Origin of the sequence: Peribacillus folii (genome assembly GCF_030271255.1) — a bacterium.
Lineage (GTDB): Bacteria > Bacillota > Bacilli > Bacillales > DSM-1321 > Peribacillus.
The window spans coordinates 230,687-288,357 of sequence record NZ_JASJOM010000005.1 but is presented as its reverse complement, the minus strand read 5'-3'; the positions used below and the strand labels follow the sequence as shown (position 1 = coordinate 288,357).

Sequence of the window (57,671 nt, the reverse complement as noted above, 5' to 3'; positions counted from 1 at the left end):
GTCATATCAAGTTCTGACAGATACGGACGTTTTAAGATTGACTAGAATGAAACCCATTATTGAAGCAATTGAGCGCGTTTTTCTTGAACAAGCAAACGCAACCCTTGTTTCACCGCCAAGATTTCAATTGAAGACGGAGAATGGAAGCTTGGTTTTCACTGCCGGTGCGGCAACGACTGAAAACGTTATAGGCTTCCGAGTATATGATACTTACTCAAACGAACACTTGGGCCACGAACAATTGGTATCTGTATTTGATTCAATGACGGGCGTATTCAAAGGCGTTGTCATTGGCAATTTACTTGGTGCAATTCGTACGGGAGCAATCGGAGGAGCTGCCATTCAGGCAATGTCTCGCCCGGATGCCAAACAGCTAGCGATAATAGGAACAGGAATGCAAGCCCGAACTCAGCTGGAAGCAGCCATCGCTGTCCGGGATATTGAACAGGTTCTGGTTTACAGTCGCCATGATGAAAATCGAATAAAGTTTACGGAAGAAATGTCTGAAAAATTCGATTTGGATGTAATACCTGCGGATTCAGCCAAAAAATGTGTCGAGAAGGCGGACATCATCATTTGTGCTACAAATAGCCGTTCACCAGTGATTGATGCGGATTGGATAAAACCAGGAGTACATATCAATACTGTAGGGCCAAAATCAATGAATGGACATGAGCTGCCCATGGAAGCAGCTCGTAAAAGCTCCGTCCTTTCTACCGATTCCCTTGAACAGTTAAGTGCCTACTCAACCCCTCACTTTTTGGCGAATACTCCTTATGCACAGGATATTGTACAGCTTTCGGACATCATAGCTGGAAACAAACCAGGCAGAACGTCAATGAATGATGTTACAGTGTTCTGTTCCGTCGGACTTTCTGGCACGGAAGTAGTCGTTGCACATGAGATTATGAAGATGGCCCAAAATAAAACTTATGAGGGGATGGGATGTACGAATTGAATGATGTAATCGATTTGATTGACTCAAGTAAACCTGGAGTAACAGATTCAGATATAAAATCCGCAGAAGTACGATTGGGCGTTTGTTTTCCAAAACAATACAAAGAGCTTTTTAAACAAACCAATAATGCTCAGATTGCTGAATGGACCTTGTATCCGATAAAAGATAACAAAAATGTAAAGAAAACATGGGATGATATTGTAAGGCAAAATCAAGATGAGAGAGAGGAAGGCATGGCTGCGGATGTACTAACTATTGGTGAAGATGGTACAGGAAACAAGATATGCTTCCGCATTGTTGATAAAGCAATCGATGGCAAAGTGTATATTTGGTATCACGAAACCGCAGAAATGGAGGAATTGGCCGCTAACGTAAAGGAATTTATTGTCTCGCAAGCTTAGATGGATGAAGCTGAATGAATAGCGGGTGTACGGCTGCGCTTTTTTTAGAATGGAGGATAAAAAAGAAATTTGTTTGGAGGTTTTTTTGTGGAGATCCTCATTCCTTTCGTTCTTGTGATTGTTGGGTTATTCATTCTATATACAGTTATTGAAGCAGCAGTAAGAAAGGGAATCAACCGTTCAATCATTGGTCAAATTGTCGAAGAAAAGTATGATATGAAAAAAGATAAAAGGTCATTTCTGGATGATGATTTGGATAATGATGAGTAAATGATCGGAGAGATACCGAGATTAATTCTCTAATGCTCTAGAATGGGGGCAGATACTTATTCTAAGGAGGAAACCAATGGGGTCGGTTCATGAGTTTTATCTTATTGCTAGGACAACTGACACAAAAGATTTTTGGATGTATAAGGAAAGCGGCAATGGTGTCATGGACAGTGCTGTTATAGATGATGATTTAATTCTATACATAATGGACTCATTGGAATGGATCCCGAGTCAGAACCCAGCCAAGCGAGGGAATCCAAGCGGCAGAGGTATTAATTATCATGGAGTCACCCTTTTTGATAGGCAGGCATCCAAAACCCTAATGGGTATTTTTATGTCATGGAAAAACCTATTCAAGAACGCACCGGCGAGCTTCGTACTCCCTGGTGCGTATGTTTATGGCGACAAACAGGAAGGGAACTATGAGAAGCTCGTCTTCAGCCGGGATGAAGTGATTGCACAATTGGATAAGATGATATCAATGTCAGAAGCTTTGGCCAAAGGGGAATGCTATCTGTATCATTGCGGAATATGATACATCATTACGTTGTGCCATTGGGTCAAATAAATAAGAAATGATGAAAAATATAAACCACTGCACGTGGTTTTTTAATCGCGCATGGCTCCGGCTTCACGGGAGGTCATTGCCCCTTGTCCTTCGCGTACATCTTTTTGGATTTGTTGCTTCACTTTTTGTGCATCCGTTCCGGAAAATTCCGGTTTCATAATCTTGTTTGCTTGTTGATTTTGTTTCATAAAAATCCTCCTCATCGCTTAACCGTCTTATTATTCACAAGAAAGCACCTGTTGTATTCATGATATCCCTTTGAGGCATTGACAAATTTTAAGATTAAAACTAGAATTTGGGTAATGTAATGATAGGGCGGTGTGTATTGTGAGCAATATAGGCATTCCAGGCATAATTCTGACATTCCTTTTCGTACTAGTCGTTTTGTTTTTTATAAGAAAGCTAGTATTACCGAAAAAAGAACTCCAGAACAAAGTGGATAAGCTAGAAGAAGAGGTTCGTCGATTAAAAAATCAGAATGAATCATGATCAGGAGCTGATGGGCAGCTCCTTTTCTTTTGCAGCAAACGGGCAAATTACACTTATGGGAGGAATTATCGTCTTGAACAAGATTAAAATGATGTTGGCGATCGTCATCCTTGCTATATCAGCTTATCAGCTACTGACTGAAACATTTGTTATGCCGTCCTTTATGTTGATCGTGGGGGCATTTATGCTGGTAACAGGAATAGTCGAGCTTCAAAAAAATAGAAAAGGCGGTTTTTATGGCTGTGTTGTCGTCTCATTCTTCCTTTTCTTCGTTTCCATACAGGGGTTTTTATTGAACTGATCGAACTGCCTTTAAAGCAGCTTTTTTTCTTGCATCAAGTCTGAAGAAGGGAATATTTTCTTCGTCTAGAATATTCCTATAGAGAACTTTACTCTAGGAGGGTTCATATGGATAAAAGGGTTCAATTTGACTTTGAAATCGTGTTTACGAATGGCGGCGGGCTTCAAGGGCAGGAATTCCGCCTCGATATTGAAGGAGATGACATCACAGACCAAGAGTTGGCCCAGTATATTGTCGAGGATATGAGGTTGCTGATGGTTGGAGACGTTAAGATATTCAATAAAAAAATAATCACTGAAAGGCATAAACGAAAGCCTGCTGATGAAAACTCTGGAAAGTGACCGGCTTTTTCAGCTGACAGGCGGGTTAGCTGAATAGTGGAGCTGTCTTTAAGGCAGCTTTTTCTTATGCTGTCATTCGGGGCAGGCTGTGGAAGTTGCAATAAGGGGGTGGTCTTTTTTGAAAGAAAACATTCCAAATAAAATACATATTATCGGTTCAGTTGGCAGTGGAAAAACAACTCTAGCTAGAGAGCTATCCTCAAAGTTAAATATCCCGCTTTACGAATTGGATAATGTCATTTGGAAAAGGTGTGAATCTGGAGATATTAGAAGAACGGAAGAAGAAAGAGAAGAATATTTCAAGACCCTCATTCGTTCCGAAACATGGATTATAGAAGGGGTTCACAATGAAAAGTGGGTGTCAGATGGTTTTCGAAATGCAGAATTGATCATTTTCTTAGACACAGATTATTCAGTGAGGACCTATCGAATAATAAAAAGATTCATCTTACAAAAGCTAGGATTAGAAAGGTCAAATTATACACCCACATTAAAGATATTCTTTAAAATGTTTAAGTGGAATAGATACTTTGAAGAAGTGGGGAAACCAAATTTCTATAATCAATTTGGAATGTACGATGATAAGATATTGGTTGTGACAAATAAGGACGAAATAAAAAATTACTTTAATTAACAGAGTGGAGCTCTCTTTTAGGGAAGCTCTAGTAGAATCATGTTCTTCATTAAGAGGAAGGTCGATATCCTTTCTAAAACAGTAGAAATAAAAAAAAGACACCCTCCTGTACAGGAGGGTGTCACTGCATATTGCAGCTTACTTGATTTTGTAGCTTGGGCTGACGATTTCTCCGCCTTCGACGATCAAATCTTCTTGTTTTTGTGCTTTTCCTTCAAAGAAGTTGTCCAGAATCGCTTTTGTACCGATTTCGATACGGTGCTGAGCTTCCAGGGTCATGCCGGAGTAGTGGACAGTCATGGCTTGTTTTGGCATGTGTCTCCAAGGATGATCGGCAGGAGCTGGTTGTGGGTACCAAGTGTCACCAGCGTAGCCAGCCAAATGTCCGGATTTCAAGGAATCTACAAGCGCCTCCGTTTCGATGATTTTTCCGCGTGCCGTATTGACGATATAGGCGCCTTTTTTGGTACGACTCAAGACATCGCGGTTGAACAATGTATCCGTTTGCTCGGTCAAAGGAGCGTGGATCGTGATGGCATCACTTGTTTCAACCAATTCATCGAAAGGTACATATTCCACACCCAATTCAGCTTCCAAATCCTCACGACGGTAGGGATCGTTGTAGACCAATTTCACATCAAAGGGGCGCAGACGGGCTGCGACACGCTGTCCAATGCGTCCGAATCCAAAGATGCCGACTGTTTTCCCTTCTAAGTCATGGGCATAAGCACCAACCTTAGGCAGGTTCCACTCACCGTTTACGGCTTGTTCGTGGCCGCCAACAAAGTTACGGAGCAAGATCAGGATTTGCATGACAGCATGTTCAGCAACACTGACAACGTTACTTCCCGTTACTTCAGCAACCGTGATATTCCGTGCTGCACAAGCTTCCAGGTCAAAGTGGTCGGAACCTACGCCAGCCGTAAGAGCCATTTTTAGGTTTGGAGCACGATCAATTTTCTCTTTTGTCAGGTAAGCAGGGTAGAAAGGGCTGCAAATGAAGATGGACATATCCGCCAAATGCGGCTCCAAGGATTCATTTGCATCACTTAGTGTAATGAATTCATGACCTTTGCTTGCAAAATATTCATGAAGATTATAAGCTTTCTCAACGTTAAACAAATAGCCTGGAGATGGTTCTGGCAATTCTACTACTGGTGGTAATACTGCTACAATTTTCATCATGTGTTCCTCCTAGGAATAATGTTAGTTTGATTTTGTTGAAAAGTTACAAATAAAAAACCACCACATTTTGGTTAAGAGGATAGCCTGGGCCAATCCTTTTATCCAAAATGATGGTGGTTAGTTACTAAGCACATACGTACCGTATTCCATCCGCCTGTCATATTGAAAACATATCTTGTGTTCCATCTATGGGTTGTTCAAAAACAAATATAGATACGACTTCATCTTTCTCTAAATCTACATCTGTAATAAGTTTAATGAATTTTGCTCCTACCAGTTGTTCCATATCAGTGGGGGTTAACTCACTGTACAGTTCTTTTATCATGTGTGTACGAGCATGTAAAATCATATTCCGTCCTTCTTCAGACCGTGTGATAAAACTTTCTACCGGACTTAGGCATCCACTCATATGAGCGACAACCCAATTTCTGGTGAAGGTTACCTTGATCTTCTCAGGACCTTTTCCAATCTGTTTCTTTCGATAAGCTCGAATCAAATTGGCGAAATTCTGTTCAAGTTTTTGTAAAGATTCACTCATACAGCTCATCCTCGAGGCTTGTAAATTTATCTGTATTCGTAAGCATATGTCTTACATAAAGAATTATATATCATTCCTATCTAAATGTAAATAGATATAACTAGATATAATTAGATATAATAAGTTAGTAGTTTTTTATGATCTGCATATTTTCAGTGGGAGAAAAGAGTAGGGTGAATACCCATCTTCCCTGAGAAATCTATTCATATTAAATGGAGCGGGCTGCAACAATTGGGTGTAGAACAAGGGGAGTATATAGCATTCGGCAATGATGCGAATGCTATTGCAATGTTTCAGCATGCCATGTACTCAGTCATGATTGGTGAGAATATGCAACTTACCCCCTTTTCCTCTGAAAAACTGTCATTATGTGGAGATACAGAAGACCACATAGTGCAAAGGCTTATGGAATTGGGAGAACTGACCTCTATAAATAAGCCTGTAAACGTTTAAAAGCAATCTAAGCCCAAGAAGGTAGGTGAAAGTTTGTTTAGCTAAAGGCGATTTTTTCATATACGAATAAGTGTAAATATCAGAATAATGAAACTACATCTGATTCATATCAAGTGTAACGCTGCTATATTCATATGTAGATGTACTATAATATTAAAAGATTTTAATGAAAAATACATAGGGGGTTGAGGGATGTTTGTGTTGCTGTTTTCTAGTATTTTACTAGGTCTTTCGATTGCATTGCCGATTGGAACTATTTCAATTGAAATGATTAAACAAGGTTTGAAAAATGGTTTTATGCACGGCTGGAGTGTAGGTCTTGGAGGTATGACCATTGATTTAATCTTGATTATTTTATTGTTCGTTGGATTAGCACCAATTTTAACTATTCCATTTATTCAAGTGCCTTTGTGGATAATAGGTGCCATTGTCTTATTTCATATCGGATATGACAGCATCAAAAACGCCGATCACGAAATCACACTGGTAGGTGAAAAATCGGCAAAATCATTAAAATCTTCGTACAAAAATGGACTGCTTGTGGCCATATCTCCTGCGAACTTAGTTTTTTGGGTAAGTATTTTTGGAACAATCCTGTCAAACTCATTTGATTCGTCAAATATTTTTAATTTCTTCATTGTAAGTGTAGGTATTATCATAGGTATTCTCATACATGATATAGGGTTAATGGCGATTGTTACAGGTGCTAGAAAATTCTTGAAACCAACATACATTAAACGGGCGTCCATCGTTGCTGGACTGGTTTTAATCGGATTCGGTTGTTATTTTTTATATAAATTTATTAATAGTATCCCAATGATAATGTAAATGATATCATTTCGTGTCATGGAAGATAACGAGTAGGGATAGGAATTTGATAACATATGTAAAACGAAAAATTATTTTAGATGCTGATGTTAATATATTTAACGCTGATCCTTTAAAAGCATTAGTGTTTTTGTAGAACAAGGGAAGAAATAGCCTTCAGTCAAGGTTATATTCTTCCCTTTTTCAGTATTGAAGAATTCATGAAAAGAATGAAATGAGCACTATCAGCAGGATGGAGACAAGTAAGAATATATAACCGATTGGGTTTCCGAAGTTTATGGACCAGCCTACCCCGAACCGTTTTTCGACGAAGATGGAAGGGTCATTTTTGTTCACGTAAAAGATCCCTGCCTTCCAGTACTGGTCGTCGTCGACAAAGGCGGTTTCCATCGCTTCCTCGTCTTCGACCGTTACCTTAATCCGAGAGCCGCCTTGACCGACCCTGAAGGCATAGATGGCGGTCACGATTAGCATGATTAAAAGGAAGCCGAGCGGCATTGCTGCCATAAAAGCGGCATTCCCCATTCCGCCTTGAATAATCACCAGTTGTATGAAGCCGAACAGAATGGTGATCAGGACAGTCGTCAAAAACAAAAACCAGCTTGAATATTTACGGAATGCCAGTTGCTGGATTTGCGAAGCTTTCTTTTTGGCAGAAGTCAGCTTGATGCCCGAGCGTTTGGTCATCACATTTATTCCGAACATCATTCCCTGGATGACCAATAGAATGAGCAAAAGGGAGATGGTGGAAAAAGGCGTTTTTCGACTGAACGCGTCCGGTTGGCCAGCTATATCCCAATGAGTGGGAATCATGGCGGGCAGCTGACTGTATTGGCTTGCTGTATAAACGAGCAGGCCCGCTGTAATGAGCGCGGGGAGGGCAAACATATAGGACGGAAGCATTTCATCTTTTGCATGGCTTGCGAGATCAGCTATCCGAACTTGTTTTAATCCTGCACCCCACTTATGGGTGCGTTTCAATTTCGTTGTTTTTACATGGAAATAAAGATACATGATCATGCTTAGAAAAAGGACGCCAAACTGGATGGCTAAACCGGCAAAAACGACTTGATCCTCGGAAAGTGTCCGGTTCTTTGCCCAGAGCAAATAGACAGTCAATGCAAGGGTACCGGTAATAAGTATCGTTGCTGAATAGAAGCGTTTATAAGAAGAAAGCGCTCGTTCCTTCATATGTTGTTCCGGAATTGTCACGCCAAATGCAATCGAACGCTTCAATAAGAATGGAATGGCGGCTTGCAGCAAGATGATGAAAGCCAGTGTAATAAGAAAAATCGATAATGACATAGGTCTTATTCCTCCTTCATATCAGAAAGTATGGATGAAGCAAGGTGCTGGATTTCCTTCGCAGTCATGCCCAGTACGATTGCCTCGGCAATAATCGGCTTCAGTTCCTCGACGATCCTCAGACGATGTTCATCGGAAATGCCATCTCGAATGGAGGGGTTAATTACGGCTCCGGACTTCGGTACGATGCGGATGATGCCTTTGCTTTCAAGCTCATGGTAAGACTTGTTGACCGTGTGCATATTAACTCCAAGGTCAGACGCCAACGATCTGACGGAAGGCAATACATCGCCCCCTTTTAGTTGGCCACGTGCAATCAGTTCAATCAGCTGATTGGAAAGCTGCGTATAAATGGGGATATCGGATGAGGTTTCGATTTGGATAAGCATAAGTACCTCCTGACTGTTCTAATCATAGTATAACACATTGTTGTTCTATATGGTGTATAACAAATTTCCGGCAGGTTACTGCGGGTTTGTTTTCATTTAGGTGGATGACATCAGTGTGTTAGCTACCGTTTCTTTATGCAATGTGAAGTCTTTTGTAGTGCAATGATGGGTTAATTATCCAAAAAATGTTGATTTGTGCTAGAATTTAAGAAACCAACTTGTAAAAGGAGCTTGTCGTGCGAAAGACATTTCTTATTGTTTCTTATTTGCTCTTCCTCGTTCCACTGCTATTCATAGTGAATTTTCTGTTTGATATAGTTCCACTCGAAAAGGTGCATGGGCTGCCTATATTTTTTCCTTTGGTGATTTGTCCCATCGGTCTTTTCTTCGCCTTAAAAGCACAAATATTCACAAGGATGTTATGACGTTTGGTTCTATTATTGTAAATGTATGCTTATTCCTATTTCCTTTTGCATATATGATGTTAGGAACAATGATAGTTGGTGTTTGAATGATTGATTAGATCCATTTCTAACGTTGATAGCCAGAATACATTTCAAAAGTCAAAGCGAGGAATCAGTTATGAGAAATATGCTGTATAAGGCAGAATATATTCCAATGTTGGTAGGGTGCTTGGAAGGGATATTGCTCATGATAGGGATATCCAGTAGGCTTTTTCCGATGAGAGAAGCAGCCTCTTTTTTTCTAATGTTGGTGTTTCTTTTTGTGTTAAGTTCCGATATCAAAACAGGTGCTTTCAAGAAGAAAGGAACCCAATTCCCGTTTAAATATTTTGTTTGGATTTGCCTATTTTCTTTAGTATGCATTAGCTAAATCCTATCTTGGATGGTTCTATTCCTTTATTTGAATGAATGGTTGCTTACGGAAACAAAAACATCCCTGAACCGCACTTTCCATGTGATCCGGGGGTGTTTTTTAGCGTGCAAAGGCTGATTTTCTTTTTTTATAGTATCGATTTTCAAGCTTCAGCCATCACAATGTGATAAGGCCATGGTTGTTTCAACAAAGGTCTTGAACTTCAAAACGGCAGGTGACATATATCCAGTCGATCTCCAGACCATGCTGATTACCCTTACACTTTGTGGATTCTTTATCCGGATCATTGAAATTTTTTCCTTATCCAAGCCAGGAATGAATGGTATGATGGCAACGCCGAACTTGGCCCCGACAAGTCCTGCCACCGTTCTCTCTTCCAATCCCTCAAACGCTTTCTTTGGGTGAAACCCGGCTTTGTGGCAAATCTCCTCAATGACATCACGAATAGCCGTTTCAGGCTTGAACAGCACAAATGAATCATGGGCTACCTCGCTTAAATCGACTTCTTTCCTCCCAGCAAGTCGATGGTCATGGGGGACTATTAAAAATAATTCATCCCTCACAATTGGCAGTGAGCTAACATTTTCAAGGGGTTCCTGCGGGGAGCAAAAGCCGATGTCAATTTCAGTGGATGCTAATCGATCCAAAATCTCACTTGTTGTGTGCTGATACAATTGAAATGCCATTTTTGGCGCTTCTTGACGAAAGTCACTAATCAATTCTGGTACGAAGCTGGATCCAAGCGTTTGAATGAACGCCAATGAAACCGTCCCATTCAGCGGATTGTTCAAGTCGTTGATTTCCTGTGTTGCTGCATGTATTTCTAACAAGGCTTGATTTGTATGTTGAAGAAATATTTTTCCGTATTTGTTCAATTCCACTCCATGACTTTTTCGTTCAAAAAGCGGAACGCCGATTTCTTGTTCAAGCCGAGAGATCGAACGACTCAAGGCTGGCTGGGAAAGATCTAATGTAACGGATGCCCTTGAAAAGTTTTTAACAGCAGCCAATGTCTGAAAATATTTTAATTGTTGAAAATCCATAAACAAGTATCCTCCTAAAACAACTGGTATTACAATCATGCATGGAATCCATAAAAAAGACAATTAGCTTGCATAGTCTGCCGGGAGTATAATGATAGTATAACGGTACACTATAAATTGTTAGGTACTTCATTTACTGAAAGTCATCAAAAGGAGCCATCGTATGAGAGAAGTACATGCAACATTGCCATCTCTTTTTAAACAGGCAATGAGTGTCAATAGAAAGCCATTTCCTTGGGTAAAAGCATTCTGTGCGGGGCTGGCTTCAGCCTTGCCGGTTTTTATCGGATTATGGTTTGGCCATTTCGAATATGGGTTGTTAGCTGGGATGGGGGGATTCACCTATCTTTACGTTTTCAATATCCCCTATGCTCAAAACGCTAAAAAGCTATTTTTCGTTGTCCTTGGCATGACTTTTGTTTCAGCTCTTGGAACGCTTGCTGCACCTTACCCGCTTGCAACGGCCATCTTGATGGGATTGATAGGGGCTGCCGCCATTTTTATTTTTGGAGCATTCCGAATTCCAGGTCCATCGGCCATTTTTTTCGTTTTAGTCTTCGCCATGACAACGGGTATGCCCGTTCATCCAGAACTTGCCCCATTGCGGGCCGGTCTCGTTTTTTTAGGCGGTGCATTATCCTGGCTCATTGCAATGAGCGGTTGGATATTTCATCCTCATGGGCCAGAAGCAGGTGTAGTGAAAAGAGCGTATGCAGAACTTGCAACATTTGTTGATTCTGTTGGTACGGAGAAATTCAACGAGTCTAAGAATTGCGTCATGTCCGTTTTAAAAGAGGCGGAAGAAACACTTGCAGCAGGGTATATTCCTTGGCGGGAAACGGAATTATTTAAACGACTGTATGTATATAATGACCATGCAAACAGGATATTCTTATATATACTCGAAAATTTTTCAGAGGACCATCCGAAATTACCAGCAGAACTGGGGCAAACGATTCGGGAACTGGCGTTTAAGCTCGATGATAAGGGTAAGCAGGTTTATAAAAAAATTCTTCAGCCAGAAGAAATGAATGATAAGGTTGCAGCGTTATTCGTAAAAATATATGATGCTGACGCAATCATGCTTGAAGCAACATTAAAAAATAAAGTGATACAAGTCTCCAAGCCATCACTGAAGATGGTTATTGGCGGGGCATTTGACAAAAATTCGATTGTATTCGTTTCTGCATTGCGATTCTGTGCCGTAACGATCATTGCCGCGATCATTGCCTATCAGTTTCATTTAGCCCGTTCCTATTGGGTGCCATTATCATGTGTAGCAGTGATGTCCGGATCGACCATTGTGACAACCTATCACCGGTCCATTCAAAGAGGACTGGGTACGATTGCAGGCATTTTAATTGCCAGCCTCATTCTTGCCGCGCAGCCATATGGATACATCATAGCTTTGTTCATTCTGCTGCTGACGTTTATAACGGAGCTTTTTATTGTGAAAAATTACGGGCTGGCCACACTATTCTTCACACCGAATGCGTTACTCATGGCTGAAAGCACAAGTCAGGGAGGCTTCAGTTTTTCTTATTTTGCATCAGCTAGATTAATGGATGTCCTGATCGGAAGTGCCATTGGCTTAATCGGCGTATGGCTGATCGGGAGAAAATCTGCATCCAGCCGCCTGCCTCATTTGCTCACTAAAACCATCCGTAGTCAAGCGCAATTTATACTGCTCCTTTTTTCTGACAACGGGACAGGAGTTATTGTTGACGATAAGAGTGAAATAAAAAAAATGCAAACAAACATCATTCATTTAAAAACACTTTATACTACCGCAGCAGGGGAGATCCCAGTCAACCAAAAGGCATTGGATTATTATTGGCCGGTGGTTTTTTCAATCGAGCGATTAGGGTATTTATTGGAGAATTGCTCCAAGGTCGAAAAGCGTCCAATCCTTTCAGAGGAAACGCTTGCCCGAATCCTTTATGTTTTTGAAACGATGGCCAATACTGCCGGACGAAAACAATCGCCGTCGATTAAGCATGTTCCCGAAATAGAATCGTTTTCAAGCATACAGAATGAGATCATGTACTTGCAAAAGTCCCTTCACCTGCAGTCATAACATGTGTGATGAGAGTAGAAGGGGGAAAGGGTGGGTATAGGTATATAGTACAAGTTAATGAGTGCAGGGAAAAGGGAAATACAGTTGGATGCAGGCTAATAGAAAAGGAGATGGAATCAATGTCAAACGTTAAAGTAGCAGTGATCTTTTACAGTATGGGCGGAACCAATTTCCAATTAGCAAAGTGGGCTGAAGAAGGAGCAAAAGAAGCCGGAGCTGAAGTGAAGGTATTCAAAGTACAGGAATTAGCCCCTCAATCGGCTATCGAAGGGAATGAAGCTTGGAAGGCTACTGTCGAAGCAACAAAAGATATACCGGTAGCGTCCTCGGCAGATATTGAATGGGCAGATGCGATCATCTTCAGTGTCCCGACGCGGTTCGGGAATATGGCATCACAAATGAAGCAGTTCCTTGATACCCAAGGCGGACTTTGGGCAAGCGGCAAGACAGTGAATAAAGTCGTCAGTGCCATGACTTCAGCACAAAACCCGCATGGTGGGCAAGAAGCTACCTTGCTATCGCTATACACCTCCATGATGCACTGGGGTGCTATCATTGTCCCTCCTGGTTACACCGATCCCGTCCTATTTGGTGCAGGGGGAAACCCATATGGAACAAGCGTAACGGTCGGACAAGATGGCAAAATGATCGAAGACGTTACAGACGCTGTAAAACATCAAGCCAAACGTACAGTCACCGTTGCGGAATGGGTCAAAAAAGGAAATCAATAATCAAAATATCATGAACCAACCCCCGGATGGCGGGCACACCGAAAATAGTGCCCAGTCTCTGGGGTTTTTTGTGTGAATAGCTACAGCATGAATTTTCCATAAGAATGAAGCTTATGCTTATGGAACCTAAAGAGGCAGTATATCAAAAGTATACAAGCTGCATATTAATCATGAGGTGGAATGTATGAGGTACATCATTCTATTAATGCTGGTCATGGTTCATTTTATTAATGACGGGTCAAGTGAGACAACAGTATTTGCTGATTCCAAATTGATTATTTCAACATCCCAAGAAGCCAACGTTTTTTTATATGCTAATAGTATAGATAGAAAATATGGCATGTACAGAGGTTTTGATATGAAGATTGATGGGGAAACAAGATATTTTCCTTATTGGGTGAATGTAACCAATCCTTCATATGCCCCAAGAATCTTATACAAGGACTTAAATCAAGATAACAGGAAGGATTTAATTATTGTATTAACAAAGGGTTATGGCACAGAGGTACTGGATAATGAAGTCCATGTGTTAAATAAAACCCAAACCAGTAAAGGTGAGATTTATGAAGAGGTTCTAGTAGACAATCCCGTGGCGATTATTTTTAAAAATGTTAAAACAAAACTAACCCAACATGAAGCTGTAGTGTCGATTGGCGATACGAAAACGGTAATGAATATTGAAAACCTTCATATCCCCCAAGACCATTTGTTTGATGCGCTTGCTTTTGGAAGCATTGTTAAATTTGATGTGGCTGATGGTCATTTGGTGGCTTCTGTAGGTGGTCAAATTACTCCTGCCATGTTTATTGGTACGATTGAAATTACCTATGAATATAAAGAGAAAATGTATCAAGCAAAGAAGATTGAGTTTAAAACAAATTCGAGGCATTGATTTCAAGGCTGCCATTTTGGCAGTTTTTTCTATTAGAACGATCAAGACCGACTAAAGAAGGAAATTGCAGATGATCGAGCGAAGTAGTTAGGATAAGAATACCTTTAAGGATGTTTAAATTGAATAATAGTATAAAAATTAAAGCACTTAAATATCCTGATTTTCTTCATTATGAAGGGGAAGGCGAACTGCTTTTCCACAACGCTGATTATCTTGGCATGCCATCAAATTGCACGAACCAAAACATAAATGGCTTCCGTTCTTAACATGAACGGGCGCTTACCTTCTTTAATGGGAGCTGATCGGCAGCTCCTTTCTTTATGATTAACAAAACAGTTTAGCTGAACGTGGATGTATGGCAAAGGGGTGGGATGATGAATGACAAATTATTCACGAACCGGCAGTTTCTTATTGTTTGGCTGGGGAATGTTATTTCTGAATTAGGAGGTGCTTTCGGCACTTTTTGTAACTCGATTCTGATCTATCAGCTTACAAATTCGACGATGGCACTGGGGAGCATGTGGCTTTTGTATTTCTTGCCATCCCTTATCCTGCAATTGCTCATTGGTCCATTTATTGATAAATGGAGCCGGAAGTGGTTAATGATCGTTTCTCAATGGACTAGGGGGGTGATTTTCCTGATTCCGCTTGTTTCCTTAGCGATGGGAAGCCTCGAGCCTTGGCATATTTTCGCTGTCCAAATCATAACAGGCTTAATCACCCCTATCTATACACCTGCCAATCAAGCCATTACACCCACGATCATCCCTAAAGACCAATTAAGGGCTGCTAATGCTTATATCGAAGGCACAGTCAGGCTAATGACATTCTCCGCGCCAATTTTAGGCGGGGTCGTCATAGAGCAAGCAGGTGTTATGCCAACACTGATTTTTGTTTGTACGGTGCTTATCGTAAGCGGAATTCTGTTGCTTTTTATCCACGAGGTAAGGACGCTTCAGCATGTACGGAAGTCCTGGCTGGAACAATTTAGTGAAGGAATATCTTATTTCTTTAAACAACCGGTTATGGTTTGGTTAGGAATCTTTTTGGCCTTTGTTCAATTGGGAGTGGGGGTGACAATGGTAGTGAATCTTCCTTATATCACAAAGGAATTATCGGGCAGTTATGCAGAGTATGGATATTTTATGGCAAGCTTCCCATTAGGCTATGTAATCGGTTCGATGGTTGTCGGGAAAATCAATCATAAAAGTCGCAGGGGTGTAATGCTGGGAGCCTTGGTCATAGGGGGCTTAACATTCATTTCGTTAGGGTTTAACCAAAGCATTGCTTTTGCGTTAATCACCGAAACAATTGCCGGGGTGGCAATGGCGTTTTTTGGTGTCCATAACAGGACCATTTTTCAACAAACCGTGCCAAATCAATTAATGGGCAAGGTTTCCTCTGTCCGTCTTTTCATTATCCGGGGTGTAATGCCATTGGGAGTGCTTGCAGGCAGTTTTTTGAGTGAAACTTGGGGGATACGGCCTCTATACATGGTAATAGGCTTCATGATTAGTGCGGTATCTTTGCTGGGACTGCTCCACCCTTACTTTAAGATCATCGATCATGCTTACATAGGTGAAAACATGCCGAATTCTCGAAATCTATAAGGATACACACAAAAGGGAGTTGCCTGTCTGTACTAAAGCGACCATTCAAGAAATCAAACGTCCCTGGAGATCATAAAAGCAAGCAACTGACGCTGCCATTTTGGCAGTTTTTTTATCCTCCTTTCCGCCAGATCATAAGTCATATATCAATTTCCTGAATAAGCAGCTAGACTAACAGCCAAATTAAGAACATTAGAATACAGTGATACAAATGAGGGTCTTATATGAACCAAGCTACTATCAATGTTAAGTATAAGGTATCGCCGTTTTATGTGTTTTTCATTATGCATGGCATGCAAACGGGATTAGGAGCGTTGAGCTTTCAAAGGGAATTGGCGAAGTTCACAGGAACCGATGGCTGGATCTCCATACTTCTCGCAGGGCTGCTCATTCATCTATTGATTTGGCTCATTTATAAGATTTTCGAAATGGTTCCGGGTGATATTGTATACGCCAACCATCATGTGTTTGGCAAGTGGATCGGCAATTTCTTCAGTTTGTTGTTCATACTGTACTTTTTTATTCTGGGAATGACAATCATCGTCGGATATATACGTGTCATCCATGTGTGGATGTTTGATGATGTTCCTTCGTGGGCATTGGCTTCGGTGTTCCTCATCCTCATTTATTACGTAATTTCCGGCGGATTCCGAACGGTTACAGGCATCACCTTTATTACAGTGATCGTTTCCTATTGGCTTTTATTCTTTCCTTTCTATGGGATTAGATATTCGGACTTCACGGGAGTGCTTCCTATATTCGATCATTCCTTCCTGGACATCTTGAAAGGAACCAGAAGCATCTCCTTGACGCTGCTTGGTTTTGAAATGCTATTGATGTATTATCCGTTCATAAAAAAAGCTGAAACCTCGCAGAAGTTTGCTCATGGAGGGGCATTGACCACTACCATACTGGCTTTATTGGTCTATTTCGTTTCGATCGCCTTTTATCCGCTCAAGCTGCTGACGCTTACCCTATGGCCAACCTTAACCCTGACCAGCATCATTGAATTGCCCTTCATTCAGCGGTTCGAGTACATAACCATCTCTTGGTGGGCCATCATTCTCATCCCCAACATGGTCATTCCGCTGTGGGCTGCCAGCAGGGGCTTCAAGCGCGTCTTCAATGTCCAGCAAAAATATCCTTTGTGGATCATGTCCATCATCATCATCATCGTCAATATCCTTTATTACGATATCGATTTATTGTATGTACTAAACAAAATAATCAATCCATACAGCGTCAGCTTCATTGTTGTATACCTGCCGCTGTTATTTGTAATCTTAAAGGCAAAAAAATTAAAGAAACGCTTTTAAAAGGAGAATGCCTTTAGCTAGGATGAGACGATTGGTCATATAAGGTCAATTTTATTCATACCCTTTCTAAAATGATTGAATCATAAGGAGGTAAGATGAATAAATTCCGACCATTGATGTGGATCGTGCTAACAACCATCATTATAACGTTAGTAGTGCCATCTATCTTAGTGCTTTCATTTTCAACCAGCCCCAAAAAGCATATTGATGCATCAACCAAGCAGGATTATGCCCAAGCAACGAACAGGAAAGATCGTCCTGATAAAAAATCGGCTGAACCATCCATCGACGTTGCCGTTTATAGGACAATGACTAAAGAAATTGAGCATATTCCTTTGGAAGAATACGTTGCAGGTGTTGTGGCATCCGAAATGCCCGTTTCGTTTGATATGGAGGCTTTAAAGGCTCAATCTTTAGTAGCAAGGACTTTTCTGGTAAAACAAATGCTTTCTAATTCCAACATTAATGTACCAAAAGGTTCGGATATAACCGATAATTTTCAATTCCACCAAGTCTTTAAAAACAAGAAAGAGCTGGCTGCTGAATGGGGAAAGGAATATCAATCAAATCTATCTAAAGTTCAGAAAGCCGTCGCAGCCACAAAAGGGCAAATTATTACCTATGATGAGAAACCAATTGATGCTTCCTTCTTTTCAACCAGTAATGGATTTACCGAGAATTCCGAGGATTATTGGGGAAACAAAACGCCCTATTTGAAAAGCGTTGATAGTCCTTGGGATCTGCAATCTCCTAAATTTCAACATCAGACGATCATCCAGGTAGCAAAATTTGAAGAGTTGCTGGGCACAACATTGAATGATGATGTTGATATCGGGAATGTTCTTGCAAAATCTGAAGGAAATCGAATCAAGCTTATTGAAATCAACGATAAGAAATATAGCGGAAAAACGATCAGAGATAAGCTGAACCTTAATTCTTCAGATTTTACCTTTAAAAGGGAAGGGGAACAGGTTATTATCCATACGAAGGGCAATGGTCATGGGGTAGGTATGAGTCAATATGGTGCTAACGGATTGGCACAAGAGGGCAAGAATTATCAGGATATCGTCCATCATTATTACCAGGATGTTACCATTTCTTCTGTTGAGCCCTTTATAAACAACATGTATGTGAAAAAGTAAAAAAATCGTCAATGATTTGGCTGTTCTTTTTCTTATCGCATATAAGCAGGTTTATGGAGGAATCGTCGTTCAACAAAATCATGAAAGATAAAGAGGATCGTAAAGTGGCAAGAGGGAAGAGAAAGGAAAAAAAGGGTTTTTTCGATCTTGACCTTCATTCCAAAAATGATCATTCGTTTGGTCAAGAATTTATTTGTAAATTATTGAGACTGAGGCATTTCCGGTTATAATGACTAATGGTAAAATAAGTGAGAGGTGATGATGTTGAAAGGTCAAAAACGTTACAAATCTGACTTTATGATTTCCTTCCTTTTTCTTGTTTTTGGTCTTGTTTTTATCACGATCTTCACCAATCCCTTGCCTTCGATCATATTATTCGGTTACTTTTTTCTGCATTATTTCATAAGTGCCCTCAATCGCCTTCTTCAATATAAGGGACTGAGCGGATTAAACAAATAAAAAATACAGAACAGTTCACGGTTGTTCTGTCTCCCTATTGAGGAGGGGCTGCAGATGCGGCCTTTTTTTATGGTCTGAAAAACAAGTAAAAGCATGCATCTCATTCCAATAAAAAAGCACCCACTCAAGTGGATGCCTAACTTCGTGATCATTTTAGATTTTCGTGGTAAATTTTAGCGGAGAGCATGATTTCTTCAGGTATATCCTTGAACCATTCAAAAGGCGAGTAGTTTGCGATTGCGCATGTTGGTTCAGAATCTGATGGAGTTTTGCAAATGCTCAATTGGGTGATATCATCCGCGGTAATGACAGGTCCCTTATCAAGGATCCTGTTATCCTTGTATGTTTTCACAAGGAACTCAAATGCATGATAGGCTTCATTTTCGGTTTCATAATCAAAAGAATGATGTTCCCCATTTTCCATGATTTCCAAAACGTATAACGTTCTATTTTTAACCTCCACGTACTCACCTCCTGTTTTAAGAATATATATTCAACAAAAGGAGATAATTTCCTCCAAAATGAAAAGCATCCACTGGATGGATGCTTTTCATTTCATGATTGAACCCTTAAAGGTCCGAGAGGTTGATGGATAGGATCGATTCCATATAATATCCTTTTTGTATGACGGCTTTGATCGTAAAATGGCCGTTGATCCGCTTCCGCACCCTGTAGAGGAGTGAGGCGATTTCTTCAGCTGATACCATTTGCTCGGGATCGCCGTCTCTTTCGGGCCATACATGCAGGACGATCATTTCCTTTGAAATGAGGTTGTCCAAGTTCTCATGAAGCAGCTTAAAGCAATTGAACTCCTTCGTCGGCATTTTAATGGGCGCTTCCTCATTGATGGTCACGGTTTGAAGATGTTCATTGATGATGACCGTTCGCTGCATTTCTGGATTCAATGGCGTGAAATCCCTTGTTAAATCGTTGTCGATCGAAATCATGAATTCAATTAAGCCGTTAATCAAAGTGATGACATCGCCCGGTTCAATGGGGCAGGGCTGACCAGGGACTAGCCGCACCTGGTTCACGGAGGTTCCGTGCTTGCTTGCCAAATCCTCGATGAAAAGCTTTCCCTCCAATAGATAAATCCGGCAATGCTCCCTGGAAACGAAGTCATTATAAAGCCTGAAATCAGCTTTGGAGTGCTGGCTTGCACGTCCAATCAACAAGCTTTTCCCTTCATATACATAGGCGAATTCCTCGGTTTGACCTTTATGCAAGGCTCTCAGGACAACCTTGAACGTTTTATTGAACATTTCCTTCATTTCCCCTTAAAAAACTGAATATTCATTTTATTTTCATGAACTTATCATTTTGGCTACATGGCTAATTCATGGCGGCAATCCTATAATTATAAATTATCAGACGCATACATCCTAACGAAAAATTGATGAAAAGTAAAATTAGGCACGAAGGCACCCCAGTAAATAAACGCTGTTGAAGCGGGAAAGAACGATTTGCCCCATGAAAAGTGAAACAGCGACTTGTTTCATTCAGGCAGCCGTGAGGATGGTTCTGCGTCCAAAACGCAAACAAAAAGGAGTTGACCAAAGATGAGTATGTGGAGAGATAAAATCAATGCCTACAGCATCCTGCTGATGATCGCAAGCATGATGGTTTACATCATTTACCCCCAGCCCCTTACCCTCAGTCTGTACTGCATATTTGGCATTGCCTTCATCACCTTGGCTATTCTGAATTGAGGATAGCAGGGGATGACGTTGAAATTAATGCCGGAAGTGACATCGGTTAAAAATAATAAGTTCAGGCCTACCGGATCAACGGTGGGTTTTTTTATGGTAATTACTTTTTAGTTAAACAAAATTTCTGTCTTTTAACTCACCCTTAACTAGTACTATTATCACTTAAAATATATGTTTTTTAATTAAATTTATTTAAATTTAATATAATATACCTAATATTGAGGTTAATATGGTATAATTATCATAAAATGGTAGGGAGTGATAAAAGTGAGATATATTGTAAGGATATCGGCATATAGTATGCTTGCGGTTGCTATTTTCTTGTCTAGTAATTTTATTTCAGGAAACATTAATCAAGCCTCCGCAGCAACGAAATCTACAAGTAATTACCAACAGTATTATTCTTGGGTTGGAGTGAAGATTTTTAAAACCGGAGTCTTAGGGTGGTATGATTCTAATGGAAAAAAAGTTACTAAGCATAATAAAGTATCTCAACAGCACAGTACAGGTGTAGCCTGGTCATTTAGTAATACTCAGTCATATTGGACTTCCACAATTAATACCACACAAGCTAAAGCTTATTCTCAGGCAAAGTTTGTTCTGGGGATATCTTCTAGTAGTTTCTCGATTGGACTTCAGAGTACGACAAAAGGTATAACTGCTACTGGAAAACCATAATGAATTTAGTTAAACTCTATGGACAATTTTTGTTAGATTAAAATCATTAATCTACATAAGTTGTCCTATTAATATTAAAAAAGAGGATGATTATGAAGACAATAGAATTAATAAATTTAAGTAAAGAATATAAAAATACTAGGGCATTAAATGATATAAACTTGGAAATAAACAAAGGAAGGATTGTAGGATTATTAGGAAAAAATGGTGCCGGTAAAACAACACTAAATAAACTAATTACTGGACTTATTTTCCCTTCAGCTGGATCAATTAAAGTTTTAGGTGAAGTTCCAAAAGGTGGGCAAAAGAAAATCGGCTTTTTATCAGAAAATATTGCCCTATATCCAAATCTAAGTGCTAGAGAAAACTTGGAAATCTCCATATTACAAGAAGGTAAATCCCCTAAATATGATCAAATTTCAAAAATATTAAAAACTGTTTCAATTCAAGATACAAGAAAGAAAGCTAATGATTTTTCTTTAGGTATGAAGAGAAGATTACAGGTAGCCATGACTGTATTAGCTAATGATAGAGAGCTTCTTATACTAGATGAACCAACAAATGGATTAGATTTAGATGGAGTTTTATGGTTGAAAAATATGATCCTAGAATTAAAAAATCAAGGGAAAACCATTTTACTTTCCAGTCATTCGATTCTTCAAATGGAGGATGTTTTAACTGACTATATTATTCTAAAAAAGGGGATACTTGCTGACAGTGGAGAAATGGCAACTCTAAATGAAGGGATACTTAATATTGAAATAAGGGTTGAAGATATTGAAAAAGGAAAAAATGCACTCGAAAAAAAAGGCTATTTGTATAACCAACATGGTAATTTGTTAGTGATTCCGGTGAAAGTAGATTATATGCATTACTTATTAGTACTAAATGAAGAAGGCATATATCCTAGTTCGTACAATTTAAAAAAGAAATCACTAGTAGATAGATTCCATCAGTATGCTGGTGGTGATAATGGTGATTAGTAAGAAAGTAAAAGGTGAAATTTTAAAACTGAAAAGAGCAACAGAACCCCTCTTTATCATTTGTGTATTTGTTGTTTTTTTCTTACTTATGTTTTTCCAGAAAGCATTTAATAGTGAATCGGGATATTACACACCAGAGTTATTGTCTATACAATATATGACTTCGTTTAATTTATTACTTTTATCATTGGTAGGTTTTATTCCTGGGGCAGTTTTAGGTGCTTGTATCTCAGGAATTGATTATAAGCACAATACAAATGTTTATGTGATTGTAAATGTGGGCAGAATCCAATCTGTATTTATTAAAATAAAAACATTGTTTTTAGGTACAATGTGCTTAGTATTATTTATGACCTTCCTTGGAGTGTTGGAGGGATTATTTGTAGGTAATCAGCGGGCTTTTTATATGGATTGGAAAACGCTTTTTCTGCAACTGATTTGCTGTTATAGTATTCTTTTGTGTTCATCCATGGTAGGTTTTTTAGGAGCTACATTAACTAAAAGAGTATATGGTGGTATTCTAATTGCAATAGTCTTTCCTATATTGCTCGAAAGAATATCCATCTATATACCGATTCTGAAATATTTTACTTTGAATGAATATTATGCGTCCTTAATAGGTTATTCATTTAAGAATATGACAAGTGATCCTCAAGTCCAATTTAGTCATTCAACTTGGATTTCTTATGGAAGTAGTGTGTTAATAATTACGGCCATAATCTTATCCATGTTAATTATTCATATAATAATTGTTGTAAAAAGAGACTTTAAGGCATAGGGGATATTAATATGAAAAAAATAATAATAGTAATAGGTGGTATCTTGCTAATTGGTCTAATCTTGATAAATATTTTATCTGAAGATATGGGAAATATGACTACGGATGGGATTGAAATTAATACAACATATTTAAAAGACTCTGAATATTTAGTAGCGGATTTGAGTATCTCTGGTAATCTTCGTAAAGAGAAAACGCTTGATATAAAAACTTTATTAAAAGAAAAAAATACTATTTCAATAAAGAACAATCAATCTAGGAGTGAAATAGAATGTATAGTAATTAACTCAAACGGAAAAAAGGTATTCTCTGAAAAAATAAAAGGAAATGCAATTCGTGCATTTCAATCTTTGTCAGGAGAAGGAAACATTAAATTAGTTTTAAATAGTGGACAACAAAATACTAGGATTATTATTAATGGGGATGAGCTTAATAATGAATAACTGGTTAAAAGCAGAATCCATAAAAATAAAGAATAATATTCTGCTTTGGATTAGTCTAGGTCTAACCTTTTTATTTATGATTTATATCGTTTTTGATCCATTTCCATATGTTGAATTAAAGATATCTAGTTATCTCAGTTCAGTTTTTTTATTGTCACTTACAGTTTTTGGTACAATATCGTTTGTTATTTTAGGAGCATTTCTTAGTTATCAGGAGTACTCATGGAATACTTTACATTTGCTTATAGGTTTTTATAGTAGAGTTAAGTTTTTATACTATAAATCGTTATACATTTTACTATTCAGTTTTCTCATAACAGTTTTGACTACTTTTCTTAGTATAGTAGTGCACCTTTATGTAGGAGCGCCTGGACAAATATTTAGTGTTCAGATTATTACACAAATTTTCGTAGTTAGTCTAATTTGTTTTTTTTGGGGAGAACTAGCGTTTGTTCTTTCTCTTATAACTAAAAATGTTATGTATAGCGTATTGATGGTATTCTTTCTTAGTTTTTTTGAACCCGCAATATATAGTCACGTTAATGAAGGTTTACTTAAATATTTTATTGTCTTTAATCAAAAGGGTGTTTTAGCGATAACCTTTTCAAACTTAGTTGAAGGAAGTTATATCATTGTCCCAGATTTAAATTACCCTTCATTAACTTGGAGCATCTTTTTTCAATTAGGTTGTATTGGTGCTATTCTTTTTATTGCTTATCAGTATATAAAGAAATGTTCAATACCTAGTTAATTATTTGGGCACCTATAATGGGAGAAATCTTGCATTAAAAAGTGAAATCAGCGAATGGTGATTTCACTTTTTGGTTTTAGATAAGGTCTAATAGAGTGTCTTTTTAAATATAAATCCAACTGTGTTAAATTTACATACTTTTGTCTGGAATTTCAAGAAGAAACCTAAATTAAATCAAATAATAGTAAACTAAATGAATTTGCTGAACCGCAGAGAGTGGCCAACGACATTCACCCATACTTAAAAAGAGCCATTTTCATATGGAAACGGTATAATAAATTGGCAGAAGCAGACATTAAAAATGACTGCATTCTTTGGTTTTAAGTATGGTATATAGCTGAAATGATGAGAGAACGAGCATTCATACAAAATGACAAAACGAGAAAAGGAGAAGCCATGACTAAGAGTAATGAAGCAGGATGGAATTTAGACAATAGCTATGCCCGTCTTCCGGAAAAGTTTTTCACGAGCACGAATTCGACTCCTGTAAGCTCACCCGAGTTGGTCATCCTCAATGAACCGTTGGCGTTATCGCTTGGGTTGGACGTGGAAGCATTGAAAAGCGAAGCTGGCGTGGCGGTGTTTGCCGGAAACGAGGCACCTGAAGGCGGATCGCCTCTTGCTCAAGCGTATGCGGGGCACCAGTTCGGGCATTTTAACATGTTGGGTGACGGCCGGGCCATACTGCTAGGCGAGCAGATCCCTCCTCAAGGCGGGAGGGTCGATATCCAGCTGAAGGGTCCGGGAAGAACGCCGTATTCGCGCGGGGGAGATGGGCGTGCGGCACTGGGGCCGATGCTGCGGGAGTATATCATCAGCGAGGCGATGCATGCACTTGGCATTCCGACGACCCGAAGTCTGGCAGTGGTGACGACCGGTGAATCGATCATTCGGGAAACTAGGCTGCCCGGGGCCATCATGACCCGTGTCGCTGCGAGTCATCTCCGTGTCGGGACCTTTCAGTTCGCCGCGAAATGGGGCACGGTCGAGGAACTTCGGGCGCTTGCTGATTATGCGATTGAGCGTCATTATCCAGACATTGAAGCAGCGGAGAACCGGTATCTTTCACTGTTCGAGGAAGTGGTCGGCCGTCAGGCTAAGCTTATTGCCCAATGGCAGCTGGTAGGCTTCATTCATGGGGTGATGAACACCGACAACATGACGATCAGCGGTGAGACGATCGATTATGGCCCATGCGCCTTCATGGATGCATATGACCCTGCTACCGTTTTCAGCTCGATCGACACCCAAGGCCGCTACGCCTATGGCAATCAGCCGGTGATTGGCGGCTGGAATCTTGCGCGGTTCGCAGAATCCCTATTGCCGTTGCTGCATGAGGATCTGGACGAGGCTGTCAAGCTCGCCCAGGAGAAGCTTTCAGCTTTCAATGAGCGACATCACACCCATTGGCTGGCTGGGATGCGAGCGAAACTGGGGCTGTACAATGAAGAAACACAGGATGAAGCCTTAATCAATGGGCTCCTCAGCATGATGAAGAAGCATGGCGCTGATTATACGAATACATTCCGCGCTTTAACGTTTGATACAATGGAGGAAACGGTCCTTTTCGGTGCACCGGAATTCGTTCAGTGGCATGAGCTATGGAAGGCGAGACTGGGCAGGCAGCAGGAATCGAAAGACTCGGCAATCCAGCTGATGCAAAGCAGCAACCCGGCGGTGATCCCGCGGAATCACCGGGTCGAAGAGGCCCTCGCCGCTGCCGTGGAAAATGGAGATTACAGTGTGATGGATCGGCTTATGGAGGCTCTTTCAACCCCTTATGAGCACTCCGCCAAGCAAGCCGAATACACCACACTCCCTGTATCAACAACGCCTTACCGGACCTATTGCGGAACATGATAGAAGATGAAGAAAGACGGTATCCCGAAGTTGCAGGATACCGTCTTTTCATATGGCTGCCCATCATTTAGTTCCTTGTTTATTCGAAGTGAGCTCCCGAATCTGCCCATCGAGGACGGAGCTGGCTTTCTCCATAAACCGTGTGATGAGCTCAAGCTCTTCTGGTGTGTAGGTTGAAACGAGAGTAATCATTTCATTTTGCAGCGGCAAATATGTGTTGTAAACTTCTTCCTTATCTTCATAATCAGGAACGATGATCACCCTGCGCCTGTCATTGGGATCATTCTGCCTGCGGACGTATCCGAATTTTTCAAGCCGATCGACCAAAGCCGTAATGCTGCCGGTGGTGAGGCCTGTTTTTTTGGCAAGTTCTCCAGCAGTAATCGGACCGGTTTCACGCAGGATATCAACGGCGATGAAATCATGATTGTATAAACCGAGCGAGGTGGCGACCTTTTGCTGATAAAGGATCGTCCGCGTCCCCAGCCCCCGCATTGCCGAGACGAAATCTTGCTGCGAATCTGTCGCTGTGCCTTGATGCTGGTTCGACAAAAGTGAACCCTCCTTTAGCTGTATATCTTATATGCCTCCATTCTAACGAAATCTTTCACATCTTGTAAAGGAAGCATCCTGAATCGACCGGTAAAGCAAACTCGCGAGAAAAGCGCCGGAATTGGCGAGTAAATCGCTGAAATTGGCGAGTAAAAGTGCGAAATTGGCGAGTAAATCGCTGAAACTCGCGAGTAAAACGCCGAAATTGGCGAGTAAGGCACCGGAATTGGCGAGTAAGGCACAGAATTTAGAGCCAGCCGCCAAACTCGCGAGTAAAACGCCGAAATTGGCGAGAAAATCGCTGAAATTGGCGAGTAAGAGTGCGAAATTGGCGAGTAAGGCACCAAAATTTAGAGCCAGCCGCCAAACTCGCGAGTAAAAGCTCTGAAACTCTGAAATTGAGCACAAAACTTTCGAGAAAATGCTCTAAACTCATAATTTACCCATGAAGCTGTTATAAAGAGCATGCAGTAGATACGACACAAACACGCAGAGCATTCTTCTGAACTATTCTCTTGATTATCCATACAATTCCAGCGAATTAATACATAATGAAATTATCGGATTTGCTGTCGATAAACTTATAGGACGGCTTGAAGAAAAATATTAAAGAAGGATGGTCTATTTTTTATGAAGAGAAACGTATGGTTCAAGATGATTTTCGTGATGATGCTATCGCTTTCGCTTGGGTGGGGCAGTAGTGCGGTACAAGCTGCAGATACTGATTCAATAAGTGAAGGGATGTATACAGCAGGTGAGGGAATATCCGCTGGCTTGGCTGAATTCAGTATTGCAAGAGGGACTGCAATCATTACCATTACGAGGGATACGAACGAAGTGGTGAATGAAACGCTTAGTGATGAGGGGTATACACCTACCCGCTTTACGGTGCGCTTAAAGGCTGGAGATAAAATAGAAATCAATTTATACGATGGGGCGTCCACTATGGACGTCAGGCAAATCTCGAAAGTGGATTTGAGAAATATATCCGCCGGTTATTATGAGATAGGCACCGATATTCCTGCAGGTACTTATGCATTGGAGATTGACCATCCTGCGGAATACTATGATATGGCGTATATTGATATTTTAGATGGCCAATATGACCGAAAAGGTTCCTTTAGCCTCTATGGTTATGAAGAGCCTTATGAGTACAAGGCTTTAACAGGGGATAAAATCTACATCTCTTCATTGATCGGTACGATGAGTTTTAAAGAAAAAATCCTTGTTCCTAAAAGTATCACGTTAAGTAAGCCTAGTCTGACCCTGGTGGTGAACCAAGCCGCACAAGTAAAGGCCACGGTGTACCCGAGCAGTGCCATTAATAAAAATGTGAGCTGGACTGCGGGTGATTCCAGAATTGCGACAGTGGATGGAAAAGGAAATGTCAAAGCAGTTAAAGCCGGCAGGACAACCATCACAGCTACTGCAAAGGGTGATGCTTCCATTAAGAAAAGCATCGAAGTGACGGTGACGGATATTGTACCGACTAGTTTGAAGCTAAGTAAAACAGCTTTGAACATCTCGAATAACCAAACTTTTCAAGTAACGGCTACCGTAGCTCCAGGCAATGCTGCGAATAAAACGATTTTATGGAAAAGCTCGAATGCCAAAGTCGCTAAAGTCGATTCAAAAGGCAATATAAAAGGATTGGCAAACGGTTCGGCAACCATAACGGCGACTGCCAAAGCAAACACGAAGGTCATGAAAACCGTTGCCGTGAAGGTTTCGACGAAAACGGTGAAGGTGAATAAATCAAGCTTGTCCATCATGGCAGGCAAGACAGGAATCCTGACTGCGTCGGTGACACCCTCTGATAGCACAGACAAGACGGTGAAGTGGAAGTCCGCTAATACCAAAATTGCCACCGTCGATAGCAAAGGGAAGGTCACTGGCAAACAAAAAGGGACAACTACCGTTACGGCAACCGTTAAAGGGGCAAAGGATGCAAAGGTGAAGGTCACCGTTACAGCCCCGGTCATGGCAAAATCAATTAAAGTGAACAAAACTTCCGCGACTGTGTTAAAAGGTAAAACCTTGGCCTTATCCGCAACTGTTAGTCCGAGCAATACAACGAATAAAACGGTGAAGTGGAAATCGTCCCATACAAAAATAGCGAAGGTCGATAGTAAAGGGAAAGTGACCGCTATGGGAGTTGGGACGGCCAAAATAACGGCGACTACTGTAAATGGAAAATCAAGCGTCACCACGATTTATGTGCCGTATAGTAAAAGTTTAAGTGCAGGAAAATGGAAGGCAGGCAAAAATTTGCCGGCAGGACGTTATAAAATCACGACAAAATCGGGCAGCGGCAATTTATTTATCGCGGATAATAGCTACGATCGCTATGTAAATGAAATTCTATCAAATGAAGATGATGGTTATAGTGTAACGGCTGTTACTACGGATATTAAATCGGGGGACAGTATTGAAATAGCCGGACTGGACAGTGTACAGTTCACCAAAGTATCCCATGTTAAATCGAATACACTGCATGCTGGATACTGGACAGTCGGCAAAGATATAGCAGCGGGAAGATATAAAATAACGACACCAAGTTCAGCAGGGAATTTATTCATTTACAGGGGAGACTATTTACTTGTAAATGAAATCCTCTCCAATGAACGTGATGATTACATGGTAACAAGTGTAACGACCACGCTGAAAAATGGAGATCGCATTAATATTTCCGGCTTGAATAAGGTGAATTTCACAAAAAAATAGCATTCCAGGGAAGGAAAAAAGCTGCCGACATGATGTCGGCAGCTTTTTTTTAGTCTTTGCGAAGCTCCCCTGAATTCCTGATGAAGCTGATGATCATGCATACGACGATAATCGCGAATGATGCCAAGCCGCTGAACCATATGCTTTGAAATTCACTTGCATAAGGCTGGATGATGTAGGAGGAGGCGATGGCCAGGACTGCACTTATCGGAATGAAATTTGCGACCTTCCCTTTGCTGAATACGATTACGAGAATGGGTGCCAGCAGGGCCGAATAGATATTCCCGGAATAAAATAAAAGCTCCAGCAGGTTTGGGGAATAAAAGAGTGTGGCCAGGAAAATCAGGATGCCGACAGCGATGGATAAAAGATAGGCCATCCTGATTTTTTGCTGGTCGTTCGCCTGGTTCAAGCAGGGCTCGATCATATTGGCCACAATCAAGCTGACCAATGCATGCAGGCAGGCCCCGAATGTAGAGGTGATGGCACTGAAAGCACAAAGGACAAACAAGATGAAAAAGAATGGCGTCGTAATCTTGTTTGCCAGTCCTTCTAAAATGGAGTGAATATCCGTGAAGCCGCCTGTAAAGATCACCATGATGAACAAGGAAGAAAACGAGAGCGGGAATATGAGCCAGATCAGGCCTGACAGGGAAAAGGTTAAGGGCACCTTTTTCAGTTCAATCATGAACAAACGCTGCCATGACGTCAGGTCTAAAAAGAATTGGCCGAAGCCGACAAGAAGACCGGCAAAAATGAAGCTCCATAAATCATACTTATTGATCACCAGCATATAGGGATGGTAAAGGCGGATGCCATCATAAACGGGCTGGATGCCCTCTTTGACGAAAAAATATAAAGGAATCAAGATGACGGCGGCAAACATGAAAACGACTTGAAAAGCTGCGAAGCCATGAATGAGCTTCAGCCCGCCGAAGCCTGCAAAAAAGATACAAAAAGCGAAAAAGAAAAATAAACCGACATAGAGCGGTGTATCGAACAGGAACAGACATAGGGTGGAAGCGGCCATTCCCTGGATGAATAAAATGTGCAAGCTGGTGATGACCAGAATCGTAAGCATGATCCAATATCCCAATGGATGCAGCCTTGTTTTCAAATAATCCCCCATCGTCAGCCCATCCGGGAAGTCCTGGCGGACGCGCTTGCCGATGAAGCTGAACATGAACAGGGCGACGGCCCCCATGATCGCGTAGCCAATTCCTCCGAACACGCCGTACTTCACCATCGATTCAGGAGAAGATAAAATGGTGGTTCCCGTCACCCAGCGTGCCAGGAGGGAAATGATGCCCAAGCCCATACCGATTTGGATCGGGCCTTGTACGTATTCTTGAAATGTCCGTGATCGCAATGGTCATTTTCCTTTCTCGCGGAACTCCTTTGGTGTAATTCCCTCTATTTTGCGGAATAACGTGCTGAAATAATGCTGACTGTTGAAACCGGAGTTTTCGGCGACATCCGAAATGCTCCAGTTCGTGTTGGCGGTTAACGCCCTTTTAGCGGCTTTTATTCGATAGTGCATTAAATATTCGGAAAAGGAGGTGCCGACCTCTTCATGGAATTTCCGGCTTAAATATGTCGGGTTCGTATGCACTTCACGGGCGATGTCCGAAAGCGAGATTTTGTCCGCATAATTTTCATGAATGAATGATAGCGAATGTTGGATCAGGGTTGAATAGTTCTGGGTAGCGCCGCTTTCTTGATACTTGGATAGCACTTTATGCAATTCACTTTCGATGACCGGTTTCGTCAAGTAATCAACGACCCCGATCCTGATGGATTGCTGGGCATAATCGAAGCTTTGATGGGCGGTGACCATGATGATTTCCACATCCTTATTGAGCGTGCGCAAATCTTCACCAAATTCAAGGCCCGATCGCCCTGGAAGGTTGATGTCCAGGAAAGCGAGGTTGATTTTATGATTCTGGTTGAGTGTAAGTGCTTGAACAGCATCAGCGGCTTTATGGAACTTCCAAAAAGGGAAAATCGACTGGATCATATATTCCATTTGTTCAAGCACCAATGGTTCATCATCGACTAATAATACATTCATTCCGGTGCTGCCTCCTCCGATTTCGTATCAAAAACGAGTGGCCATGAAACCTCCACCTTTGTGCCGCATTCATCAGAAGCGATCGTTAATTGTGCACGGGTGCTGAAATACAAGTATAAACGTTTTTTGATATTGTCGAGGCCATGTCCGCCTTCCTCTGCAGCGGAAGTGTCATTCCCGCTGAACCCATTATCCTTCACCAACAGATACACCGTCTCCGATTCCAGATGGAATTGGATATGAAGAAGGGCTTCGCCCACCTTTTTTTCCAGACCGTGCTTGAATGAATTCTCCACCAATGTCTGGAGAATGAAAGGGGGGACCAGTGCGATCGTCAAGTGATCGGGACACGACATACCGATCTTAAGCCGGTCGCCAAAGCGAAGGCTTTGGATGTCGAGATAATGCTGCGTGTACTGAATTTCCTGGGCAAGGGGAATCAATGGCTCGGATGCTTTGTATTTGAATTTAAGGAATTGCGAAAATGCCTCCAGGGCCCGGATCAATTCGGCCTTCCTGTCCAGGCGGGCCAAGCCTAAAATGACATTCAGCGTATTGAACAAAAAGTGCGGCTGGATCTGCTGGTTCAGCTTATTATATTGTGCCTCCTGCAGTGCTTGCTCCAGCCGGATCTCTTTGTTTTTATTTTCAAGCAGGTCAATCCTCTTCTCGAAGATGAATAGAAATAAAAGCGCGATAGCCCCCATGATGGGAGCTAAAATGAAGAGCATGATGATGATGGTGAAACCCTCGTAACTTAGCATGGAGAACCTCTGCTGGTTATATTTTTAGAAGCCATTTGTCTATGTGTATCTTACTAAAGACTTTCGCGGAAATCTACAGCTTATGACACAATGTGACACGCGACTTGATGATTTTGTGTTGATCGTTTCAGTTCCGGTGCCTTCGTTTTGCAGATGTCCATCACAAACGGGCAACGTGTATGAAAGCGGCAGCCGCCCGGCGGGTCGATCGGTGAGGGGACATCCCCCGTCAAGAGGATCCGTTCCCTTTCCTGCACAGGATTCGGTACAGGGATCGCGGACAGCAGAGCCCGGGTATATGGGTGCTGCGGCTGTTCGAATATCGATTTCTTGTCGGCGATTTCGACGATCTTACCTAGATACATCACCATGACGCGATCCGAAATGTGACGAACGACACCTAGGTCATGCGATATGAATAGAAAGGTGAGCTCGAATTGCCGCTGCAATGTTTTCAAGAGATTCAGCACTTGTGCCTGAATGGAGACATCGAGTGCAGAGACCGCTTCATCGCAGATGATCAACTTCGGATCGACGGCAAGTGCCCGGGCGATCCCGATCCGCTGCCTTTGACCGCCGCTGAATTCATGCGGATATCTGTCCAATGCTTCCGGTCTCAGGCCGACATGGCCCAATAATTCCTCAATCCTGCTCCTGCGATGTCCTTTAGGCACTACATTTTGTATCGCCAAGGCTTCTCCGAGAATTTGCCCGATCGTCTGCCTGGGATTAAGGGAGGCGAAGGGATCCTGAAAGATGACCTGCAAATCCTTCCTCGTACTCCTCATTTCCTTTCTTCCCAAACTGAGCAGGTCCTTGCCCTGGAAATGTATGTGCCCGCTTGTCGGCTCATCCAATCGAAGGATGGCCCGTCCGGTCGTCGATTTGCCACAGCCGGATTCACCGACAATACTCAGTGTTTCCCCCTGATAAATATGGAAGCTGATGTCGTCGACGGCCTTTACATGATTAACGGTCCTGCCGAAAAAACCGCCCTTGATCGGGAAATATTGCTTCAATTGATCTACCTTTAGCAAAACCTTCTTGCCTTCCACTGCTGCGCCCATCATTGAACCCCCACTTTCTTTTCCGCTTCATATTCTTTTTCCCATTGCGGGGTATACATCCAGCAGCTGACCTTCGTATCGGGGCCGATTGATTCGAGATCCGGTACGGCTTGTTCGCAAATGCGCCTCGCATGTGCACAGCGTGGTGCAAAGCTGCAGCCCTTGGGCATATCGTACGGACTTGGCACGGTCCCAGGGATGGTGGTCAATTCCTCCTGATCCAGGTCGAGGCGGGGAAGGGAGTTCAATAATCCGATGGTGTAAGGATGTTTAGGGTTCGTGAAAATCTCTTTCGCCAGGGTGTATTCAACCATTTTACCGGCATACATCACCGCTACCCTGTCACATGTTTCATAGACGACACCTAAATCATGCGTGATTAAAATCACCGCCGTGCCGAAATCCTTTTGCAGCGTTTTGATCAGTTCCAGGATTTGGGCCTGAATCGTCACGTCAAGCGCCGTCGTCGGCTCATCCGCGATCAATACCTCAGGGTGGCAGGCGAGTGCCATGGCGATCATGACCCTTTGCCTCATTCCGCCGCTCAGTTCATGCGGCTCCTGCTTGGCCCTTTTTTCAGGAGAAGGAATCCCGACAAGCCGCAGCATGTCGACCGCCTTGTTCCACGCTTCCTTTTTCCCGAGCTTTTGGTGGAGCCGGATCGCTTCTGCAATCTGCTCCCCTGCTGAATATACCGGATTCAATGAGGTCATCGGCTCCTGAAAGATCATCGAAATTTCGTTCCCGCGAATCGCCCGCATTTGTTTTTCCGTCTTGGCCAGCAGATCCTCGCCTTTGAAAAGGATGCTGCCGCCGGTGATTTTACCGGGAGGGGATGGAATCAACCTTAACAGAGATAAGGAGGTGATGCTTTTTCCGCTTCCTGATTCCCCCACGATTCCAAGCGTTTCCCCTTTGTTCAGGGTGAAGCTGATGCCATTCACCGCTTTACTCGTTCCTTCGTCCGTGAAAAAGTGGGTGTGTAAATTTTTCACCTCGAGTATTGTTTCATCAACCTGTTTCATCACGTACCTCCCTAGTTTAAGTCTATTCGCTTGTTAAAGTATCGATAGAGGACATCCACGGCCAAGTTCATGAATACGAAGATGACGGAGGCAATCAGGACGCCGCCTTGGACCATCGGCAAATCCCTCGTCCTGATGGCATCGACGATCAATCGCCCAAGTCCGTTGATGGCAAATACGGATTCGGTCAGCACGGTGCCGCCAAGGAGTGCGCCGAACTGGAGGCCAACGACCGTAATGACGGGGATCAGCGCATTTTTCAGCCCGTGCTTATAAATGATGACATGCTCCTTCAAGCCTTTGGCTTTCGCGGTACGTATATAGTCCTGACGAACGACCTCAAGCATGCTTGACCTGGTCATCCTGGCGACGATCGCCGCTCCTCCCGCGCCGAGTGTAATCGCAGGCAGGATCATGTGCCTGAAGGTTCCCCAGCCTGATACGGGAAACCACTGAAGGTTGACGGAAAAAAAGTAGATGAGCATCAGCCCTAACCAAAAGCTAGGCAGGGAGATTCCTAATAAAGCAACGATCATGATGGAAATGTCAGCGGCAGAGTATTGCTTGGTCGCCGAAATGATGCCGGCCACCATTCCAAGCACGACGGTGATGAAAATACTGGCAAGTGCGAGTTCAAGGGTAACGGGCAAGCGGACCATGATTTCGTCAAGAACTGGACGGCTGCTGCGGAGGGATTCACCGAAATCGCCTTGTACGGCATGAATCACATAATCAATATATTGATAGAGGATGGGGCGGTCCAATCCAAGCTGGTGCCTGATCATTTCTATCGTTTCTTTGGTCGCACCTTCACCTGCAAGCAGGGTTGCCGGGTCACCGGGAACCATCTGCATGATGAGGAAGACGACTAAACTAACTCCTAACAATACCGGTATCGTTTGCAAAATGCGCCGGACGATGAATACGAACATGTTCTCTCCTCCTTATTTTTTCATTCTTGGGTCCAGTGCGTCCCTCAATCCATCCCCGAAGACATTGAAGCCAAGTACAAGTGTGGATATGGCGATCCCCGGAAATAATGCAATATGCGGAGCGCTGAACAAATAGTCCCGTCCGCTGCTTAACATCGCTCCCCATTCCGGTGAAGGGGGCTGCGCTCCCAGTCCGAGGAACGACAAGCCGGCTGCCGATAGAATGGCCGTTGCCAGGCGCAAGGTCGCTTGAACGATGACAGGTGAAAGGATATTAGGGAAAATGTGCTTGAATATGATCGTGAGGTCGGTGGCTCCCAATGCACGAACGGCGTCAATGTACTCAAGCTTCCTGACCGAAAGTGTGGAGCCCCTTACGATCCGGGCGAACATCGGAATTGAAAACACCCCGACCGCCACCATTACATTGATCAAGCTTGGTCCAAGGGCGCTTATGATCGCAAGGGCCAGCAATATTCCCGGGAAGGCGAGCAGGACATCGACGATCCTCATGATGACCGTATCGATCCATTTTCCATAATAACCGGCCGTCAGCCCCAACAGGATGCCGATGATGGCGCCGAAGAAAACGGAAACGAATCCCACCGTCAAGGAAAGGCGGGTCCCGTATAATAACCTGCTCAAAATATCTCTTCCCTTATCATCCGTCCCCATCCAATGCTCTGTTGTCGGAGGCTGAAGTTTATTCACCAAATCGATTTCATACGGGTCCTGCGGTGAAACGACAGGTGCAAAAATGGCCAATAAAATATAAAAAAGTACAATGTATCCGCCTACCAATGCCAATTTATTTCTTTTGAACTTTTTATAAAATGCTTTCCAGTTTTGTAGTTTTGCAGATTTGTTTTTGTTTAGCTTCATTCCGGGATTCTTGATTACAACCTCTGGCTTCATGGCAGTTCCTCCTTTTCTTTCATTTAATTTATTCAAAATAGGTATTGAAGTAAATATGATGCCGGAAAGCAGTAAAGATAATAAAAAAATGAGTAAAGATTCTGAAAATATAAAATTTTGTTTTTTCTTATAATTTGATTATGCCCGATGTACTCATTGTAAAAAGCTTCATGGATAACAAAGGGAAGTATGAAAGGGAGGAACAGCAATCATGAGAAAAGGTATGACTGGATTACTATTTGCAGCGTTATTATGTATCTCGGCGGTTTTATCCGGATGTACATCATCCGATCAAACCAGCAGCAAGAAACCGGAAAGGGAAGCGAAAGAAGGCGGGACATTGGTCGTTGCCCGCCTCTCAGATGCGACGACGCTTGATCCGCATTTCATTACGGACATTCCTTCGGCAAACGTCGTTTATGAGAAGGTATATGAAACCTTGGTCGTTCAGGACAAGGACATGAAACCACAGCCATTGCTCGCGAAGGAATGGAAGCAGCTTGATGATCTGACATGGGAGTTCAAGCTGCGTGAGGGCGTGAAGTTCCATGATGGGGCACCATTCAATGCTGAAGCGGTAAAAATGAATTTCGACAGGTTACTGGACCCGAAAACCTCTTCACCGCAGGCCGGTAAATTGGAAATGATCAAGGAAATCAAGGTAGTGGATGATACGACGGTACAGTTCAAACTGAAATATCCGTATGCTCCGCTGCTATCGATATTGGTCAGTAATGAAGGAAGCATCCTGAGTCCTAAGGCGATAAAAGAGCATAGTTATGAACTTGGCCAAAAGCCGGTTGGGACAGGACCATTCGTTTTCAAATCGTGGAAATCGGGAGAAGCGATCGAACTGGCAAAGAATGAAGACTATTGGGGAGAAAAACCGAAGATCGATGGCGTCGTATTCAAGGTCGTTCCTGAAGATGCAACGAGAATCGCGATGATCGAAACGGGTGAAGCACATGTGACCGACCAAGTGCCCGTGACGGAAATCGAGCGTATCGAGGCCTCGGACACGATGGGGCTGTATCGCACCGAAGGACTTGCCGTGGAGTATTTAAGCTTCAATGTCAAGAAAAAGCCGTTCGATGATGTGCGTGTCCGAAAAGCGGTCGCGCATGCGATCGAGGTCGATTCCATTATCAAAGGGGTATACAACGATGTGGGCACGAAGGCCAATTCAACGATGAGCCCTAAGGTTTTCGGCTATGACCCGAATATAAAAGGATACGATTATGATATAAATGAATCCAAAAAGCTATTGAAGGAAGCCAGAATCAAGGAAGGTATGGAGATTACGTTAACAACAAGTGACCGTAAGGAACGAATCAACATGGCAGAGGTGATCCAGTCCCAGTTAAAAGGTATTGGAATCAAGGTGAACATACAAGTTCTGGAGTATGGGGCTTACATTGACGCGACAGCCAAGGGTGAGCATCAGGTTTCCATAGGCGGCTGGGGCAATGCGACGGGCGACGGGGATTATAATCAATTCAATCTGTTTGACAGCAAATCGCAGGGTGCTGCCGGCAATAGCTCATTTTACAGCAATCCTGAGGTGGATAAGCTGATCGAAGCGGCGCGTCAGGAATCAAGCGGCGACAAGCGTAAGGAGCTTTATTCGAAGGCACAGGAAATCGAACGGGAAGAGGTGCCGTACGTTCCGATCCGTAACTATGAGCATCTCGCTGTTTATGGCGAAACGGTTAAAGGGCTGTGGCTGAACCCGGCAAATTATTTAATGCTCGATGACATAACCGTTCAGTAAGGAATGGAGCAAATGAGAAGGCGGCATACAGCGGATATGCTGCCTTCTCGATTAGGAGGGGAAATATGATCGATATGCTGCTCATTCATGGGACTGTGATTACCATGGATCTCAACAGACGTATCCTTTCGGACGGCGCCATCGCCATCAACGAAGGACGGATTTTGGACGTGGGTGTAACTGAGAAACTGTTATCGAAATATGAAGCAATAAAGGTCATTGATTGCAGCCATCAATGCATCTTGCCAGGATTGATCGATGTTCATGGGCATGGGGGACATTCCATGTTCAAGACCATCGCGATGGAGAATATCGATTTTTGGATGCCGATCATGACGAATACGTATAAGCATTTTGTAACCGATGATTTTTGGTACTACGAAGGAAAGCTCTCCGCCCTTGAGAGATTGAAGGCGGGCGTGACGACAGGTGTGAGTGTGTTAGGCTCGATGCCGCGATCCGATGACCCGATTTTCGCGATCAATCATGCAAAGGCTTACGCCGAGGTGGGGGTGAGGGAGGTTGTCTGCACGGGGCCATGCAACCCGCCATGGCCACATTCATTCAGCCGGTGGGTCGACGGGAAAAGAGTCGTGAAGGAGGTTATCTATGAAGAGGTATTAAAGGGAGCGGAAGCGGTGATCGAAGCACTGAATCATGCTAATGAAGACCGAACGAGGGCCTTCATTACCCCATTTGTCATCGTCACGTCGGTTGACCCTTCCAACCCTACAGCTCCTGACAGACTTTATGGGCTAAGTGATCATGACCTTCATCAAGCAAAAAGGATCAGGGAAATAGCCCGTAAATATGAGACGAGGATTCATTCCGATGCTTTTGGCGGGATGATTCATTTAGCGGTACAAGATAGAGAGAATGCCCTGTTGGGTCCGGATGTCCATTTACAGCATTGCCGCGGCATTTCCTTCGATGAGGCAAGGATACTCGCAGAAACGGGCACCAATGTCAGTGCTTCACCCGGATTTGGGCAGGTCCATGCCCGGACGCCGATCACGGAATTATTGGAAATGGGTGCAACGGTCGCCATTTCTACGGATGGGACCTCGCCTTCGACTAGCTTTGATATGTTCCAGGCGATGAGGAAAACCCAATTCGTTCACCAGGCGGCCCTTAGGGATTATTACTATCTGCCGCCAGGAAAACTGCTGGAAATGATTACGATCGATGCGGCAAAATGCATTGGCTGGGATGATGAACTCGGCTCGCTTGAGGTGGGGAAGAAAGCGGATGTGATCACGGTCAACTTGCATCAGCCGCATCTGGCTCCTGAATTCATGCATGTTCATCGGCTTGTTTTCCAAGCAGTGGCGAATGATGTCGAGCATGTCATCGTCGATGGGAAATTAATCATGGAGGGGAGGAAGGTCCAAACCGTTCATGAAAGTACCGTGCTCGACGAAGCGAATGAAGAAGCCTTTTCGACGATTAAGCGCGCGGGGCTTGAAAAGTATATGAAGCCAACGAAATATTTCTGGGGACATGCCAGGGCCTATGTCGATGAAAGGAGATATAACGAACGGGAAAACGCTGCGGCAATGCGGGGAGGGGAAGCGAATGAAAACGAAGCTTAAAGGAAGATATGTGATTGGCTATGATGGCTGCGATCATGTCATTTTGGAAAACGCGGAGATCGTATACGAAGGGGATACGATTTTGTATGTAGGAAAAAAGTATCCGCAAGAAGTGGATGAGGTGCTGGATGCCGGCAACGCGATCCTTAGCCCCGGCTTCATCGACTTGAATGCCTTAGGGGACATTGACCATGATTTATTGCATTTCGAGGCTGGCTCCGATAGGCAGAAAAATCTGCTTTGGTCGGAGGAGTATGTCAAAAGCGGCCATCCCGAATGGATGTCCAAAGAAGATGAGGCCTTCAAATCCCTGTATGCCTATTCCCAGCTCATCCTTCATGGCGTTACGACGGCGATGCCGATTACCTCCGTTTTTTATAAAAGCTGGGCGGAAACCTATGAGGAGTTGGCAGCTGCGGCGGAGCATGCAGCTGGACTGGGGTTAAGGATTTACTTGGGATCAAGCTACCAATCCGGAATCAGGGCCGTCCAGCCTAACGGCAAGGTAAAACTCCATTGGGATGAAAAGGCCGGTGAAGCCGGATTGCGCAGGGCGGTCGAGTTTGTCGAAACATTCGATGGCGCCTATGATGGCCTGGTCAGAGGGATGCTTGCCCCGGAACGTATAGAGTGCCAAACAACAACTAGTTTAAAACAGACCAAATCTTACAGCGATAAATTGGGAATACCGATCAAGCTTCATGCGGCCCAGGGGAGCTTTGAATTCGAGACGATATGGAAAGCACATCAGGTGACACCGATTCAATATTTGTACGATCTTGGTTTCCTTGGTCCCAGTACGGGAATTCCTCACGCCCATTATATTTCAGGATACAGCCGGGCGAAATATGACCAGGGTGATGACCTGGCGCTTCTCAAGGAAACGAAGGCAACGGTGATCCATTGCCCGCTGATCATCGCAAGGCATGGCGAGGCGCTGGAATCCTTCGCTACATATAAAAGGGCAGGCATCAATATCGCTTTGGGAACGGATACATTCCCTCCAGATATGTTCCAGAACGTAAGGGTAGGCAGCATGCTTTCCCGAATCGCGGAAAACGAAGTGGATGGATCTGCGTATGCTGATTTGTTTCGGTCCGCGACTCTTGATGCAGCGGCTTTTCTTGGCAGGGGTGATTTAGGGCGGCTTGCACCTGGGGCAAAGGCCGATATCATTGCAATCAGCCTCGACAGCCTTCATATGGGTGTGACCGATGACCCGATCCGAACCATGTTCGTAAGCGGGTCCGGGAGGGACGTTACCTTATCGATCATAAATGGAAGGACCGTCATGAAAGATCAACGGATTCCTGATCTTGATTTGAACGAGATCAAAACTAGGGGACAACGATATTTTAATAGGATGAGAAGCGGATATATGGCAAGGGATTATCAGAAGCTTCCCGAGCATCAGCTGTTTAAGCCGTCATTTAAGAGGGTGGAATCGATCCATTCAAAATAAGTAAAGAAATTGCAAAACATCGTAAATATATTCACGCTAAATAGTCAGAATATTTCTTATAATTAGATAAATAATTAAAATAATGAAAGCGGGAGGTCATGGTCCATGGCGGTAAATCTTGGCATTGGCAGGCTTATTCTAGTTTTATTCTTCGCAATTCTCATGACAGGCTGTTCATCCAACAATGACGTTAGCAAAACAGCGAGTGATTCAAGCAGTGCAGCAAAGGAAGGGGGCACGTTGGTCATTGCCCGCTTATCGGATGCCGAGAATCTGGATCAGCAGTTCATGTCGACGATCAATGCTGCCAGTGTCACGCACCATAAGATTTATGAAGGACTTGTGCAAAGGGATAAAAATGGCGACATCCAGCCTATGCTCGCAAAATCGTGGAAGCAAATAGATGATACGACCTGGGAATTCAAGCTGAGGGAGGACGTAACGTTTCATGATGGTACACCATTCAATGCAGATGCGGTAAAAAAGACGTTCGATCGATTATTGGATCCGGCGGTTGCCTCTCCCAGAGCGTTCGTGTTCGAAATGGTTCAAGAAGTGAAGCCGGTTGATGAATATACGGTGCAATTCAAACTCAAGGAGCCTTTTTCCCCGCTGCTTTCGATCCTGGCGAATCACGAAGGAGGGATCATCAGCCCGAAAACGATCGAGAAGTATGGCAAGAAGATCATTCAGGAGCCGAGCGGAACAGGTCCTTTCGTGTTTGATACATGGTCCCCGGGGCAGGAAATCACCTTGGTGAAGAACAAAGCTTATTGGGGAAATGAGCCAAAAGTGGACAAGGTCATTTTCAAGGTCGTCCCTGAAGATTCGACCCGGATATCGATGATCGAAACCGGTGAAGCACAGATCGCGGAGCCGCTTCCGATAGCGGTCATGGATCAAGTGGAGTCATCAGCGGCAATGGATGTTTACCGCAGTGAAGGATATGGCACCGAATATTTGGGGTTCAATGTCAAGAATGAACCATTTAATGATGTCCGCGTCCGTAAAGCGATTGCCCATGCCACTGAAATGGATTCAATCATTAAAGGTGTCTTCAATAATGTCGGAGTTAAGGCGAACTCCTTGATGGGCTCTAAAGTGTTTGGCTATGATGCAAGCTTGGAAGCCTATGATTATAATCTCAAGGAAGCCAAAAAGCTGATGGCCGAAGCGGGATATTCAAAAGGCTTGAATGCTACGATCCTCACGATGGACAGCAAAGAAAGAGTCAACTTGGCCGAGGTCCTGCAATCGCAGCTAAAAGGAATCGGAATCAACTTGAAGGTACAGGTCATGGAGTACGGTTCGTTCGTGGAACAAGTGAATAAAGGGCAATCGGAAATGTTCATCATCAGCTGGAGAAATGCGACAGGTGATGCCGATTATAATCAATACAATCTATTCCATACGAATTCACAGGGAGCGGCCGGAAATACATTCTTTTATAGCAACCAAAAGGTTGACAACTTGATAGATGCAGCCAGAAAAGAAAAAGTAGAAGAAAAGCGCAAGGAACTATATGCAGAGGCACAGGAAATCGAGATGGCGGATACCCCATATATTCCGGTAAGGGTCATTGAAAATATGGCTGCTGTCGCGAAGGACGTAAAAGGCTTCTCGATCAGCCCATCAGGCTATCTCGAAATTAATGAAGTGACGATAAAGTGATGAAAGCAATCGGCCCGCCCCCATATAGGCTGGACTCGGTTTGTTGATGAAAAGGCTTCTGAGACCGTCTTCAGAAGCCTTTTTGTTTTGCTTGCATACGTTAGCTTGTCCCCGTTTTGTGTGAAAACGAAGATGGAATTGCGGTTACGCGCCCATTTTTTTTCACCTGCCTCCAATTCGATGCAATGCTTAAATTCGCGAGTAAAAGCACAAAACTCGCGAGTAAAGTGGATGAATTGGCGAGTAAAAGTGCCAAATTCGCGAGTAATGCTCCGAAATGGGGTAGTCTTTTTCATTTACTGAATAGGTAAAAATAACGTAAAAATGAGTAAAAATTCTGAAATTATCCTAAAGGCATTATGCTTATAATGAAAGGGATGCTTGTTCAATCTGTAAGGGAAGGGTGAGTTTTATTGTCACAATCGTATTGGTTGACGAATGTTCGGTTGGAAGAAGGCTTTACGTACAATGAAAATGAAGTGATCACCGGTACTGAAGCGAGGAATTATCACGTTAAAATTGAAAATGGGAGGATATCAGCGATTTTATCGGCTAATGAGTCTATACCAGATCAAGATTCCCAGCATGATGCCGGGGGCCTGCTGATGGCTCCTTCGTTTAAGGAAATGCATATCCATATCGATAAAACGTACTACGGCGGGCCGTGGAAGGCTTGCATACCTGCCGTAAACGGGGTGAAAACGCGGATAGAGGAAGAGCAGGCGTTACTTCCTCAGCTGTTGCCTACCGCCAAGGCAAGAGCGGAAAAAATGCTCGATTTATTACTCGGTTTCGGTTCTACGCATATTCGCACCCACTGTAATGTAGATCCCGTAATTGGACTGAAAAACTTGGAGGCGACCATTCAAGCGCTGGAAGGATACAAAGACAAATTGACGTACGAAATCGTCGCCTTTCCTCAGCACGGCCTTTTACGCTCCAATTCCGTCGGGCTGATAAGGGAGGCCATGAAAAATGGGGCCAACCTTGTAGGCGGTGTCGACCCTGCGACCATTGACGAAAATATCGAGAAATCGCTTGATACGATCATGGATATTGCGGTCGAATCGAATTCCGATATTGATGTTCACCTTCATGATCCGGATCAGCTTGGACTATTCACCATGCAGCGGCTAGCTTCGATGACGGAAGAGGCGGGATGGCAGGGCAGGGTGACAGTGAGCCACGCCAGCGGGTTGGCAGATCTTTCGGTTCCGGAGGCGACGGGAATAGCGGAGAGATTTTCGGAACTCGGCATTTCGATTACCTCCACGGTGCCGATCTTCAGAACGATCCCGATCCCGCTGCTCCGTGAAAAAGGAGTGAAGGTCGAACTGGGCAATGACAGCATCACGGATCATTGGACGCCATTCGGGATCGGTGACAATCTGGAAAAGGTCGGCCGCCTTGCCGAGCGGTTCCGCATGATTGAAGAACGGTCCTTGGCAAGCAGCCTGCAGCACATAACAGGGGGAACGACCGCATTGAACGGGGAAGGCGTCAGAACCTGGCCTAATGTTGGCGATGAGGCGAACATCGTCCTGCTAAAAGCAAGCTGTTCGGCAGAAGCAGTGGCTAGAAGAGCGAAGCGGGCCGCTGTCATCTTCAGGGGCAATGTCGTCAGCGGGTCGATTTCAGCTTTTGAGGCGACGAATGTTTAATCTTCTATTAAAGAGAGTGATGTAATGGATAAAGGATACTGGCTAGCCAACGTTACGCTTGAGGGCGGATATGTTTATGAGGATGGACGAATCGAGGGAACGGAGACGGCTGTATACCATATCCGGATCAGCGATGGGGTGATTGCAGAATTGCAAGTGGCTCAAGGCGTGCCTTTGCAGACGGATTTGCCCGTACAAGATGCCAACAAGCTGCTTGCTCTTCCTCCTTTTAAAGAGATGCATAACCATCTGGACAAAACCTATTTAGGACTTCCATGGAAATCATGCACACCTGTGCAGAATTTAACGGAACGATTGAGCCTGGAAGCGGCGGAGCTTGCCGACTTGGCACGGACCGGGCAGCATCGTGCGGAACAAATGCTCCAGCTTTTGCTGCAAGGGGGCGCGACACATGTCCGGACTCATGTGAATGTCGATCCTTATATTGGGTTGGAGAACTTGGAAGAAGTGCAAAAAGCATTAGACCGCTTCAAAGGCAAAATGACACATGAAATCGTGGCTTTTCCCCAGCACGGTCTGCTCCGGACAAATTCGGCCGGGTTGATGAGGCAAGCGATGAAAGCGGGGGCATCGATTGTGGGCGGCTTAGATCCGGGCGGAATCGATCAGAATATTGAAGCCTCGCTAGATGAAATGATGAACATAGCTGTGGAATTTGATGCAGATATTGATATGCATCTGCATGATCCGGGGCACCTTGGGTTTTATACGATCAAGAAATTTGCCTCCTTGATCGATGAAGCGGGATGGAAAAATCGGGCGGCCATCAGCCATGCTTTTGCACTTGGTGATGTTTCGGTTGAAGAATCTGCTGATATGGCCGATGAATTGGCAAGCCTGGGAATTTCGATCATGTCTACGGTGCCGATCAACCGGGTCATGCCGCGAATCGATGTTCTGCATGAAAAAGGTGTTCAGGTGGCTCTTGGCTGTGATGGGTTTTATGACTCCTGGTCTCCATTCGGCACAGGCGATATGCTGGAAAAGGCAGGCCGGTTAGCCGAGAGGTACAAATGGAAGGATGAATATTCATTGTCTCAATCGCTCCAATACATCACAGGAGGCATCAAGACTCTGGATCGTGAAGGAAATCGTTCCTGGCCGAAGATTGGCGATGAGGCAAGCATGGTATTGGTGGAGGCATCATGCTCCGCCGAGGCAGTGGCAAGAAGATCGAGAAGGGCAGCGGTCATTTCCGGCGGGAGCCTGATTTACGGTGGTTTGAACAGGGAAACGACGTTGGTATAGAATGGAAGGTTAAGAAAGGATGAGAAGGATGGAACATATCTTTTGGTTGAAGAATGCACGGCTGGAATGCGGGTACCAAAAAGAGAAAGGCATAGTGACAGGAACCATAACCGGCCTATTTCATCTGTTGATCGATGACGGGAAAATCATGAGGATTGTCAAGGATGGAGAGCCGACCCCAAATGATGTGCCGGCGGAGGATGCAAAAGGATTGCTTGTGCTCCCCTCGTTCATTGAAAAGCATGTACATCTTGATAAGACCTTGATGGGGGATGTATGGAGAGCGTGCACGCCTTCTTCAAGTGTCATCGAGCGCTTTGAAAATGAAAAAAAAGTGCTGCCTACCATTGAAACAAGCACACGAAAGCGGGCTGAATCATTGTTGGGAGTGCTTTTAGCTTCCGGGTCGACCCATATACGGACCCATGTCGATATTTATCCTGAAGTAGGACTGCAAAACCTTAAGCAAGTGCAGCAGGCCTTGGAAACCTATTCCAACCGCCTCAGCTCGGAAATCGTCGCCTTTGCCCAGCATGGCCTGCTGCGATCGAATTCCGTCCAGCTTGTCAGGGAGGCTTTGCGCAATGGAGCGGGAATCGTGGGGGCAGTCGATCCGGCCACGATCGATCAGGATATTGAAGCATCACTCGTGCAAATGATGGATTTAGCGGTGGAGGCGAATGCCGATGTTGACTTGCATTTACATGATCCCGGCCACCTTGGTACGTTCACGATGAAACGTTTGGCAGCTTTGACTAAGCAAGCAGGCTGGGAGGACAGGGTAGCCGTCAGCCATGCATTCGGCATTGGAGACGTGTCAAAGGCTGAAGCGTATGACCTGGCTGACACCCTGAGGGATGCAGGGGTTTCGATTGTCACAAGCGTGCCCATCAATAGACAAATGCCGCCCGTCGATGTATTGCATGAAAGAGGCGTTGAGGTATCTGTCGGGAATGATAATATCTTCGATGTATGGTCACCGCTTGGGAATGGGGACATCCTGGAGAGAGCTGGCAGGCTCGCCGAACGCTTCAAATGGGTGGATGAAGTGGCCTTGTCCCGAACATTGGGGTACATAACCGGCGGAAAAACACCGTTAAATGAACAAGGGGAACAAGTATGGCCGAAGGTTGGGGATGCGGCAAGCCTGGTGCTCGTTGATGCCAGCTGTACTGCCGAGGCAATAGCCAGAAGATCTGAGCGGAGAGCGGTCATATATAATGGAAGCATCGTTTCCGGTTCACTAAACGAACAAAAATTGCCCAATGATATAAAGGGCTGACCCCAAAAAGGATTTCTGGATACGTCCGGATTTCCTTTTTCATTTTGTGTCTGGAAACACTCAGCGGGCGTGTTTGTCATCCGTTTCAATCTCGTGTACTTTTACGTACTTGTGTTATATGCTTGAAAAGTAATATTTTCTTTGCTTTCATGGTTAAGCAGTTTCGACCATCATGACCCTATAGCTGTAAACGAAATGAAATGGAAGATGATTTCACTAAAAGGACCGGTTAACCATGCTCCTTATATTCCAAACTAAAGGGGCTTGGATGCCATTGCCCACAGTTTTTGCATGTGCAGAAGCACTTGTGTTTACGTTTAGTAGCATGGGTTTCTGGTCGCCCATTTTTGGGGGAAGCGACATGGAAGGGTCCATGTATGAACCATAAGCTTGAAAAGTATCATGTTCAAAAAGGAGATGGAAGCTATGAAAAGTTGGGTTTCTTCCGTGACCTTATTTTCTTCTTTTCAATGGTTGTTTTTTATTTTTGCCAATACGGTGGTTGTGCCCATATCAATTGGGGCGGCTTTTGATCTTCCTTCCGACATTACGGAGATGACGATGAGGAGCTCGCTCGTTTTCACGGGGATTGCCTGCGTGATCCAAGGCTGGAAGGGGCATAAATACCCGATCATGGAGGGGCATTCCGGCCTGTTGTGGGGCGTGATGCTCAACCTCGGGTTATCTGCGCCATCCATCGGTCTCGGGTTTGCTGAGGTAGGAGGGGGGATAGCGACTGGTCTCCTTGCGGCTGGCGTCGTGACCATGCTCCTTGCAGCCTTCAACCTGATCTCATACGTTCAGAAGATTTTCACCCCCATGGTGATGACCGTTTACCTCTTTCTCCTGACCTTCCAGCTCATCTTTGTCTTCTTTAAAGGGATGCTTGGAATTACGGATGCAGGGCAGGTTAACATCCCGGTCAGTTTCCTTTCCTTGGGGATTGTCTTGTTGGTCAGTATATTGAAGATAAAAGGACCAAGGACGATTAGTAATTTCTCGATATTGATCGGGATCATTGTCGGTTGGATTTTTCATGCACTGCTATTTCCATCGACAGGGGCGGAATCGGCCTCGGCTGTTGCCTCATTTTCATTATTCCCGTTAGGTATGCCAAACCTGGAACTCGGTATCATAGCGATTGCTTTTTTTGCCGGATTACTGAATTTGTGCAATACCTTCGCTTCGATCCAAGCTGCTTCAGAGCTATTGGGAGAGGAAGGAACGGATAATCAATATCGGAAATCGATATTCATGACGGGCGGTTTCACCATTTTATCGCCTTTGCTTGGTCTTGTTCCTTATACGCCTTTCACCTCGTCGATCGGATTCCTGCAAAGCACCCAGATTTATGAGCGGAGACCGTTTTTGCTTGGAGGAGTGCTGTTGACGATAATTGGACTGATTCCTCCTTTTATATCTTTCCTGGCCACGATGCCAATCACCGTCGGGAACGCCGTCTTGTTCGTTGCATACCTTCAATTGTTCGGCACGGCCTTTAACAGCGTCAAGGGCCAGTATTTCACTTCTGACACGATTTTCAGGCTTGCCGTTCCCGTGTTGATCGGTGTTAGCTTGATGAATGTCCTGCCCGGTGCCTTCGCGAATGTTCCGACGCTCTTGCAGCCCTTTTTAACGAATGGGCTTATCATGGGTGTATTGATTTCGATCGTGCTGGAGAAATCGGTGAACTGGAAGCGTTTTGAACAATTGCAGAATTAATTGGAGAAACCAGAAGGATTCCAGCCTTCTGGTTTTTTGTTTTTTCAGGCCCGGCGATGTGGTGAAAATAGGCGTTTGAATCAGTGGCAATACCAACTCCCTTTACATATTTTGTTGGAGGGAGTACTTGACGTGGTCAGATTCCCAGCCTATTTCTTTCCCTTACCGATCATTACCTTATTAATGAAAAATATGGAGGTTATATAAATGAATGAGTTTCAAAATCAGCTTCAAATGCTGAACGTTGACGATTTCCAAGTTAGCCAGCCAGTTCCGTGGGAACAAAGTCAGCCACAGTATTCCATGGAGGATTCCCGACTAATTGGCGTTGGCTGCTTCGGCTGTTTCTTGTGCTTTGGCTGCTTTGGCTGCGGCGGCTGCGGGGGACGCTGTGGCGGCTGCGGCGGACGGTGCGGTGGCTGCGGTGGCTGCGGCGGGCGTTGCGGCGGTTGTGGCGGACGTTAATCGTCCAGGTATGGTAAGGGTCTCTGCCGGGTCATGGCAGGGACTTTTCTTTGTGGTTTAGACATAAGAGACAAATTGTCATACATAGGATGAAAGGGAAGTGATTAGAAGCAGAACTTGAAAGAGCTTCGGGTCAGGAGGTGCAAAATGGTCAAGTTGACCCCTTCTATGCGATTGAAAGTGAAAAGGGACACGTTTTTCTTCCCTGAACCAAACAAAGGTGTATATTTCAGGAATAATACCAGTTCATTCCGTATGGAAGGAAGCACAATTGTCCAGTGGATCGAAAAGCTGTTGCCGATGTTCAACGGGGACCATTCGTTACGTGAGCTGACGGATGGATTACCCGGACCATACCGGAGCCGCGTCATGGAAATTGCCGAGGTTTTGTACAGGAATGGATTCGTTCGGGATGTAAGTCAGGACCGCCCCCATCAATTGAGCGATCAGGTATTGATTGCCTATGCCTCCCAAATCGAGTTTCTCGAAAGTTTCGGTGACTCGGGAGCCAGCCGCTTTCAAGCTTACCGAAAAGAAAAAGCGCTGGCCATCGGCTCCGGACCGCTCTTCCTTTCATTAGTAGCTGCGCTGTTGGAATCCGGTCTGCCGAAATTTCACATTTTCATCACGGATACGGTACGAACGAATAAGCAGCGTTTAGAGGAAGTAATAGCACATGCGCGCAGCATCGATGATGAAGTGGCGATAGAGGAGGTAGTGCCTGCTGAAAAGGGATGGCAGGAAGTGATCCAGCCATTCGATTCGGTATTATATGTATCACAGGAGGGCGATATAGAGGAATTGAGGGAGCTCCATTCGATTTGCAGGAAGGAAGGGAAGGTGCTATTCCCGGCAGTGGTCCTCGATCAAGTGGGCCTGGCAGGTCCGCTAGTCAGTCCGCAATCCACGGGCTGCTGGGAGTCGGCATGGCAACGCCTGCATCAAACGGTGTTCGATGGGAAGGGCGAATCCGCTTCTTCTTCCTCCACAGCCGGGGCGATGCTGGCAAATGTAATGGTATTCGAGTGGTTCAAAAAGACCGCAGGTGTGACGACAGCAGAACAAGATAACCAATTCTACCTGTTGGATATGGAAACATTGGAAGGAGGATGGCATCCGTTCCTGCCGCATCCAGGGGTGACGGGTCAGGGGGACGCCAAATGGGTACCGGATTTCGAAAGGCGCCTCGGCCAAGCAGCAAGCGAGGGGAAGCCAGGTCAACTGTTCATGCTTTTTGGCAGGCTGACCTCCAAGCAATCAGGGATTTTCCATAGTTGGGAGGAGGGGGACCTCAAACAGCTACCGCTCGCCCAATGCCGCGTCCAGGTTGCCGATCCGTTGTCCGCCGGCCCGGCACCGCTTTTGCCGGATATCATTCGTTCTGAACTGACCCATGAGGAAGCGAGGCGGGAGACAGGACTTTCGGGAATTGAGGCTTATGTGACTCGAACGCTCAGCCAGCACCTTCAGACGCTCCCCCGCTTGAATGGCTTTGGTGACATAAAGGAACCGATAGGAGTGGGGACAGGGGAAACGTTTGCCGAATGTGTGTGCCGAGGATTGCAAAACTGTTTGGATGCGGAATTTGCGAACCGGAAGTTCAACCGTGAAGCAGTGGTTCCGGTGCGGCTGGCTGAGGTGAAGGATGAGCGCTGCACATATTATTTACAAGCACTGACCCGTTTGCAGGGTGAGCCGATCATCGGGCTTGGCAGTGATGTGTCCGGTTTTCCGGCGGTTTGGGTAGGAACGGGCGATGGCTGGTCGGGTGCTGTCGGTTTGAATATCACGCTCGGATTGCGGGAGGCGTTGAAAAAGGCCGTCATGAAGGTTCAAAACCAAACCACTTGCCTTACAGCCTCGGATAGCGCTTCATCATCCGATCCACAAAGCGAAGCGGAGGACCTGGTGATTCCTTCGTGTGCCGCGGCAGCGACTTCCGAGCTGATACGCGCCGCACGGCAAGTCGCCGAAAAGGGAGGTAAGCGGATTTTCGTTTTTGAAGTGGAAACCGAGCCTGTCATGAAGGAAGATTTGGCAGGCGTGTTTGGGGTGTTTTTGCGAGAGGGGGGATCAGGGTGAATGCTGACGTAGTGGTTGTCGGGGAGGGCCTATTGGCGGACCATGTACATCGCGACCTATCCGGTACATTCAAGGTCAAGCGCCAAGCCGATTTCGCGGCAGAAATACCGCAAGCGACCGCTTTGGTCCTGGTCCTGCAGGATGCCTGGGATCCCTCGGTGCATCTGAGGGCGGAAGAGCTGTTAAACTCACGTAACATACCGTGGCTGCGGGGGTTCGTATCATTTGGAGAGGGTGTGGTCGGCCCGCTGGTGCGAGCGGGCATTCCCGGCTGCTCCCAATGTGCAGATCTAAGGCAGCTCATGGCAGGGCGTGACCGCAAGGAAATGTGGGGCATCAAAAAGCAGCTCCAGGAAAATGGAGGGATCGGCCGGGATGCCGCGGCGTCACGCTTAGGTTTGTTGCAGATGTCGCATTTGATCGGGGAAGAAGTAAGGAAGGTGATGAGCGGCAATGAGCCCCGTTCAGAGGGGCATGCGGCATTCATCAATCTGAAAACGCTCAATGGCTCGTGGCATTCGTTTTTGCCAGACCCATTGTGCCCAGTCTGCAGCCCATTGCCGGATGACTCGATGAATCAGGCAAGGATATCTTTGCAGTCAAGCCCGAAAATCAGTCCCGATAGCTACCGTACCCGTTCCATGGAGGACTTGGGAAAAGTGCTGGCCCGGGATTATTTGGGGACTCGCATGGGTTTCCTCAATAGTAAAATGATCGACCTCATTCCGCCCTTTGCCGATGTGAGTGTTAATTTGCCTTTGTTCATCGGCGATGAGGGGACGGCTGGGCGGACGCTTTCCTATGCGGCAAGCGAGATGACGGCCATATTGGAGGGACTTGAGCGGTATTGCGGAATGGAGCCGCACGGCAAGAGGACCGTGGTGCATGACAGCTACAACAATTTGAAAGATCGAGCGCTAGATCCGGTCAAGGTAGGCGTACACGAGCAGGAGAATTATGCACAGCCAGATTTTCCGTTTCAACCATTCGATCCTGACCGCTCGATGGATTGGGTATGGGGATATTCGTTCCTTCAAGAGCAGCCGATTTTGGTTCCGGAGCTGCTTTCCTATTACAGTCTGGGCTGTGGCAATGGCTTCGTCTATGAAACCTCCAATGGGTGCGCCCTTGGCGGCAGTTTGGAGGAAGCGATTTTTTACGGGATCATGGAGGTGGCGGAACGGGATTCGTTCCTGATGACATGGTATGCACAGCTGCCGCTGAACCGGATCGATCCATATTCGGCAAACGATAAAGAGCTGGAATTGATGATCGACCGGGCAAGGGCGGCGGCCGGATATGATATCCACCTGTTCAATTCGACGATGGAGCATGGTATTCCAAGTGTGTGGGCACTGGCTAAAAACAGGAAGGAAAAAGGGCTGAATCTCATATGTGCTGCAGGGGCCCACCTTGACCCGGTCCGGGCGGTGAAAAGCGCGATTTTCGAGCTGGCCGGCATGATGCTGACCCTTGACGAGAAGCTGGAGCAAGACAAGGAGGAACTCGAGAAAATGTTCCGGGACTCCTCCCTCGTACGGAAGATGGATGACCACAGCATCCTGTACGGTCTGCCGCAAGCGGAATCGCGATTGGATTTTTTATTGAAACAGGATCGCCCGATGCGGACGTTTGCTGAAGAATTCCCGCAAAAGGAGAAGCATCAGGACTTGACTGATGATCTGCTGGGCATCCTCCAGGAGCTTCGCCGCTTGAATCTCGAGGTGATCGTAATCGATCAGACGACGCCTGAAATTCGGCAGAATGGATTACATTGCGTGAAGGTGCTGATTCCGGGAATGCTGCCGATGACATTCGGCCATCATCTTACACGGGTGACAGGACTTGAGCGGGTACTCAGGGTTCCAATGGAACTTGGATATATAAAACGGCCGCTTGAATTCGAACAGCTCAACCCGCATCCGCATCCGTTCCCATAATGGGTGACCAAGGAGGCAGGGCGATGAGTTTAGATGCATTTCTGCATAATTTGCATGTTGATATTGAAAAGGCAAGTCCGCCAGATTGGGAAGTGGATTGGGAGGATGCACCGCTAACATTCAAGCTCTACCGTGGCTTGCCGCAATACCCATTATCGCTGGAGGTTCCGCTCGCCTTGGATGGTTCCGCCAGATTTTCGAAGTTTCACGAAAGCAAAATCGGTCATTTGCTCTGGTATGCCTATGGCCTTACCCAAATCAGTCAAACACAGAGAGCCTCTGGACCTGATGACCTGATGCAGTCCTTCCGCCGTTTTCCGCCTTCAGGCGGGGCGCTGTATCCAAGTGAGCTGTACGTGTACTTGAAGACGGGGGATTTCCCGGCCGGCGTCTACCATTATGATGCAGCTCACCATCGTTTGGTGCTGTTGCGGGAAGGGAATTTTGATTCCTTTTTAAGCAAGGCCCTCGGTGATCACTGCAACATCTCCGCTTGTTTTGGCGCCGTATTTGTCTCGACGATGTTCTGGAAAAATTTCTATAAGTATAATAATTTCTCATACCGGCTCCAAGGTCTCGACGCCGGCGTGCTCATCGGCCAGCTGCTGGAGGTGGCCAAACGGTTCGGCATGAACACGAGAGTGTGCTTTCAATTCCTGGATCGTGCCCTCAATCAGCTTCTTGGACTATCGGAGGAGGAAGAAAGCACCTATGCGATGATCGCCTTATCGAAGCAACCAGCAAACCTGACAGATGACAAGTCAGGGAGGGATGCCACAGCGGCAAGCTTATGCCTGGAATTGCCAAAAATAAAGCCGGAGCACTATGTTCGATCGCTTGTGATCAAGGAATTCCCATTGTTAACGAAAATGAATCGAGCGTCGATGATCGAATCGAGTGGAGCGATTCGCCCGCTTGAAGCAAGGGAGGAAGCAGGGGGCGAGGGACAGGTGATCGACCTCCCTATCGTGAAGAGATTGTCCTATGATTTGGCATCGGTTTGCAAAAAGCGATTTTCTCCTGAAATGGACTTCACTTTAGGAAAGGTAAGTCAAGAGCGGCTGGCCCTTCTCCTTCAAGAGGCAACGGCTTCGTTCACTTATCAAAATGACCTGAATGAAGACGGCGAACACAGGGTCACCATCTATGCCAGCTTATATAATGTGGAAGACTTGGAGGATGGCGCCTACCTGTATGAAGGGACGACACATTCATTAAGGCTGATACGGCCAGGAGATCATCGGCTTCGATTACAGTGCGGAATGTCCTTGGATGTCTTGAATTTCCAGCAGGTGCCGATCTGCATCCATGTGGCGGGTGATCGCCATTACTTCAAACCGCAGCTTGGATATAGGGGATACCGAATCCAGCAAATGGAGGCAGGAATGCTTGTCCAGCGTATATTGCTTGCGGCAGCTGCCCTGGGAATGAATGGGCACCCGCTTCTCGGGTTCGACGTCAATATGTGTGATGAGCTTTATAAAATAGGAGGGTCCCAAGGGAAGACGAGTTTGATCCAAGTCCCCATCGGAGCGTATCGCAATCGCCCGTGGCTAAAGGGGGGACTGCATTGCTGAACAAACGAAGGCCGCCATCCCTTTATGGAAATGGCGGCCTTCGTTCATTAGTAATTAGTGTGTGTCCGTTAATACCTGCAAGGTTTTTTCCCTGATGCTTATCCTGTTCTTATAATCCTTTGAAACCAATTCGGTATAAAGTAAGTCAAAAAGCAATAAGAGCGGCAGCAAGGGAGAAATGTTCTGTCCCATATGCATGCTGTTTTTGCTCGTGACCAAAAGCGTGAGATCACTCAGCTGTGAAAGCTCGGAATGTTTATCGCCTGTAAAAACCAAGATATGCGAGCCTTGCTTTTTGGCGATTTTCACTGCGCGAATGACCTCCTTCGTTGCGCCGCTGATCGAAATGCCAATGACCACACTTTCCGGGTTGCTTAAGGCTGCATCCATCATCGCCTGATGGGGATCGGTTATCGCCTCGACAAACAGGCCGATCCTGAAAAACTTCGATTTGAATTCATGAGCAGCTATACCTGAACTGCCTATTCCATAGACATGTATCTTTTTTGCCTTGGTAAGGAAAGATACCGCTTTTTGGATGTCCTCATAAGAGGTTATATGGAAGGTATGATCGATGATGTTCATATGGTCCTGATATAATTTCGCGAAATAATCGACCTGCTTCAAATCCTTCATATGTTTTGGCGTATTCCGGAGGTCGACGAATCGTTTTAACTCATGCTTAAACTGATTGAACCCGGAAAAAGATAGCTTTTGGCAAAAACGAGTTATCGTTGCCGGGGAAATATGCAGCTTTTTGGCAATTTGACTAATGGTTAACTGACTCATTTCCTCAGGATGCTGCAGAATATAGTTGGCTAGCTCTTCTTCCGTTTTGGTGAACTTACTCATACTGCACTCAATGCCGTATATGAGGTTTTCTGCTAAATATTCCAAATGACCACCCGCTTTTAGGCAAAATATAATGTTATGTATAGTTTAATGTATCCATTAAGGACGTCAATAACCGATATCCTTAAATGCCGGAGATTGACAAGTAAATTTGCCGTATCTCTTGGAAGCGTTTTTATTGGACTGGACAAAACAATGAAGTTGTAGGAAGATATTCTAATGGAAATCAGCCAATCCAGTGGCCGGGAATGAAAAGAAACTCGGAAATACATAATTTTCAGTGCCGCTTCCGAGAGAAAAAAACTATTCCTATATAAAATTAAAAAATCTAGTATAATGGGATTGTCCATTCCTCCAAGAATCCATCGATGGGAGTGGGCAAATGTTGGATTGGTAAGGTTCACCCCGTTGATGGAGTCAAGATTCCTTTGCTTTACGATCATGGGAAAAGATTGATTTCAAAGTGAATGAAGGGGTGTTATATTATTCCATGGAAAACATTTTGTGAAATGGATGAAGTAAGGGGAGTGTTGCATATCTGTTGTCCAAACTACAGGATGGTAGGGGATCGGGAGCGACAGAAACTACGGCTCGTTCCTGGTTAGATGACATTGGGGCCAATCGTTCCAAAACTGATGTGATACACAAAAATGGTGAAAGTAAAAAAATTACTTTGTTAAAACATGGGGGATCAAGTGTAATGATGATAGATGAGAAAACAATCCGAATTGAGAAAGACTTTCTTGGTGAAAAGGCCATTCCAGCAAATGTGTATTATGGAATTCAAACTTTACGCGCTGTAGAAAATTTTCCGATTACAGGATACAAGGTCAATGAAGAAATGATTCGTGCCTTGGCGATGATAAAAAAAGCGGCCGCATTAGCCAACATGGATACAAAACGTTTGTATGAGGGCATTGGGAACAATATCGTTAAAGCTTCCGATGAAGTGATCGAAGGTAAATGGCATGAATATTTCATCGTCGATCCAATTCAGGGCGGCGCCGGAACATCGATGAATATGAACATAAATGAAATCGTTGCCAATCGGGCCATCGAATTGATGGGACACGATAAAGGCGATTATAGCAAAGTCAGTCCGAACAGCCATGTGAACATGTCACAGTCGACCAATGACGTCTTCCCGACGGCCATTCATATTTCGACATTGCGCTTATTGGAGCAATTACTGGAAACGATGGCGAAGATGGGATCCGTCTTTAAGGCGAAAGCGAAGCAATTCGATCATGTTATCAAAATGGGCCGTACCCACCTTCAGGATGCCGTGCCTATCCGTCTCGGCCAAGAATTCGAGGCATACAGCCGCGTGCTGGAACGGGATATAAAAAGGATCAGCCAATCGCGTCAGCATTTATATGAAGTGAATATGGGAGCAACAGCAGTTGGAACTGGTTTGAATGCAGATCCGCGCTATATCGAAAATGTTGTCAAGTATTTGGCTGAAATCAGTGACATGCCGCTTGTCGGGGCCGAGCATTTAGTGGATGGCACACAAAACACGGATGCATATACGGAAGTGTCAGCCGCGTTGAAGGTATGTATGATGAACATGTCAAAAATCGCGAACGACTTGCGTTTGATGGCTTCAGGACCAAGAGCGGGGTTAGCCGAAATCACGCTTCCGGCACGTCAGCCCGGTTCTTCGATCATGCCTGGTAAAGTGAATCCGGTCATGCCCGAATTGATCAACCAAGTGGCCTTCCAGGTCATCGGCAATGATAATACGATCTGCCTGGCATCAGAAGCAGGGCAATTGGAATTGAACGTAATGGAGCCTGTACTCGTATTCAATTTATTGCAATCGATCTCAATCATGAACAATGCCTTCAATGTATTCACCGATTATTGCTTGGCAGGCATCGAAGCGAATGAGGAACATTTGAAAGAATATGTCGAAAAAAGCGTGGGAGTGATCACGGCTGTCAATCCGCATCTCGGATATGAAGTCGTTTCTCGGATCGCCCGTGAAGCGATCTTAAAAGGCAAATCCGTGCGCGAGCTTTGCCTGCAGTATGATGTACTGACGGCAGAAGAATTGGATCTGATCCTGAATCCATACGAGATGACGAAGCCTGGGATAGCGGGTGCTTCTCTTTTCGATCGCGAATAAACCGATTTTCTATAAGAACTATGCCTTTCGAGTTAGAGGCATAGTTCTTTTTTTTTCTAGCAAAGCCCCTGGGAAGCTGGCAGTGCGCTTTTGCTGGTGCAGCCATCATCAACTGTCTTGTTAGGCAGGAAATGGTTGCATGCAAAAAAGAGATGGTATGAGTGTGAATCATACC

At 44.5% G+C, this 57,671-nt stretch carries 55 protein-coding genes (1 of these 55 cut by a window edge); 38 read left to right on the top strand and 17 right to left on the bottom strand.

The window, feature by feature from the left end; all coding sequences use genetic code 11:
• The 4 genes from QNI08_RS10640 to QNI08_RS10625 all read left to right on the top strand — a co-directional run.
• Positions 1-958, top strand: partial view of an ornithine cyclodeaminase family protein gene (locus QNI08_RS10640; RefSeq protein ID WP_285767395.1) — the 3' portion only. Its footprint begins 2 nt before the window's first position; the window shows 958 of its 960 coding nt (coding positions 3-960); the start codon is cut by the window's left edge — 1 of its three bases falls inside, at position 1; the stop codon is at positions 956-958.
• Positions 955-1,359, top strand: coding sequence for an SMI1/KNR4 family protein (locus QNI08_RS10635; protein ID WP_285767509.1), 405 nt, complete (start codon positions 955-957; stop codon positions 1,357-1,359). The genes QNI08_RS10640 and QNI08_RS10635 overlap by 4 nt, the downstream gene beginning before the upstream one ends.
• Positions 1,360-1,446: 87 nt before the next feature.
• Positions 1,447-1,629 carry a hypothetical protein gene (locus tag QNI08_RS10630; RefSeq protein ID WP_285767394.1) on the top strand — a complete coding sequence of 61 codons (183 nt, stop codon included), beginning with the start codon at positions 1,447-1,449 and terminating at the stop codon, positions 1,627-1,629.
• 76 nt (positions 1,630-1,705) lie between these two features.
• Entirely contained in the window at positions 1,706-2,164 is a 459-nt protein-coding gene (locus tag QNI08_RS10625; protein ID WP_285767393.1) for a hypothetical protein, read from the top strand.
• A gap of 74 nt (positions 2,165-2,238) precedes the next feature.
• Here QNI08_RS10625 and QNI08_RS10620 read toward each other — a convergent pair whose 3' ends face one another.
• Positions 2,239-2,385: a hypothetical protein gene (locus QNI08_RS10620; protein ID WP_285767392.1), complete on the bottom strand. Its 147-nt coding sequence runs from the start codon at positions 2,383-2,385 to the stop codon at positions 2,239-2,241.
• 374 nt (positions 2,386-2,759) lie between these two features.
• Here QNI08_RS10620 and QNI08_RS10615 point away from each other — a divergent pair, with 374 nt between their 5' ends.
• From QNI08_RS10615 to QNI08_RS10605, 3 genes are all read left to right on the top strand, one after another.
• Positions 2,760-2,987, top strand: a complete 228-nt coding sequence (locus tag QNI08_RS10615) for a DUF3953 domain-containing protein (protein ID WP_285767391.1) — start codon at positions 2,760-2,762, stop codon at positions 2,985-2,987.
• 107 nt (positions 2,988-3,094) lie between these two features.
• Positions 3,095-3,328: a cyclase gene (locus QNI08_RS10610; RefSeq protein ID WP_285767390.1), complete on the top strand. Its 234-nt coding sequence runs from the start codon at positions 3,095-3,097 to the stop codon at positions 3,326-3,328.
• 118 nt (positions 3,329-3,446) lie between these two features.
• Entirely contained in the window at positions 3,447-3,962 is a 516-nt protein-coding gene (locus tag QNI08_RS10605; RefSeq protein WP_285767389.1) for an AAA family ATPase, read from the top strand.
• Between the two features lie 138 nt (positions 3,963-4,100).
• On the opposite strand, the gene QNI08_RS10600 is transcribed toward QNI08_RS10605, so the two are convergent.
• A complete protein-coding gene (locus tag QNI08_RS10600) occupies positions 4,101-5,144 on the bottom strand; it encodes an NAD-dependent formate dehydrogenase (RefSeq protein WP_285767508.1) in 1,044 nt (347 codons plus the stop codon).
• 160 nt (positions 5,145-5,304) lie between these two features.
• On the bottom strand, positions 5,305-5,685 hold the full coding sequence (locus QNI08_RS10595; protein ID WP_285767388.1) for a Na-translocating system protein MpsC family protein: 381 nt from the start codon (positions 5,683-5,685) through the stop codon (positions 5,305-5,307).
• Between the two features lie 231 nt (positions 5,686-5,916).
• On the opposite strand from QNI08_RS10595, the gene QNI08_RS10590 reads away from it, so the two are divergent.
• Both QNI08_RS10590 and QNI08_RS10585 read left to right on the top strand, forming a co-directional pair.
• Positions 5,917-6,138: a hypothetical protein gene (locus QNI08_RS10590; RefSeq protein ID WP_285767387.1), complete on the top strand. Its 222-nt coding sequence runs from the start codon at positions 5,917-5,919 to the stop codon at positions 6,136-6,138.
• 192 nt (positions 6,139-6,330) lie between these two features.
• Positions 6,331-6,966, top strand: coding sequence for a LysE family translocator (locus QNI08_RS10585; RefSeq protein ID WP_285767386.1), 636 nt, complete (start codon positions 6,331-6,333; stop codon positions 6,964-6,966).
• Positions 6,967-7,164: 198 nt separating this feature from the next.
• Here the strand turns inward: QNI08_RS10585 and QNI08_RS10580 are convergent, their stop codons facing one another.
• The 3 genes from QNI08_RS10580 to QNI08_RS10570 all read right to left on the bottom strand — a co-directional run bounded on the left by QNI08_RS10580 (position 7,165) and on the right by QNI08_RS10570 (position 10,540).
• Positions 7,165-8,271 carry a DUF1648 domain-containing protein gene (locus tag QNI08_RS10580; protein ID WP_285767385.1) on the bottom strand — a complete coding sequence of 369 codons (1,107 nt, stop codon included), beginning with the start codon at positions 8,269-8,271 and terminating at the stop codon, positions 7,165-7,167.
• Positions 8,272-8,276: 5 nt separating this feature from the next.
• Positions 8,277-8,660, bottom strand: a complete 384-nt coding sequence (locus tag QNI08_RS10575; RefSeq protein ID WP_285767384.1) for a GntR family transcriptional regulator — start codon at positions 8,658-8,660, stop codon at positions 8,277-8,279.
• Between the two features lie 986 nt (positions 8,661-9,646).
• A complete protein-coding gene (locus QNI08_RS10570) occupies positions 9,647-10,540 on the bottom strand; it encodes a LysR family transcriptional regulator (protein WP_285767383.1) in 894 nt (297 codons plus the stop codon).
• Positions 10,541-10,703: 163 nt separating this feature from the next.
• Here QNI08_RS10570 and QNI08_RS10565 point away from each other — a divergent pair, with 163 nt between their 5' ends.
• From QNI08_RS10565 to spoIID, 6 genes are all read left to right on the top strand, one after another.
• Positions 10,704-12,617: an FUSC family protein gene (locus QNI08_RS10565; protein WP_285767382.1), complete on the top strand. Its 1,914-nt coding sequence runs from the start codon at positions 10,704-10,706 to the stop codon at positions 12,615-12,617.
• Positions 12,618-12,736: 119 nt separating this feature from the next.
• On the top strand, positions 12,737-13,348 hold the full coding sequence (gene wrbA, locus QNI08_RS10560) for an NAD(P)H:quinone oxidoreductase (RefSeq protein ID WP_285767381.1): 612 nt from the start codon (positions 12,737-12,739) through the stop codon (positions 13,346-13,348).
• 184 nt (positions 13,349-13,532) lie between these two features.
• The gene (locus QNI08_RS10555; RefSeq protein WP_285767380.1) at positions 13,533-14,240 is read left to right on the top strand and encodes a hypothetical protein; all 708 of its coding nucleotides are present in this window, start codon (positions 13,533-13,535) and stop codon (positions 14,238-14,240) included.
• Between the two features lie 374 nt (positions 14,241-14,614).
• The gene (locus QNI08_RS10550) at positions 14,615-15,850 is read left to right on the top strand and encodes an MFS transporter (RefSeq protein ID WP_285767507.1); all 1,236 of its coding nucleotides are present in this window, start codon (positions 14,615-14,617) and stop codon (positions 15,848-15,850) included.
• A 224-nt stretch (positions 15,851-16,074) separates the two neighbouring features.
• The gene (locus QNI08_RS10545) at positions 16,075-17,166 is read left to right on the top strand and encodes a GerAB/ArcD/ProY family transporter (protein ID WP_285767379.1); all 1,092 of its coding nucleotides are present in this window, start codon (positions 16,075-16,077) and stop codon (positions 17,164-17,166) included.
• Positions 17,167-17,261: 95 nt separating this feature from the next.
• Positions 17,262-18,308 (top strand): stage II sporulation protein D, encoded by a 1,047-nt coding sequence (gene spoIID / locus QNI08_RS10540; RefSeq protein WP_285767378.1) that lies wholly within the window; start codon positions 17,262-17,264, stop codon positions 18,306-18,308.
• 607 nt (positions 18,309-18,915) lie between these two features.
• Here spoIID and QNI08_RS10535 read toward each other — a convergent pair.
• Positions 18,916-19,230, bottom strand: a complete 315-nt coding sequence (locus QNI08_RS10535) for a hypothetical protein (RefSeq protein ID WP_285767377.1) — start codon at positions 19,228-19,230, stop codon at positions 18,916-18,918.
• Between the two features lie 106 nt (positions 19,231-19,336).
• Positions 19,337-20,029, bottom strand: coding sequence for an FHA domain-containing protein (locus QNI08_RS10530; protein WP_285767376.1), 693 nt, complete (start codon positions 20,027-20,029; stop codon positions 19,337-19,339).
• 297 nt (positions 20,030-20,326) lie between these two features.
• Here QNI08_RS10530 and QNI08_RS10525 point away from each other — a divergent pair, with 297 nt between their 5' ends.
• From QNI08_RS10525 to QNI08_RS10495, 7 genes are all read left to right on the top strand, one after another.
• Positions 20,327-20,476 carry a hypothetical protein gene (locus tag QNI08_RS10525; RefSeq protein ID WP_285767375.1) on the top strand — a complete coding sequence of 50 codons (150 nt, stop codon included), beginning with the start codon at positions 20,327-20,329 and terminating at the stop codon, positions 20,474-20,476.
• Between the two features lie 267 nt (positions 20,477-20,743).
• Positions 20,744-21,154: a hypothetical protein gene (locus QNI08_RS10520; protein WP_285767374.1), complete on the top strand. Its 411-nt coding sequence runs from the start codon at positions 20,744-20,746 to the stop codon at positions 21,152-21,154.
• Between the two features lie 92 nt (positions 21,155-21,246).
• Complete coding sequence (locus tag QNI08_RS10515) at positions 21,247-22,137, top strand: ABC transporter ATP-binding protein (protein ID WP_285767373.1); 891 nt, start codon at positions 21,247-21,249, stop codon at positions 22,135-22,137.
• Complete coding sequence (locus tag QNI08_RS10510; RefSeq protein WP_285767372.1) at positions 22,127-22,915, top strand: hypothetical protein; 789 nt, start codon at positions 22,127-22,129, stop codon at positions 22,913-22,915. The genes QNI08_RS10515 and QNI08_RS10510 overlap by 11 nt, the downstream gene beginning before the upstream one ends.
• Before the next feature lie 11 nt (positions 22,916-22,926).
• A complete protein-coding gene (locus QNI08_RS10505) occupies positions 22,927-23,358 on the top strand; it encodes a hypothetical protein (RefSeq protein WP_285767371.1) in 432 nt (143 codons plus the stop codon).
• The gene (locus tag QNI08_RS10500) at positions 23,351-24,109 is read left to right on the top strand and encodes an ABC transporter permease (RefSeq protein WP_285767370.1); all 759 of its coding nucleotides are present in this window, start codon (positions 23,351-23,353) and stop codon (positions 24,107-24,109) included. Before QNI08_RS10505 ends, QNI08_RS10500 begins: the two co-directional genes overlap by 8 nt.
• A 396-nt stretch (positions 24,110-24,505) precedes the next feature.
• Positions 24,506-25,969 (top strand): protein adenylyltransferase SelO, encoded by a 1,464-nt coding sequence (locus QNI08_RS10495; protein WP_285767369.1) that lies wholly within the window; start codon positions 24,506-24,508, stop codon positions 25,967-25,969.
• Positions 25,970-26,032: 63 nt separating this feature from the next.
• Here QNI08_RS10495 and QNI08_RS10490 read toward each other — a convergent pair whose 3' ends face one another.
• Positions 26,033-26,464, bottom strand: coding sequence for a MarR family winged helix-turn-helix transcriptional regulator (locus QNI08_RS10490; RefSeq protein ID WP_285767506.1), 432 nt, complete (start codon positions 26,462-26,464; stop codon positions 26,033-26,035).
• Positions 26,465-26,642: 178 nt separating this feature from the next.
• Here QNI08_RS10490 and QNI08_RS10485 point away from each other — a divergent pair, with 178 nt between their 5' ends.
• Together QNI08_RS10485 and QNI08_RS10480 are read left to right on the top strand one after the other, a co-directional pair.
• Entirely contained in the window at positions 26,643-26,900 is a 258-nt protein-coding gene (locus QNI08_RS10485; protein ID WP_285767368.1) for a hypothetical protein, read from the top strand.
• Between the two features lie 251 nt (positions 26,901-27,151).
• Complete coding sequence (locus tag QNI08_RS10480) at positions 27,152-29,245, top strand: Ig-like domain-containing protein (protein ID WP_285767367.1); 2,094 nt, start codon at positions 27,152-27,154, stop codon at positions 29,243-29,245.
• Positions 29,246-29,294: 49 nt separating this feature from the next.
• On the opposite strand, the gene QNI08_RS10475 is transcribed toward QNI08_RS10480, so the two are convergent.
• The 7 genes from QNI08_RS10475 to nikC all read right to left on the bottom strand — a co-directional run bounded on the left by QNI08_RS10475 (position 29,295) and on the right by nikC (position 35,986).
• Positions 29,295-30,614, bottom strand: a complete 1,320-nt coding sequence (locus tag QNI08_RS10475; protein ID WP_285767366.1) for an SLC5/6 family protein — start codon at positions 30,612-30,614, stop codon at positions 29,295-29,297.
• Between the two features lie 3 nt (positions 30,615-30,617).
• Positions 30,618-31,316: a response regulator transcription factor gene (locus QNI08_RS10470; protein WP_285767365.1), complete on the bottom strand. Its 699-nt coding sequence runs from the start codon at positions 31,314-31,316 to the stop codon at positions 30,618-30,620.
• On the bottom strand, positions 31,313-32,080 hold the full coding sequence (locus tag QNI08_RS10465) for a sensor histidine kinase (RefSeq protein WP_285767364.1): 768 nt from the start codon (positions 32,078-32,080) through the stop codon (positions 31,313-31,315). The genes QNI08_RS10470 and QNI08_RS10465 overlap by 4 nt, the downstream gene beginning before the upstream one ends.
• 80 nt (positions 32,081-32,160) lie before the next feature.
• On the bottom strand, positions 32,161-33,150 hold the full coding sequence (locus QNI08_RS10460) for an ABC transporter ATP-binding protein (RefSeq protein ID WP_285767363.1): 990 nt from the start codon (positions 33,148-33,150) through the stop codon (positions 32,161-32,163).
• A complete protein-coding gene (locus tag QNI08_RS10455) occupies positions 33,147-34,172 on the bottom strand; it encodes an ABC transporter ATP-binding protein (RefSeq protein WP_285767362.1) in 1,026 nt (341 codons plus the stop codon). The genes QNI08_RS10460 and QNI08_RS10455 overlap by 4 nt, the downstream gene beginning before the upstream one ends.
• 11 nt (positions 34,173-34,183) lie before the next feature.
• Positions 34,184-35,104 (bottom strand): nickel ABC transporter permease, encoded by a 921-nt coding sequence (gene nikB, locus QNI08_RS10450; protein WP_285767361.1) that lies wholly within the window; start codon positions 35,102-35,104, stop codon positions 34,184-34,186.
• Positions 35,105-35,116: 12 nt separating this feature from the next.
• Complete coding sequence (nikC, locus tag QNI08_RS10445; protein ID WP_285767505.1) at positions 35,117-35,986, bottom strand: nickel transporter permease; 870 nt, start codon at positions 35,984-35,986, stop codon at positions 35,117-35,119.
• Positions 35,987-36,230: 244 nt separating this feature from the next.
• On the opposite strand from nikC, the gene QNI08_RS10440 reads away from it, so the two are divergent.
• The 13 genes from QNI08_RS10440 (at position 36,231) to QNI08_RS10380 (ending at position 54,513) form a co-directional block, all read left to right on the top strand.
• On the top strand, positions 36,231-37,790 hold the full coding sequence (locus QNI08_RS10440; RefSeq protein WP_285767360.1) for a glutathione ABC transporter substrate-binding protein: 1,560 nt from the start codon (positions 36,231-36,233) through the stop codon (positions 37,788-37,790).
• 65 nt (positions 37,791-37,855) lie between these two features.
• A complete protein-coding gene (locus QNI08_RS10435) occupies positions 37,856-39,382 on the top strand; it encodes an amidohydrolase family protein (RefSeq protein ID WP_285767359.1) in 1,527 nt (508 codons plus the stop codon).
• A complete protein-coding gene (locus QNI08_RS10430) occupies positions 39,366-40,844 on the top strand; it encodes a chlorohydrolase family protein (RefSeq protein ID WP_285767358.1) in 1,479 nt (492 codons plus the stop codon). The genes QNI08_RS10435 and QNI08_RS10430 overlap by 17 nt, the downstream gene beginning before the upstream one ends.
• A 105-nt stretch (positions 40,845-40,949) precedes the next feature.
• A complete protein-coding gene (locus tag QNI08_RS10425) occupies positions 40,950-42,515 on the top strand; it encodes a glutathione ABC transporter substrate-binding protein (protein ID WP_285767357.1) in 1,566 nt (521 codons plus the stop codon).
• 116 nt (positions 42,516-42,631) lie between these two features.
• Positions 42,632-42,826, top strand: a complete 195-nt coding sequence (locus tag QNI08_RS10420; RefSeq protein WP_285767356.1) for a hypothetical protein — start codon at positions 42,632-42,634, stop codon at positions 42,824-42,826.
• Positions 42,827-42,928: 102 nt separating this feature from the next.
• Positions 42,929-44,176 (top strand): amidohydrolase family protein, encoded by a 1,248-nt coding sequence (locus tag QNI08_RS10415; RefSeq protein WP_285767355.1) that lies wholly within the window; start codon positions 42,929-42,931, stop codon positions 44,174-44,176.
• 24 nt (positions 44,177-44,200) lie between these two features.
• Positions 44,201-45,445, top strand: a complete 1,245-nt coding sequence (locus QNI08_RS10410; protein WP_285767354.1) for an amidohydrolase — start codon at positions 44,201-44,203, stop codon at positions 45,443-45,445.
• A 28-nt stretch (positions 45,446-45,473) separates the two neighbouring features.
• Positions 45,474-46,727, top strand: a complete 1,254-nt coding sequence (locus QNI08_RS10405) for an amidohydrolase (RefSeq protein WP_285767353.1) — start codon at positions 45,474-45,476, stop codon at positions 46,725-46,727.
• 426 nt (positions 46,728-47,153) lie between these two features.
• A complete protein-coding gene (locus tag QNI08_RS10400) occupies positions 47,154-48,449 on the top strand; it encodes a uracil/xanthine transporter (protein ID WP_285767352.1) in 1,296 nt (431 codons plus the stop codon).
• Between the two features lie 207 nt (positions 48,450-48,656).
• Positions 48,657-48,914 (top strand): heterocycloanthracin/sonorensin family bacteriocin, encoded by a 258-nt coding sequence (locus tag QNI08_RS10395; RefSeq protein WP_285767351.1) that lies wholly within the window; start codon positions 48,657-48,659, stop codon positions 48,912-48,914.
• A gap of 147 nt (positions 48,915-49,061) precedes the next feature.
• Positions 49,062-50,996 (top strand): putative thiazole-containing bacteriocin maturation protein, encoded by a 1,935-nt coding sequence (locus QNI08_RS10390; protein WP_285767350.1) that lies wholly within the window; start codon positions 49,062-49,064, stop codon positions 50,994-50,996.
• Positions 50,993-52,936 carry a TOMM precursor leader peptide-binding protein gene (locus tag QNI08_RS10385; protein WP_285767349.1) on the top strand — a complete coding sequence of 648 codons (1,944 nt, stop codon included), beginning with the start codon at positions 50,993-50,995 and terminating at the stop codon, positions 52,934-52,936. The genes QNI08_RS10390 and QNI08_RS10385 overlap by 4 nt, the downstream gene beginning before the upstream one ends.
• A 23-nt stretch (positions 52,937-52,959) precedes the next feature.
• Positions 52,960-54,513, top strand: a complete 1,554-nt coding sequence (locus tag QNI08_RS10380) for a SagB family peptide dehydrogenase (protein ID WP_285767348.1) — start codon at positions 52,960-52,962, stop codon at positions 54,511-54,513.
• Positions 54,514-54,567: 54 nt separating this feature from the next.
• Here the strand turns inward: QNI08_RS10380 and QNI08_RS10375 are convergent, their stop codons facing one another.
• On the bottom strand, positions 54,568-55,410 hold the full coding sequence (locus QNI08_RS10375; RefSeq protein ID WP_285767347.1) for a MurR/RpiR family transcriptional regulator: 843 nt from the start codon (positions 55,408-55,410) through the stop codon (positions 54,568-54,570).
• Positions 55,411-56,065: 655 nt separating this feature from the next.
• Between QNI08_RS10375 and aspA the strand changes: the two genes are divergently transcribed.
• Positions 56,066-57,496 (top strand): aspartate ammonia-lyase, encoded by a 1,431-nt coding sequence (gene aspA, locus QNI08_RS10370; protein WP_285767346.1) that lies wholly within the window; start codon positions 56,066-56,068, stop codon positions 57,494-57,496.
• The last annotated feature ends 175 nt before the right edge of the window (positions 57,497-57,671 follow it).

Coding starts and splice junctions, on each gene's coding strand:
- QNI08_RS10610 (WP_285767390.1), top strand. CDS start 3,095: ATGGATAAAAGGGTTCAATTTGACTTTGAAATCGTGTTTACGAATGGC.
- QNI08_RS10425 (WP_285767357.1), top strand. CDS start 40,950: ATGGCGGTAAATCTTGGCATTGGCAGGCTTATTCTAGTTTTATTCTTC.
- QNI08_RS10525 (WP_285767375.1), top strand. CDS start 20,327: ATGAGTATGTGGAGAGATAAAATCAATGCCTACAGCATCCTGCTGATG.
- QNI08_RS10545 (WP_285767379.1), top strand. CDS start 16,075: ATGAACCAAGCTACTATCAATGTTAAGTATAAGGTATCGCCGTTTTAT.
- QNI08_RS10480 (WP_285767367.1), top strand. CDS start 27,152: ATGAAGAGAAACGTATGGTTCAAGATGATTTTCGTGATGATGCTATCG.
- QNI08_RS10565 (WP_285767382.1), top strand. CDS start 10,704: ATGAGAGAAGTACATGCAACATTGCCATCTCTTTTTAAACAGGCAATG.
- QNI08_RS10585 (WP_285767386.1), top strand. CDS start 6,331: ATGTTTGTGTTGCTGTTTTCTAGTATTTTACTAGGTCTTTCGATTGCA.
- QNI08_RS10410 (WP_285767354.1), top strand. CDS start 44,201: ATGGATAAAGGATACTGGCTAGCCAACGTTACGCTTGAGGGCGGATAT.
- QNI08_RS10465 (WP_285767364.1), bottom strand. CDS start 32,080: ATGCTAAGTTACGAGGGTTTCACCATCATCATCATGCTCTTCATTTTA.
- QNI08_RS10390 (WP_285767350.1), top strand. CDS start 49,062: ATGGTCAAGTTGACCCCTTCTATGCGATTGAAAGTGAAAAGGGACACG.
- QNI08_RS10515 (WP_285767373.1), top strand. CDS start 21,247: ATGAAGACAATAGAATTAATAAATTTAAGTAAAGAATATAAAAATACT.
- nikB (WP_285767361.1), bottom strand. CDS start 35,104: ATGTTCGTATTCATCGTCCGGCGCATTTTGCAAACGATACCGGTATTG.
- QNI08_RS10570 (WP_285767383.1), bottom strand. CDS start 10,540: ATGGATTTTCAACAATTAAAATATTTTCAGACATTGGCTGCTGTTAAA.
- QNI08_RS10380 (WP_285767348.1), top strand. CDS start 52,960: ATGAGTTTAGATGCATTTCTGCATAATTTGCATGTTGATATTGAAAAG.
- nikC (WP_285767505.1), bottom strand. CDS start 35,986: ATGAAGCTAAACAAAAACAAATCTGCAAAACTACAAAACTGGAAAGCA.
- QNI08_RS10550 (WP_285767507.1), top strand. CDS start 14,615: ATGAATGACAAATTATTCACGAACCGGCAGTTTCTTATTGTTTGGCTG.
- QNI08_RS10500 (WP_285767370.1), top strand. CDS start 23,351: ATGAATAACTGGTTAAAAGCAGAATCCATAAAAATAAAGAATAATATT.
- spoIID (WP_285767378.1), top strand. CDS start 17,262: ATGAATAAATTCCGACCATTGATGTGGATCGTGCTAACAACCATCATT.
- QNI08_RS10495 (WP_285767369.1), top strand. CDS start 24,506: ATGACTAAGAGTAATGAAGCAGGATGGAATTTAGACAATAGCTATGCC.
- QNI08_RS10600 (WP_285767508.1), bottom strand. CDS start 5,144: ATGAAAATTGTAGCAGTATTACCACCAGTAGTAGAATTGCCAGAACCA.
- QNI08_RS10490 (WP_285767506.1), bottom strand. CDS start 26,464: ATGCGGGGGCTGGGGACGCGGACGATCCTTTATCAGCAAAAGGTCGCC.
- wrbA (WP_285767381.1), top strand. CDS start 12,737: ATGTCAAACGTTAAAGTAGCAGTGATCTTTTACAGTATGGGCGGAACC.
- QNI08_RS10555 (WP_285767380.1), top strand. CDS start 13,533: ATGAGGTACATCATTCTATTAATGCTGGTCATGGTTCATTTTATTAAT.
- QNI08_RS10405 (WP_285767353.1), top strand. CDS start 45,474: ATGGAACATATCTTTTGGTTGAAGAATGCACGGCTGGAATGCGGGTAC.
- QNI08_RS10595 (WP_285767388.1), bottom strand. CDS start 5,685: ATGAGTGAATCTTTACAAAAACTTGAACAGAATTTCGCCAATTTGATT.
- QNI08_RS10435 (WP_285767359.1), top strand. CDS start 37,856: ATGATCGATATGCTGCTCATTCATGGGACTGTGATTACCATGGATCTC.
- QNI08_RS10510 (WP_285767372.1), top strand. CDS start 22,127: ATGGTGATTAGTAAGAAAGTAAAAGGTGAAATTTTAAAACTGAAAAGA.
- QNI08_RS10575 (WP_285767384.1), bottom strand. CDS start 8,660: ATGCTTATCCAAATCGAAACCTCATCCGATATCCCCATTTATACGCAG.
- QNI08_RS10395 (WP_285767351.1), top strand. CDS start 48,657: ATGAATGAGTTTCAAAATCAGCTTCAAATGCTGAACGTTGACGATTTC.
- QNI08_RS10455 (WP_285767362.1), bottom strand. CDS start 34,172: ATGAAACAGGTTGATGAAACAATACTCGAGGTGAAAAATTTACACACC.
- QNI08_RS10440 (WP_285767360.1), top strand. CDS start 36,231: ATGAGAAAAGGTATGACTGGATTACTATTTGCAGCGTTATTATGTATC.
- QNI08_RS10430 (WP_285767358.1), top strand. CDS start 39,366: ATGAAAACGAAGCTTAAAGGAAGATATGTGATTGGCTATGATGGCTGC.
- aspA (WP_285767346.1), top strand. CDS start 56,066: ATGATGATAGATGAGAAAACAATCCGAATTGAGAAAGACTTTCTTGGT.
- QNI08_RS10470 (WP_285767365.1), bottom strand. CDS start 31,316: ATGAATGTATTATTAGTCGATGATGAACCATTGGTGCTTGAACAAATG.
- QNI08_RS10505 (WP_285767371.1), top strand. CDS start 22,927: ATGAAAAAAATAATAATAGTAATAGGTGGTATCTTGCTAATTGGTCTA.
- QNI08_RS10460 (WP_285767363.1), bottom strand. CDS start 33,150: ATGATGGGCGCAGCAGTGGAAGGCAAGAAGGTTTTGCTAAAGGTAGAT.
- QNI08_RS10580 (WP_285767385.1), bottom strand. CDS start 8,271: ATGTCATTATCGATTTTTCTTATTACACTGGCTTTCATCATCTTGCTG.
- QNI08_RS10400 (WP_285767352.1), top strand. CDS start 47,154: ATGAAAAGTTGGGTTTCTTCCGTGACCTTATTTTCTTCTTTTCAATGG.
- QNI08_RS10620 (WP_285767392.1), bottom strand. CDS start 2,385: ATGAAACAAAATCAACAAGCAAACAAGATTATGAAACCGGAATTTTCC.
- QNI08_RS10625 (WP_285767393.1), top strand. CDS start 1,706: ATGGGGTCGGTTCATGAGTTTTATCTTATTGCTAGGACAACTGACACA.
- QNI08_RS10530 (WP_285767376.1), bottom strand. CDS start 20,029: ATGTTCAATAAAACGTTCAAGGTTGTCCTGAGAGCCTTGCATAAAGGT.